Source organism: Achromobacter sp. UBA2119 (assembly GCF_002331005.1).
Classification (GTDB): Bacteria; Pseudomonadota; Gammaproteobacteria; order Burkholderiales; family Burkholderiaceae_B; genus Achromobacter; species Achromobacter animicus.
Genome location: NZ_DCYD01000001.1, coordinates 1 through 50935, shown reverse-complemented (window position 1 = coordinate 50935; position 50935 = coordinate 1). Strand labels below are relative to the sequence as shown.

Annotated in this window: 42 protein-coding genes and 1 tRNA gene; 27 read left to right on the top strand and 16 right to left on the bottom strand. The window is 65.2% G+C overall.

The window, feature by feature from the left end; all coding sequences use genetic code 11:
* The coding region (locus B3098_RS00215; RefSeq protein WP_286889941.1) for a hypothetical protein at positions 1 to 1268 on the top strand (1268 nt) is incomplete at its 5' end.
* An 83-nt stretch (positions 1269 to 1351) separates the two neighbouring features.
* Positions 1352 to 2074 (top strand): DUF6708 domain-containing protein, encoded by a 723-nt coding sequence (locus B3098_RS00210; RefSeq protein ID WP_286889939.1) that lies wholly within the window; start codon positions 1352 to 1354, stop codon positions 2072 to 2074.
* A gap of 129 nt (positions 2075 to 2203) precedes the next feature.
* On the opposite strand, the gene B3098_RS00205 is transcribed toward B3098_RS00210, so the two are convergent.
* Positions 2204 to 3976: a M61 family metallopeptidase gene (locus B3098_RS00205; protein WP_175125095.1), complete on the bottom strand. Its 1773-nt coding sequence runs from the start codon at positions 3974 to 3976 to the stop codon at positions 2204 to 2206.
* A gap of 28 nt (positions 3977 to 4004) precedes the next feature.
* Between B3098_RS00205 and B3098_RS00200 the strand changes: the two genes are divergently transcribed.
* From B3098_RS00200 to B3098_RS00120, 17 genes are all read left to right on the top strand, one after another.
* Entirely contained in the window at positions 4005 to 4781 is a 777-nt protein-coding gene (locus B3098_RS00200; RefSeq protein WP_175139475.1) for an enoyl-CoA hydratase, read from the top strand.
* 259 nt (positions 4782 to 5040) lie between these two features.
* Positions 5041 to 6594: a DUF1254 domain-containing protein gene (locus tag B3098_RS00195; protein WP_175125097.1), complete on the top strand. Its 1554-nt coding sequence runs from the start codon at positions 5041 to 5043 to the stop codon at positions 6592 to 6594.
* A gap of 400 nt (positions 6595 to 6994) precedes the next feature.
* Positions 6995 to 7411, top strand: coding sequence for an ATP synthase subunit I (locus tag B3098_RS00190; protein ID WP_349677706.1), 417 nt, complete (start codon positions 6995 to 6997; stop codon positions 7409 to 7411).
* 82 nt (positions 7412 to 7493) lie between these two features.
* Positions 7494 to 8375, top strand: a complete 882-nt coding sequence (atpB, locus tag B3098_RS00185) for a F0F1 ATP synthase subunit A (RefSeq protein WP_056564907.1) — start codon at positions 7494 to 7496, stop codon at positions 8373 to 8375.
* 118 nt (positions 8376 to 8493) lie between these two features.
* Entirely contained in the window at positions 8494 to 8736 is a 243-nt protein-coding gene (atpE, locus tag B3098_RS00180; protein ID WP_003815363.1) for a F0F1 ATP synthase subunit C, read from the top strand.
* Positions 8737 to 8880: 144 nt separating this feature from the next.
* Positions 8881 to 9351, top strand: coding sequence for a F0F1 ATP synthase subunit B (locus B3098_RS00175; RefSeq protein ID WP_008167494.1), 471 nt, complete (start codon positions 8881 to 8883; stop codon positions 9349 to 9351).
* Positions 9352 to 9363: 12 nt separating this feature from the next.
* Positions 9364 to 9903, top strand: coding sequence for a F0F1 ATP synthase subunit delta (locus B3098_RS00170; protein WP_175139473.1), 540 nt, complete (start codon positions 9364 to 9366; stop codon positions 9901 to 9903).
* Between the two features lie 28 nt (positions 9904 to 9931).
* The gene (gene atpA, locus B3098_RS00165; protein WP_105237121.1) at positions 9932 to 11473 is read left to right on the top strand and encodes a F0F1 ATP synthase subunit alpha; all 1542 of its coding nucleotides are present in this window, start codon (positions 9932 to 9934) and stop codon (positions 11471 to 11473) included.
* A gap of 98 nt (positions 11474 to 11571) precedes the next feature.
* A complete protein-coding gene (atpG, locus tag B3098_RS00160) occupies positions 11572 to 12477 on the top strand; it encodes a F0F1 ATP synthase subunit gamma (RefSeq protein WP_191576463.1) in 906 nt (301 codons plus the stop codon).
* Between the two features lie 43 nt (positions 12478 to 12520).
* On the top strand, positions 12521 to 13921 hold the full coding sequence (atpD, locus tag B3098_RS00155) for a F0F1 ATP synthase subunit beta (RefSeq protein ID WP_175125099.1): 1401 nt from the start codon (positions 12521 to 12523) through the stop codon (positions 13919 to 13921).
* A 9-nt stretch (positions 13922 to 13930) separates the two neighbouring features.
* On the top strand, positions 13931 to 14356 hold the full coding sequence (locus B3098_RS00150; protein WP_056327609.1) for a F0F1 ATP synthase subunit epsilon: 426 nt from the start codon (positions 13931 to 13933) through the stop codon (positions 14354 to 14356).
* Positions 14357 to 14605: 249 nt separating this feature from the next.
* Positions 14606 to 15439 carry a helix-turn-helix domain-containing protein gene (locus B3098_RS00145; protein WP_279976135.1) on the top strand — a complete coding sequence of 278 codons (834 nt, stop codon included), beginning with the start codon at positions 14606 to 14608 and terminating at the stop codon, positions 15437 to 15439.
* A gap of 125 nt (positions 15440 to 15564) precedes the next feature.
* Positions 15565 to 16638, top strand: coding sequence for a uroporphyrinogen decarboxylase (gene hemE, locus B3098_RS00140; RefSeq protein ID WP_286888770.1), 1074 nt, complete (start codon positions 15565 to 15567; stop codon positions 16636 to 16638).
* A gap of 351 nt (positions 16639 to 16989) precedes the next feature.
* On the top strand, positions 16990 to 19080 hold the full coding sequence (locus B3098_RS00135; protein ID WP_246283016.1) for a primosomal protein N': 2091 nt from the start codon (positions 16990 to 16992) through the stop codon (positions 19078 to 19080).
* A gap of 354 nt (positions 19081 to 19434) precedes the next feature.
* Complete coding sequence (locus B3098_RS00130) at positions 19435 to 21498, top strand: UvrD-helicase domain-containing protein (protein WP_191576466.1); 2064 nt, start codon at positions 19435 to 19437, stop codon at positions 21496 to 21498.
* 72 nt (positions 21499 to 21570) lie between these two features.
* Positions 21571 to 22425, top strand: coding sequence for a class II glutamine amidotransferase (locus tag B3098_RS00125; RefSeq protein ID WP_175125103.1), 855 nt, complete (start codon positions 21571 to 21573; stop codon positions 22423 to 22425).
* 125 nt (positions 22426 to 22550) lie between these two features.
* Complete coding sequence (locus tag B3098_RS00120; RefSeq protein ID WP_286888762.1) at positions 22551 to 23168, top strand: hypothetical protein; 618 nt, start codon at positions 22551 to 22553, stop codon at positions 23166 to 23168.
* 75 nt (positions 23169 to 23243) lie between these two features.
* Here the strand turns inward: B3098_RS00120 and dapD are convergent, their stop codons facing one another.
* From dapD to B3098_RS00065, 11 genes are all read right to left on the bottom strand, one after another.
* Positions 23244 to 24221, bottom strand: a complete 978-nt coding sequence (gene dapD, locus B3098_RS00115) for a 2,3,4,5-tetrahydropyridine-2,6-dicarboxylate N-succinyltransferase (protein ID WP_279976130.1) — start codon at positions 24219 to 24221, stop codon at positions 23244 to 23246.
* 1179 nt (positions 24222 to 25400) lie between these two features.
* Entirely contained in the window at positions 25401 to 26531 is a 1131-nt protein-coding gene (locus tag B3098_RS00110; protein WP_286888759.1) for a M20 family metallopeptidase, read from the bottom strand.
* A 33-nt stretch (positions 26532 to 26564) separates the two neighbouring features.
* Complete coding sequence (locus B3098_RS00105; protein WP_175186069.1) at positions 26565 to 27470, bottom strand: alpha/beta hydrolase; 906 nt, start codon at positions 27468 to 27470, stop codon at positions 26565 to 26567.
* Entirely contained in the window at positions 27470 to 28480 is a 1011-nt protein-coding gene (locus B3098_RS00100; RefSeq protein WP_175125109.1) for an ABC transporter ATP-binding protein, read from the bottom strand. The genes B3098_RS00105 and B3098_RS00100 overlap by 1 nt, the downstream gene beginning before the upstream one ends.
* Positions 28481 to 28483: 3 nt before the next feature.
* Positions 28484 to 29461 carry an ABC transporter ATP-binding protein gene (locus B3098_RS00095; protein ID WP_286888753.1) on the bottom strand — a complete coding sequence of 326 codons (978 nt, stop codon included), beginning with the start codon at positions 29459 to 29461 and terminating at the stop codon, positions 28484 to 28486.
* A complete protein-coding gene (locus tag B3098_RS00090; RefSeq protein WP_105237134.1) occupies positions 29458 to 30378 on the bottom strand; it encodes an ABC transporter permease in 921 nt (306 codons plus the stop codon). Before B3098_RS00090 ends, B3098_RS00095 begins: the two co-directional genes overlap by 4 nt.
* Before the next feature lie 6 nt (positions 30379 to 30384).
* Positions 30385 to 31362, bottom strand: coding sequence for an ABC transporter permease (locus B3098_RS00085; protein WP_175139461.1), 978 nt, complete (start codon positions 31360 to 31362; stop codon positions 30385 to 30387).
* Positions 31363 to 31420: 58 nt separating this feature from the next.
* Positions 31421 to 32404, bottom strand: a complete 984-nt coding sequence (locus B3098_RS00080) for a succinylglutamate desuccinylase/aspartoacylase domain-containing protein (protein ID WP_286888746.1) — start codon at positions 32402 to 32404, stop codon at positions 31421 to 31423.
* A gap of 133 nt (positions 32405 to 32537) precedes the next feature.
* On the bottom strand, positions 32538 to 34151 hold the full coding sequence (locus B3098_RS00075) for an ABC transporter substrate-binding protein (protein WP_175186066.1): 1614 nt from the start codon (positions 34149 to 34151) through the stop codon (positions 32538 to 32540).
* Positions 34152 to 34527: 376 nt separating this feature from the next.
* Positions 34528 to 34761, bottom strand: a complete 234-nt coding sequence (locus tag B3098_RS00070) for a hypothetical protein (protein WP_008161006.1) — start codon at positions 34759 to 34761, stop codon at positions 34528 to 34530.
* 122 nt (positions 34762 to 34883) lie between these two features.
* Complete coding sequence (locus B3098_RS00065) at positions 34884 to 35732, bottom strand: NAD(P)H-hydrate dehydratase (RefSeq protein ID WP_286888728.1); 849 nt, start codon at positions 35730 to 35732, stop codon at positions 34884 to 34886.
* A 119-nt stretch (positions 35733 to 35851) separates the two neighbouring features.
* Here B3098_RS00065 and B3098_RS00060 point away from each other — a divergent pair, with 119 nt between their 5' ends.
* Positions 35852 to 36685, top strand: a complete 834-nt coding sequence (locus tag B3098_RS00060; protein ID WP_175125116.1) for an enoyl-CoA hydratase/isomerase family protein — start codon at positions 35852 to 35854, stop codon at positions 36683 to 36685.
* A gap of 4 nt (positions 36686 to 36689) precedes the next feature.
* Here the strand turns inward: B3098_RS00060 and B3098_RS00055 are convergent, their stop codons facing one another.
* Positions 36690 to 37427 carry an enoyl-CoA hydratase-related protein gene (locus tag B3098_RS00055; protein ID WP_105237138.1) on the bottom strand — a complete coding sequence of 246 codons (738 nt, stop codon included), beginning with the start codon at positions 37425 to 37427 and terminating at the stop codon, positions 36690 to 36692.
* Positions 37424 to 38395: an NAD(P)H-dependent flavin oxidoreductase gene (locus B3098_RS00050; protein ID WP_286888720.1), complete on the bottom strand. Its 972-nt coding sequence runs from the start codon at positions 38393 to 38395 to the stop codon at positions 37424 to 37426. The genes B3098_RS00055 and B3098_RS00050 overlap by 4 nt, the downstream gene beginning before the upstream one ends.
* 154 nt (positions 38396 to 38549) lie before the next feature.
* On the opposite strand from B3098_RS00050, the gene B3098_RS00045 reads away from it, so the two are divergent.
* The 4 genes from B3098_RS00045 (at position 38550) to B3098_RS00030 (ending at position 43397) form a co-directional block, all read left to right on the top strand.
* Positions 38550 to 39173, top strand: coding sequence for a TetR/AcrR family transcriptional regulator (locus tag B3098_RS00045; protein WP_286888718.1), 624 nt, complete (start codon positions 38550 to 38552; stop codon positions 39171 to 39173).
* A 52-nt stretch (positions 39174 to 39225) separates the two neighbouring features.
* Entirely contained in the window at positions 39226 to 40374 is a 1149-nt protein-coding gene (locus B3098_RS00040) for an acyl-CoA dehydrogenase family protein (RefSeq protein WP_279975597.1), read from the top strand.
* 177 nt (positions 40375 to 40551) lie between these two features.
* Entirely contained in the window at positions 40552 to 41781 is a 1230-nt protein-coding gene (locus tag B3098_RS00035) for a CaiB/BaiF CoA transferase family protein (protein ID WP_105237142.1), read from the top strand.
* Between the two features lie 89 nt (positions 41782 to 41870).
* Positions 41871 to 43397 carry a 3-hydroxyacyl-CoA dehydrogenase gene (locus B3098_RS00030; RefSeq protein WP_286888712.1) on the top strand — a complete coding sequence of 509 codons (1527 nt, stop codon included), beginning with the start codon at positions 41871 to 41873 and terminating at the stop codon, positions 43395 to 43397.
* A gap of 113 nt (positions 43398 to 43510) precedes the next feature.
* Here the strand turns inward: B3098_RS00030 and B3098_RS00025 are convergent, their stop codons facing one another.
* Positions 43511 to 44434, bottom strand: a complete 924-nt coding sequence (locus tag B3098_RS00025; protein ID WP_279975594.1) for a c-type cytochrome — start codon at positions 44432 to 44434, stop codon at positions 43511 to 43513.
* A 231-nt stretch (positions 44435 to 44665) separates the two neighbouring features.
* On the opposite strand from B3098_RS00025, the gene B3098_RS00020 reads away from it, so the two are divergent.
* Positions 44666 to 44740: transfer RNA gene (locus B3098_RS00020), tRNA-Arg, on the top strand.
* Between the two features lie 264 nt (positions 44741 to 45004).
* Positions 45005 to 45916, top strand: a complete 912-nt coding sequence (locus B3098_RS00015) for a LysR family transcriptional regulator (RefSeq protein WP_279975592.1) — start codon at positions 45005 to 45007, stop codon at positions 45914 to 45916.
* 30 nt (positions 45917 to 45946) lie between these two features.
* Here B3098_RS00015 and B3098_RS00010 read toward each other — a convergent pair whose 3' ends face one another.
* Positions 45947 to 46414 carry a Rid family hydrolase gene (locus B3098_RS00010; RefSeq protein WP_279975590.1) on the bottom strand — a complete coding sequence of 156 codons (468 nt, stop codon included), beginning with the start codon at positions 46412 to 46414 and terminating at the stop codon, positions 45947 to 45949.
* 381 nt (positions 46415 to 46795) lie between these two features.
* On the opposite strand from B3098_RS00010, the gene B3098_RS00005 reads away from it, so the two are divergent.
* On the top strand, positions 46796 to 49936 hold the full coding sequence (locus tag B3098_RS00005) for an autotransporter outer membrane beta-barrel domain-containing protein (protein ID WP_286889943.1): 3141 nt from the start codon (positions 46796 to 46798) through the stop codon (positions 49934 to 49936).
* Positions 49937 to 50935: the final 999 nt, after the last annotated feature.

The window sequence follows — 50935 nt, the reverse complement described above, 5'->3', positions numbered from 1 at the left end:
GTCAAGTTAATGCCGGCCTGAGAAATCTGGAACCCGCAGCGGCCGCGGTGCTAAATGGAATGCAGGTTGGCGCAGCGGGAGCTCGACGTGTCGCCGGCAGCACCTTTGCGAGCTTAAAGGGCCTGGCCGTCGGTAGCGTGGACGGCGGCTTGTCTTTTATCGGGCTGTACTTTCTACGAGACAGTTTGAAAAGCGCGATTGCCGACCTGGATGCGAAGGTGGGAGCAAAGCATCCCGAGGCCGTCGCGGCATTTTATAGCGTTTCGCTCGGTTTCATGGGAGCAAGTGTCGAAGCGGCGGGACTGGCGATCAAGATTCCGGCGGACGCTGCCAGGGGGTTCATGTTGCGCTGGGGCGCGGAGAAAACTCCTGTGCTCACGCGTGTGGTGGGGTTAGGCTCGAAGATGGTGATGGTGGGTGGAGCGATATCGGCTTTGGCGGGGATTGCGGATGCTGGTGCCAGTTTTAGTGCTGCTATACGCGTAGCAAAAGCAGGTGATGTAAGTGTCACCCCGTACCACGTATTCTCCGGCGGTTTGTCAATTACTGGGGCACTTGTGATTTTTTGGGGAGGTGTGCGATCACTGTCCTTGTTCGGGGGGTTGGGTGCCGGCATAGTTATTGGAATCGTCGCTTTCGCGATATCGAAAATTGCGAAAAACCTCGAATCTGACGCCATCGAAAAGTGGGCCCAGCGCTGCTACTTCGGCCGAACAGGCGCCAATAGCCGCTGGCGCAATCCGGAAGACATGGACGTCGCCATTGCCGCACTTAATGCTGCGGTGCTTGGAATGGATGTCGGCCTCCACTTCTGTGATGAAGATCGAGTGTTATCGACAGATGAGTTCTACAGCGAAGACATCGAAGTGCTCAAAAACCGCGGCGCAGTCAAGAAAACAAAGGCGCTTGTTTACAGTGCGACCTTACCCGGCTTCGATGCTGAACGATCCCGCTACCGCTTCACCCTCACCACTGAGCGTTTTGGCCTCGCACAAGACGGCAAACGAAGCCCGATTCTGATTTCCCACGTCATGGCATCTGGGCACGTCAACGATACCGCCCACGCCGTTCATGCTTCCGCCATAAATCACCCCGATTACACACTGGTTAACGAGACGAAACCAACATCGGAACTGCCAATCCTCAGCGGCCGATACTGGCTGGATCCCATCAACAAGATCAAATCGGCAACATTTGTCGTGGCATTCTGGCCGGATAAGAGTGACAGCTCGCGCTTTGCTGCCATGGAAATTACAGAGGTCCTCTGATGGCAAGACCTCAACTGAACCCGTCTTGCGTCGGCTGGCAACGCGACCTGCCTGGGCCTAATGCCCCTATCGAAGAGCCCCCCATGCTGCTCTGGCAGGCGCCTACGAAAATGGATGAGACGTATGTCGAGTTCGCTCGAAATACGTCGAGTATCCGCGGTGTTTGCTTTTTCTTTTCACTACTGCTCGGATTGATGTTCCTCCTGCTTCTAGGTTTCGCCGTATGGGATATTTTTCCAGCAAGTGCGGCGGCAGGGAGGAGCGCGCTTGAAATTGCAGGTATTTCCCTACTGCACGTAAGCACACTTACCCTCAACGCCTGGGCGGCGTGTGCTATCTACCGTTCCGAGGTGTCCCCCCCCCGCGATCTCCCGCTTCGCTTCAACCGTCTACGCCGCAAGGCCTACGTCTATGACTTCCATTCAATCTGGTGGAATCCGTTTGATCGCGGATGCGTTACCACAGCGAGTTACGACTGGGACAACTTGCGCGCGGAGCAATGGAAGGTCCGCGGCGCGACGCCGGGCGGAGGTCTCATCATCAAGGAGGGCGTCTCCATCGCGGTTGTGGAACCGGGTACCAACAACGTCGTGACGCGCTTCCACTTAAATACTGACGCTGCGAATACCTCCAATTTCTGGGCCTACGTGTGCGCCTACATGCAGAACGGCATCCAAGGCCTCGACCCTGATCGTGCCGACCCTCGGGATGCGAACGACGTGGCTCCCTACAACATCGCCTTACGCCTCGCCCCGAGAGTGCAGTGGCCCGCGGATATGGATCTTGAATCACGAACCGCACCGTGAAGGCGGGCGAAGCCGACGACTTGGCCCGCTTTCCCAGAACGGACCGTTCGCTAGCCGACTGCTGCGGTTCCTGCTTTTAGCTTTCGCCGTTTGGGATGTTTTATAGAGCCCTCCGGCAAGCCAAAAGCCTCAAACCAACACACACTCCGAAGCCTCAGGCCCACTCAACCGCACCCGAAACTCCCTCAGTTCATCCCGCCGAAACACATGCACATTCACCCGATCCCCAGCCCGGTACTGCGCCAGCAACAACTCCAACCCCGCCGGCGCATCCACCCGCAGCCCATCGATCGCCACCAGCACATCCCCGGCAGATAACCCACCCTTATGCCCAGCCCCGCCTTCAAGAACAGTCGCCAGCGTCAGTGACTCACCTTGCTTGCGCGTCCGCACGTCCAATGACGGAATATTGGCCGACGCCTTCCACTGCAGCTTCACTCCCTGCGTTTCAAGCAAGTCAGCCAACGGCACATCCGCCGTCCCGTAAGCATGGCGAGCGATGAACCGGCGCGTATCCACGCCCGTCGCTTCCTCGATCAGCGCGGGCAATCCATCCTCCGGCAACCCCTGCGGCTTGCCCCGATAGAAATCCCGCCCATAGCGATCCCACAACAACCGCATCACATCATCCAGCGAACGCGCGCCAGAAGATTCGTCCCGGATCAGCAGATCCAACCCCAGCGCCACCAACGCGCCCTTCGTGTAATAGCTCACCAACGCGTTCGGCGAATTCTCGTCCTGCTTGTAATACCGCGTCCAAGCGTCGAAAGAGCTTTCGGCAACCGACTGCTTATGCCGCCCCGGCGTGCGCGCCACGCTTGTGATCGTCTTGCCCAGCAGACGCAGATAATCCGCACGCGTGATCGCGCCCGAGCGCAACAGCAGCAGATCGTCGTAATAGGACGTGAACCCCTCAAACACCCACAGCAACCGCGTCAGATCCGGTTGCGAAAGATCGTAAGGCGCGAACACATCCGGCTTGATCCGCTTCACGTTCCACGTATGGAAATACTCGTGGCTCACCAGCCCAAGGAATCCCCGGTAGCCGTCGCCCTGGCCTTGCTGGCCCAGCACCGGCAGGTCCTTGCGCGCCGTCATCAGTGCCGTGCTTGCGCGATGCTCCAGACCGCCGTAGCCGTCGCCCGTCACCATCGTCATGAACACATAGCGGTCCGCGCTGTCCAGGAACGGCGCCCGCTTCGTGCGCGGTTCGAAAAACGCAATCTGCGTCTCGCAGATTTTCTTCACGTCTTCCGTAATCCGCGCCAGATCCAGATTCGGCGCGACCCCCGTGAACACCAGTTCGTGCTCCGCGCCGTGCGCCACAAATCGCGACACCTGCGGCGTGCCCATTTCGACCGGGTGATCGATCAGCGCGTCATAGTCCGGCGCCAGATACAGCCCGAAGCCGTGCCGCCGCGCCGCGCCCTTGTGGCCTGCGGCCTCTGGCAGGCTCGTGTACACCTTCCAGCCGTCGATGCCTCGCGGCGGCGCCAGGTCCACCAGGCAGGGTTCATGGTCCTGGCCCTGCACGCGCAGGAACACGCTCGTACCGTTGAAGAACCCGTGCGTCTCGTCCAGATGCGCGCCGCGCACCGACAGATCCCACGCATACACCGTGTATTCAATCCGCAGCGGCCCCTCGCAAGGCGCTGCCTGCCACGTGTGGTTGTCTGTTTTGTCGACATTCACCCGCCGCGTTCCCGAATACGCGGTCAGCGACTCGATCTGCCGCGAGAAATCGCGAATCAGGTAGCTGCCCGGAATCCATGCCGGCAGCGACAGGCGCTGGCCCGCGGGCGAGGGCGATGCGATCGTAAGGGTTATCCGGTAGCGGTGGCCGGCGGGATCGTGCGGCGCAAGGCGGTAAAGTATGGGCGGTACGTCATCAATTTTTTTCATGGCTCATATCTTATTACCGGAGACATTCATGAGCGAGTCGTTTGTACTGGTCGAAACCCGGGGCCGAGTCGGCCTGCTGACGCTGAATCGTCCCAAGGCGCTCAACGCGCTGAACGATCAGCTCATGGATGAACTCGGCGCCGCGCTGCTCGCGTTCGAGGCCGATCCCGAAATCGGCTGCGTCGTCATCACCGGCAGCGAAAAGGCCTTTGCCGCCGGCGCTGACATCGGCGCCATGAAAGACTGGTCCTACATGGACGTCTACGGCAGCGAATACATCACCCGCAACTGGGAAACCCTCAAGCGCATCCGCAAGCCGGTCATCGCCGCGGTCGGCGGCTATGCGCTCGGCGGCGGCTGCGAACTCGCCATGATGTGCGACATCATCATCGCCGCCGACACCGCCAAGTTCGGCCAGCCCGAAATCAAGCTCGGCGTCATCCCCGGCGCCGGCGGCACGCAACGCCTGCCGCGCGCCGTCGGCAAGGCCAAGGCCATGGACCTCGCGCTGACCGCCCGCATGATGGGCGCCGAAGAAGCCGAACGCGCCGGTCTCGTCTCGCGCGTTGTCGCCGCCGACAAGCTGCTCGAAGAAGCGCTCGACGCCGCCACCGTCATTGCCTCCATGTCGCTGCCCTCCGTCATGATGGCCAAGGAATGCGTCAACCGCGCGTTCGAGGGTTCGCTCAACGAAGGTCTGTTGTTCGAACGCCGCGTCTTCCACTCGCTCTTTGCCACGGAAGACCAGAAGGAAGGCATGGCCGCGTTCACCGAAAAGCGCAAACCCGACTTCAAACACCGTTAATCCTTGTTACGTCCGGGCCTGCATCCACAGCAGGCCCTTCATTGCCCCGCGCGCCCTATGACGGCGCGCTTTTTCATGGCAATCTACGGGCAATCCCCAGGTTTCGCCTTGAAACTTCTGGCTAGCACCTTGTTGCAGACTTCGGCCCTATCCTGATTGAGCGTCATCCCGAGGTGCCGCGCCAGAGCGGCTTGCCCCCCCACACTGGCAAGTCCCGCGCGGCGGCTCGATTGCAAACAAAATCAAGAAGGAGCCTTGCATGCGTATACCTACCGCTACCCGCCGGCTGTCCACGGCTGCGCTCGCCGGCGCGCTCAGCGTCTGCTTTCTGAATGTTGCCCAGGCTCAATCGCCGCAGTCCACGCTGCGGCTGGTCTCCGAGACGCCTTATCAGGCCGGCCAGGCCGCCGCACCGCAGATGAGCGAGGCCGAGTTGCGCGACACCGCCATCGACGCCTACGTCTATGCGTACCCCATGGTGCTGATGGAACTGGCCCGCCGCCAGGCCACGGCCGTGCAGAGCCCGCTGGACGGCAAGGCGCCGATGAACCAGTTCGGCCACAAGGCCGCGTTCCCCGACCCGCGTGCCACCGACGCGCCGTGGCCCAGCGCCGACGCGCTGTATTCCAGCCTGTGGTTCGACGTCTCGCGCGCCCCGCTCATCATCAGCCTGCCTGACACCGGCGGCCGCTACACCGTGCTGTCCGCGCTGGACATGTGGAGCGACGTCTTCGCCTCGCGCGGCACGCGCACCAACGGCCATGGCGCCCAGTCCTTCGCCATCGTCGGTCCGCATTGGAACGGCACCGTGCCGGCGGGCGTCGACGTGATCCGCGCCCCGACCTCGACCGGCTGGCTGATCGGCTGGACGCAGGCCGGCGGTCCGCAGGACTACGCCGCGGTCAATCAGATCCAGTCCGGCATGACGGCGCGTCCGCTGCTGGTGCCCGTGACCCCGGCCACCACGCCGCGCGGCCGCAATGCCGGCAACGCCTTCCCGCAGACCGGCTCCAGTGTCGGCACCGCACCGATCGGCAGCACGCTGCCCATGCCGGCCCCGGCGACCACCGTGCCCGATGGCACCCCGGCCGAGCAGGTCGCGGGCATGGATGCCGCCTCCTTCTTTGCCGTGTTCTTCGACGCGTTGCGCAACAACCCGCCGCATGCCAACGACACGCCCATGCTTGACCGCATGCGCCGCATCGGCCTGGATGACCGTCAGCCCTTCTCGTATGGCCGTCTGAGCCCGGCCGTGCAGCAGGCCCTGACGGATGCGCAACCGCTGGCGGGCCGCCGTATCGCCGACAACGTCTCGCGCCTGGCCACGCCGATCAACGGCTGGAACACCGTGCTGACGGGCATCGGCACCTATGGCACCGACTACACGCGCCGCGCCGCCATCGCCTACGCCGGCCTGGGCGCGCCGACGCCGGAAGACGTGCTGTATCCGGTCACCGTGTCTGATTCGAAGGGCCGTCCGCTGGACTCGAACGAAGACTACGTGCTGCACTTCGACAAGGGTCAACTGCCCCCGGCGCAGCTCTGGTCGCTGCATGTCTACAACAGCAAGTACGGCTTTGCCGAAAATCCGGCTAACCGCTACGTGATCCGCAGCACCGACGGCCTGAAGTACAACGCCGACGGCTCGCTCGACATCTACGTCCAGCGCCGTGATCCGGGCGAGTCCAAGCGCGCCAACTGGGTCAGCACGCCGGCCGCCGATGGTCCGTTCGTGCTCAGCATGCGTCTCTATGCGCCGCAGAACAGCGCCCTGGACGGGCAGTGGGCGCCGCCGCCGGTCAAGGAAGACTAAGATCCGGCAAGCGCGCTCTGCCAAGCGCGCATCTGCAAAGCCCATCGGGCGCGCGGTTCCAGTAATGGGCCGCGCGCCTTTTCATATGGGGCGCGAGCTGGGGACTTGTCTTCGCCGGCCGCTCGCTCGTCCCCAATTTTCCCGCCGCAAGTCGGCGTTGTTGCCGCCTTACAAACGGCCGAAAGTTCATTTGCTAGGGTGCAAAAAACCACGCTATACTCTGCGGGTTTGACGCTTGCGGGATAAGAAACATGCGCCTAAAAAAGCGCGTCGATTCCCTCAGGGCCAAGTTAAGCGGGGAAGTTTGATGCAGCAGAACTCCATGCAGCAGGGGCAACAAGTGCAGGGGCTGAAACCCGGTCTGAAGCCCAGTCTGGATCAGGATTCGATCGATCCGGACGTGGTGGAAGTTCTGGTACTCAGTGACGCGGATCGCGCGGCGCTGAATGCGCAAGCTGGCCGTGGGCTCTTGTTGGCATTGGCGGCGCAAGGCGCCATGGGGCTCGCAGCAGCAGTAATAGCGGGGGTTGTTGTCGGAGGGGCGGCGGCAGGTTGGTCGGCGCTGGCGGGGGCAGGAGCGTATTTCATACCCAATGCGTTGTTCGCATTGCGCCTGGCTGTCAGCGTTCGGGCCGGTAAGGCCAGTCCCTTTACCTTTCTCTCTGGTGAGTTGATCAAGTTGTTCGCAACGGCATTGCTGTTGTGGCTGCTTTCGCGTGTGACGCAGGACTGGCTTGTGTGGCCTGCCGCGTTGCTCGGTCTGATACTCACATTGAAAGGCTATCTCCTGCTTCTGATGTTCCGCAGGCTGTCTTAGCGCCGAGTAAGTTGCGGCAAACGAAATCGTGGAATCGTCCGGTTCGCAAGGACCGGGCATACAGCAAATAGGATAGGTTCAAATGGCTGCTGCCAGCGACGTGTCGCCTCAATCCGCGTATATTCAGCATCACTTGGTGCATCTGAACAATACGGGTGAGAAACAGAGCGCTATTGCTCAGTTCGACATCATCAATTACGACTCGTTGTTCTGGTCCGGCCTGATGGGCCTGATCGTCATTTTCTTCCTGTGGCGCGCTGCGCGCCGCGCCACCAGCGGCGTTCCTTCCCGCTTCCAGGCTTTCGTGGAAATGATCGTCGACATGGTCGATGACCAGGCCAAGGGCATTGTCCACAATGCCAAGAGCCGTCTTTTCATCGCCCCGCTGGCCCTGACCGTGTTCCTCTGGATCATCCTGATGAACGCGCTGGACCTGCTGCCCGTCGACCTGCTGCCCTCCATCTGGCGCCTGACCGGCCTGGGTGCTGAGCACGGCGATCCCCTCTATTACCACCGCATTCTGCCGACCGCCGACCTGAACGTGCCGATGGGCATGTCGCTGGGCGTGCTGCTCCTGATGTTCTACTACGGCATCAAGATCAAGCAGCCGGGCGGCTTCGTCAAAGAACTGTTCACCGCGCCGTTCCATGCGCATGGCCTGGGCGCCATCGTGCTGGCTCCGTTCAACCTGCTGCTGAACCTGATCGAATACGCCGCCAAGTCCGTGTCGCTGGGCATGCGGTTGTTCGGCAACATGTTTGCCGGCGAACTGATCTTCATGCTGATCGCTCTCCTGGGCGGCGCCTGGACCGGCTTCAACGGCGCCAGCATCGGCTTGGGCATCGGCCACATCCTGGCCGGCTCGATCTGGGCAATCTTCCACATCCTGATCGTTCTGCTCCAGGCCTTCATCTTCATGATGCTGACGCTGGTGTACCTCGGCCAGGCTCACGAAGGCCACTGATCCCCCGAATTTCCGGTGTCGGCCACCCGGCCGGCATCGGATAGCAAGATTATCTTGCATTGAGCTGTACCTCTTATTTTTCAATTTTTGACTTCAGATTTCTAACCAAGGAGTTGTCATGACCAACGTCGCTTTCGTTGCCCTCGCTTGCGGTCTTATCATCGGTCTGGGCGCTATCGGCGCTTGCATCGGCATCGCACTGATGGGCGGCAAGTATCTGGAAGCTTCGGCTCGTCAGCCTGAACTGATGAACGCTCTGCAAACGAAGATGTTCCTGCTGGCTGGCCTGATCGACGCGGCATTCCTGATCGGCGTGGGTATCGCCATGCTGTTCGCCTTCGCCAACCCGTTCGTCGGCTAAGGCACCGCCCGCCGGCAAATAGGTGGGTCATGACGCTGGCGGCGATGAGAGCAACGGCTCCATCGCCGGTCAGCAAAGTATCGAGTGCTCCGCGACGCCCCTTTCCGGGTGCGGTCGGAGCCGCAAGGTGTTAAAGGAACGACCGTGAATCTGAACGCGACGATCATTTTCCAGATGCTCGTGTTCTTCGTTCTGGGCTGGTTCACGATGAAATTCGTGTGGCCTCCCCTGACGAAGGCGATGGACGAGCGCCGCCAAAAAATCGCCGACGGCCTGGCCGCCGCCGAGAAGGGCAAAGCCGACTTGGCTCAAGCCCAGGCGCGCGTCAGTCTGATCGAGGCTTCTGCCAAGTCCGAAAACCACGCACGCATCATCGAGGCCGAGAAGCAAGCCGCCTCCCTGATCGAACAGGCCCGCCGCGAAGCGGAAGCCGAACGTGCCCGCATCGTGGCGCAGGCTGCCCAGGATGCCGCGCAGGAAGTCCAGCGCGCCCGCGAAGCGTTGCGCGACGACGTCGCCGCGCTGGCCGTCAAGGGTGCTGAACAGATCCTCAAGCGCGAGGTTGACGCCCGCGCACACGCCGAGCTGCTGAACCAGCTCCGCGCGCAGCTCTAATCCGGGACCGTCATGGCTGAACTTTCCACTGTTGCCCGGCCCTACGCTGAAGCGCTCTTCAGCGCAGCGCGCGACGACAAGGCCGGTTTGCCGGCGTGGGCCGACCTGGTCAGCGTAATGGCTCAGGTCGCCTCCAACCCCGACGTGCGCGAGGCCATGGCCGACCCGCGTCTGGGCGACAAGCAGCGCGTCGAACTGTTTACCGGCCTGATCAAGGCCGATTTTCCGCAGGCCGCCCGTAATTTCATCGAGCTGCTGGTCGAAAACGACCGGTTGCTGCTGCTGCCCGAGATCGCCTCGCAATTCGTCGCGCTGCGGAATCGTCACGAAGGCACGGCGCAGGCGGAAATCACCAGCGCGTTCGAGCTCAGCGATGCCCAGGTCAAGGATCTGGTCGGCGCGCTCGAACAAAAATTCGGCCTCAAGCTCAAGCCCAGCGTTACCGTCGACCCGTCGTTGATCGGCGGCGTGCGCGTGGCCGTCGGCGACCAGGTGCTCGATACTTCCGTACAAGCCCAATTGGTCCGCATGCGCGATCAGCTCGCCGCTTAAGGCTACTAACAGGATTCCAGGAGTCAATATGCAACTCAATCCCTCCGAGATCAGCGAACTGCTCAAGAGCCGCATCGAGGGCCTGGGCGCTTCGGCTGATGTCCGTACTCAGGGCACCGTCGTGTCCGTGACCGACGGTATTACCCGCATCCACGGCTTGTCCGACGTGATGCAGGGCGAAATGCTCGAATTCCCCAACAACGTTTTCGGTCTGGCGCTCAACCTCGAGCGTGATTCCGTCGGCGCCGTTATTCTGGGCGACTACACCGGCGTTTCCGAAGGCGACCAGGTCAAGACGACCGGCCGCATTCTGGAAGTTCCGGTCGGTCCGGAACTGAAAGGCCGCGTGGTCAACACGCTGGGCGAGCCCATCGATGGCAAGGGCCCCGTCAACGCCAAAGAAACCGACATCATCGAAAAAGTGGCGCCTGGCGTTATCGCCCGCCGCTCGGTGTCGCAGCCGCTGCAAACCGGCGTCAAGGCTATCGACTCGATGGTTCCCATCGGCCGTGGCCAGCGCGAACTGATCATTGGCGACCGCCAGACCGGCAAGACCGCCGTGGCCGTCGACACGATCATCAGCCAGAAGGGCAAGGGCGTCACCTGCGTGTACGTCGCTATCGGCCAGAAGGCTTCGACGATCAACAACGTGGTCCGCAAGCTCGAAGAGCACGGCGCGATGGAATACACCATCGTCGTGGCCGCCTCGGCTTCCGACTCCGCCGCCATGCAGTACCTGGCCGCTTACGCCGGCTGCACGATGGGCGAATACTTCCGCGATCGTGGCGAAGACGCCCTGATCGTTTATGACGATCTGACCAAGCAAGCCTGGGCCTACCGTCAGGTCTCGCTGCTGCTGCGCCGTCCGCCGGGCCGCGAAGCCTACCCGGGCGACGTGTTCTACCTGCACTCGCGTCTGCTGGAGCGTGCTGCTCGCGTCAACGAAGAGTACGTCGAGAAGTTCACCGAAGGCGCCGTCAAGGGCAAGACCGGTTCGCTGACCGCGCTGCCGATCATCGAAACCCAGGCAGGCGACGTGTCGGCCTTCGTTCCGACCAACGTGATCTCGATCACCGACGGCCAGATCTTCCTGGAAACCGACCTGTTCAACGCCGGTGTCCGCCCCGCAATCAACGCCGGTATCTCGGTGTCGCGCGTCGGTGGCGCTGCCCAGACCAAGGTCGTCAAGAAGCTGTCCGGCGGTATCCGTACCGACTTGGCGCAGTATCGTGAACTGGCCGCCTTCGCGCAGTTCGCCTCCGATCTGGACGACGCCACCCGTCGCCAGCTCGAGCGCGGCAAGCGCGTCGTTGAACTGCTCAAGCAGCCGCAATACCAGCCGCTGCAAGTGTGGGAACTGGCCGTCACGCTGTACACGGTCAACAACGGCTACCTGGATGACGTGGACGTGGCCCAAGTGCTGTCGTTCGAGAAGTCGCTGAAGGATCAGCTCAAGAGCAAGCACGCTGCTCTGATCCAGCGCATCGAAGACACCAAGGAACTGTCCAAGGACGACGAGGCCGAACTGGCCGCCGCCGTTCAGGAATTCAAGAAGCACGGTGCTTTTTAAGAAAGTGATGGGTTAGGCGTCCCAGGCGCCTCACCCATCCTTCCCGGATGGTTGAGGCGCGAGCGGAACCCATCGGCCAGTCTTCACAGGAAAGCGCAATGCCCGGAATTAAGGAAATCCGAACCAAGATCAAGAGCGTGCAAAACACGCGCAAGATCACCAAGGCGATGGAAATGGTCGCCGCATCCAAGATGCGCAAGGCGCAGGAGCGGATGCGTGCAGGCCGTCCGTACGCCACCAAGGTGCGCGAGATTGCTGCGCACCTGATGCAGGCCAATCCCGAGTACAGCCACCCGTACCTGGTCGAACGCGAAATCAAGGCGGTCGGCGTGGTCATGGTGACGACCGACAAGGGTTTGTGCGGCGGCTTGAACACCAACATCACGCGTGTGACGTTGGGCAAGCTGAAAGAGTTCGAGAAAGCCGGCATCGCCGTGCAGGCGACCGCTTTCGGCAACAAGGGCGTGGGTGTGCTGACCCGTATCGGCGCCAAACTGGTTTCCCAGGAAGTGCAACTGGGCGACAAGCCGCAACTCGACCGCCTGCTGGGCGCGATCAAGGTGCAGCTGGACGCCTACCTGGAAGGCCGCATCGACGCGCTGTACGTGGCCTCGACCCGTTTCGTCAACACGATGAAGCAAGAGCCGCTGTTCCTGCGTCTGCTGCCGTTGGCCAGCGGTTTGGAAGATCCGTACCAGACGGGCGCCGATAGCCTGACCAAGACTTCGGAAGTGAAGTCGGACTACAGCTGGGATTACATCTACGAACCCGACGCCCGTAGCGTGATCGACGACCTGCTGCAGCGTTACGTTGAAGGCCTGCTGTACCAAGCCGTGGCCGAGAACATGGCTTCGGAGCAGTCGGCCCGGATGGTCGCCATGAAGGCGGCGTCGGACAACGCCAAGAAGGTCATCGGCGATCTGCAACTGGTCTACAACAAGACCCGTCAGGCCGCGATCACCAAAGAAATTTCGGAAATCGTAGGGGGCGCTGCCGCCGTTTGAGGCAGGCAGCATCCCGTCAAAAGCTATCAAGCAAGGAATCGACATGAGCAACGGAACCATCGTTCAGTGCATCGGCGCCGTGGTGGATATTCAGTTCCCCCGCGATCAAATGCCCAAGATCTATGAAGCGCTTACTCTGGCCGACGAGGGTTCCTCGTTCGCCGAAAAGGGTCTGACGCTGGAAGTGCAGCAACAGCTGGGCGACGGCGTGGTGCGTACCATTGCGCTGGGCTCCAGCGACGGTCTGCGCCGCGGCATGAAGGTGACCGGCACGGGCGCCCCGATCTCGGTGCCCGTCGGCACCGGCACGCTGGGCCGCATCATGGACGTGCTGGGTCGTCCCATCGACGAAGCCGGCCCGATCCAGCACGAAGAAAAGCGTGGTATTCACCAAGCCGCTCCCCGTTTCGACGAACTGTCGCCGTCGGTGGAACTGCTGGAAACCGGCATCAAGGTTATTGACCTGGTGTGCCCGTTCGCCAAGGGCGGCAAGGTCGGCCTGTTCGGCGGCGCCGGCGTGGGCAAGACCGTGAACATGATGGAACTCATCAACAACATCGCCAAGCAGCACAGCGGTTTGTCGGTGTTTGCCGGCGTGGGTGAGCGTACCCGTGAAGGCAACGACTTCTACCACGAAATGGAAGAGTCGAACGTTCTGGACAAGGTCGCCATGGTGTTCGGTCAGATGAACGAACCCCCCGGCAACCGTCTGCGCGTGGCGCTGACCGGCCTGACGATGGCCGAGAAGTTCCGTGACGAAGGCCGCGACATCCTGTTCTTCGTGGACAACATCTACCGCTACACCCTGGCCGGTACCGAAGTGTCCGCACTCCTGGGCCGTATGCCGTCCGCCGTGGGTTATCAGCCCACGCTGGCCGAAGAAATGGGCAAGCTGCAAGAGCGCATCACGTCGACCAAGACCGGCTCGATCACCTCGATCCAGGCCGTGTACGTCCCTGCGGACGACTTGACCGACCCGTCGCCTGCCACGACCTTCCAGCATTTGGACTCCACCGTCGTGTTGTCGCGTGACATCGCCGCCCTGGGTATCTACCCGGCCGTCGATCCGCTCGACTCCTCCAGCCGCCAGCTCGACCCGCAAGTCGTCGGCGAAGAGCACTACTCGGTTGCCCGTGGCGTGCAGCAGACGCTGCAGCGCTACAAGGAACTGCGCGACATCATCGCGATTCTGGGCATGGACGAACTGTCGCCGGAAGACAAGCAGGCCGTGGCCCGCGCGCGTAAGATCCAGCGCTTCCTGTCGCAGCCGTTCCACGTTGCTGAAGTGTTCACCGGTTCGCCGGGCAAGTACGTTCCGCTGGCCGAAACCATCCGTGGTTTCAAGATGATCGTCAACGGCGAGTGCGACTCCCTGCCGGAACAGGCGTTCTACATGGTCGGTTCGATCGACGAGGCCTTCGAGAAGGCCAAGAAACTGCAATAAGGAACCGATATGGCTACCCTGCATGTGGATGTGGTCAGCGCAGAGGAAGCGATCTTCACCGGCGAGGCGAAGTTCGTGGTTCTGCCTGGCGAGTCGGGTGAACTGGGCATTCTGCCCGGCCACACCCCGCTGATCTCGCGCATACGCCCCGGAACGGTCAAGATCGTTCGTGCCGACCAAGGCGAGGAAAACATCTTCGTCGCCGGGGGTATCCTGGAAGTTCAGCCGGGCAGCGTGACGGTCCTGGCCGACACGGCTATCCGTGCCGCCGACCTCGACGAAGCCCGCGCCCTGGAAGCGCGCCAGAAGGCCGAACTGGCCCTGGCCAACGCCAAGGACAAGGCTGACATCGCTGTCGTCGAAGCCGAGCTCGCCATGCTGGCTGCGCAAGCCATCGCGGCGCGCAAGCTGCGCCAAGGCGGCCGCTCGCACTAAGCGGCAATGCGGTTTCCGGGCATGTCCCGGCGTACAAAAAAGCGGCCCTCCGGCCGCTTTTTTTCATTCCTGTTTGTTGCAGGGTGTCTGACACCTGAATGCGTCCGATATTTTGTGGGGCCCGCGTCAACCTGCGCCGCCCCACGGCGCTACGCCAGGTAGCGGCCTGCCGCAATGCGTTCACTACGAATAGTCGGCACGGGGCCTGCAACAGTAGCCTTCAGTTTTTGCGATGCAAACGAGGAAGGCATGCGAGACGTGCTGGATTGCGGGGTGCTGCTGGCGCCCGGTCATGAATCGACGATGGGCGCCTGGATCGCCGGCCATCAGGCCAAGGTGACGCGTGTGCGGCTGCATCCGGTGTCCCTGGCTTCGCCGGCGCTTGCCGAAGCGCCTCCGGACTCCCTTGCACAGCAGGCGTTGTCGCTGCGGCGCTATGACGCTTGCATCCTGCCCGTGGCGCCGTCCTCGCTCGCCTGGGCCCGCATGGCCTTGCAGCAGGCGCGCGGCGCGCTCACGACGCCCGTTCTGCTGCTCATCCACGACGTCAAGGCGCCGGCCATTCTGGACTTGCTCAGCCTGGGCGCGGCGGACTTCATCTCGCAGCCGGTGTGCGTCGAGAGCCTGCGGGTGCGGCTGGTTCGCATGGCTCGCCGCGGCGCCGTGCGCCGCGCCGGCGTGTCGGGTAGCGTCCATGAACATCCCGTCAACTATCTGGGCGAGCATGCAGAGGTGCAGGGCGCCGAGCACGCGGCATATCCGCCCCACGCATCGCGCGCGGGAGCCGCGCGTCCCAAGGTGCCCGCCGACATCGTCGAGCACGCCTTGAGCAGTTTGCGGCACCAGTACCGGCGCGGCGTGCCAGAAACATTCCGGGCGGCGAAGGCGCAGGTGGTGAACGGCTTCGAGCGCGAATACATCCGTCACGCGCTGTCGCGCCACGGCGGCAACGTCGCACAGGCCGCACGTGCGTGCTCCAAGCACCGCCGCGCGTTCTGGGCGCTGATGCGCAAGCACGGCATCGAAGCCGCGCCTTACCGTCAGGCGGCGCTGGCCGCGGCGCGGATGCACGACATGGGTTGACGCTAACCAGGCGGCACGCCCGCGGCCGCCGCCCATTGCGCCCGCTCAACCCCGTCAACGCGGGCGTGGCCCGCCTTGTCAGCCAAGGGAAGTAAACTCACGGCTTCCGATCATCGAGGTTAGCCGTGTCTGCTCCCCGTTTGAAGAACGATGTGTTCTTGCGCGCCCTGATGCGCGAACCCGTGCCCTACACCCCCATCTGGCTCATGCGCCAGGCGGGTCGCTATCTGCCCGAGTATCGCGAGACGCGTGCGCGGGCAGGCTCGTTCATGGGATTGGCGCAGAATCCGGACTATGCCTCGGAAGTCACGCTGCAGCCGCTGGAGCGCTACGACCTGGACGCGGCCATCCTGTTTTCGGACATCCTGACCGTGCCCCACGCGATGGGCCTCGGGCTGGACTTCGCTGAAGGCGAAGGCCCGCGCTTTGCGCATCCCATCCGCACCGAAGAAGACGTCGCGCGCCTGGCGGTGCCCGACATGGACAAGCTGCGGTACGTGTTCGACGCGGTCAGCACGATCCGGCGTGATCTTGACGGCAAGGTGCCGCTGATCGGCTTTGCCGGCAGCCCGTGGACCATCGCCTGTTACATGGTCGAAGGCAAGGGCAGCGACGACTACCGTCTCATCAAGACCCTGCTGTATTCGCGTCCCGATCTGCTGCACCGCATCCTCGAAATCAACGCCGAAGCCACGCTGCAATACCTGAACGGCCAGATCGCGGCCGGCGCTCAGGCAGTGATGCTGTTCGACAGCTGGGGCGGGGTGCTGGCCGATGGCCTGTTCCAGCAGTTCTCGCTGGCCTACACGAAGAAGGTCGTCGCCGGTTTGACCCGCGAGCACGAAGGGCGGCGCGTGCCGGTCATCGTCTTCACCAAGGGCGGCGGCCAGTGGATTGAAGACATTGCGGCCTGTGGCAGCGATGCAGTGGGCCTGGACTGGACCGTGGATCTGGCGGCGGCCCGGCGCCGCACCGGCGACTCGGTCGCGTTCCAGGGCAACCTGGATCCGATGGCGCTTTTTGGCGGTGGCAGCGCCATTCGCGCGGAAGCGCGCCGCGTGCTGGACGCGTTTGGCCCGGTGGGCAAGGGCGGCCATGTGTTCAATCTGGGACATGGCATTTCGCGCTTTACTCCGCCAGAAGCTGTAGCTGAATTGGTCGGTGAAGTCCACCAGTACAGCCGCGCCTTCCACGCGTAAGTAAGTGAACGCTTCGGCCCCAAGGGCCGAAGCAGATGGGCCGCCTGGGCGACTTGTGCACATAAAATCCGGGGTCGGGGAAAACCCTCCCCAAGCTGGCTTACAATCTGGAAACCGGCTTCAAGTGCTTGTTTTATATCGGAAAATGTCGCTTATCACCAGGCATGCAATAGTTTGTGCATTCTTGCCATATTCCATTTTCTGATGTTGCTCTCGCCTTTTCCCCAAAGTTATCCACAGGCGCCGGTGGATCAATGGCGCGGCGGCGAGCGAGAATCCTCCAACGTGGCGCCGTGCGGTCCTCATCCTTTCGGCTAGTCCTATTTCATTAGATGAATGTCCCCAGACTCCATGCCTGACGCGCAAGCCAATCCCGACACCGCAGCGGTGTGCTGGGTGCGCGTCGCGCTGGACGTGCCGTTGCCCGGCCCGTTCGATTACCGCAGCGACGCGCCGATTCCGGCCGGCCTGCGGGTGATCGTTCCGTTCGGGCGGCGCAAGATGATTGGGGTGGTCGTCGACAACCCCGCAGAGCCGTCTTTCGAGCCCAAACAGATCCGTCCGATCGAGGCGGTGCTGGACGATCTGCCACCTTTTGACGAAGCGTGGTTGCGCATGGCGCGCTTTGCGGCGGACTACTATCAACGGCCGTTGGGCGAGGTGATGCTGCCCACGTTGCCGCCGCCGCTGCGCAAGCCCACGTCCTACCAGGGCAAGCGGTCCGGAGAAGGGCCCGTGGCGCGCATGGATGCGCGCAAGCGCAAGACCGCGCGCGCGCCGGCTACGCCCGACCAGCCGCCGGCGCTGAACGACGCTCAGGAGGCGGCGGTGCAGGCCATCGGCGCGCTCGGCGGCTTCAAGCCGGTGCTGCTGCATGGCGTGACGGGCAGCGGCAAGACCGAGGTCTACCTGCGCGCCGCCGAAAAAGTCCTGGCGGCTGGGCGGCAGGTGCTGCTGCTGGTCCCCGAAATCAATCTGACGCCGCAGCTCGAAGCCGCGCTGCGGGCACGCCTGGAAACGCTGGTCGGACCCGAGGGGCTGGCGGTGATGCACAGCGGGCTGTCCGACGGCGAGCGGCTGCAGGCGTGGACCCGCGCCCAGCGCGGCCAGGCCCGCATGCTGCTGGGCACGCGCATGTCGATCTTCGCCCCGCTGACCGAGCTGGGCCTGATCGTGGTCGACGAAGAACACGATACGTCCTACAAGCAGCAGGACGGACTGCGCTATTCGGCGCGCGATCTGGCTGTGTGGCGCGCCCACGATCTGAACATTCCGGTCGTGCTGGGGTCCGCCACACCGTCGTTGGAAACCTGGCAGCACGCCGAGCGTGGCCGTTACCTGCGCCTGACGTTGCCCGGCCGCGCGCGGTCCAGCGAGCTGCCCAAGATCCGCCTGGTGGATACGCGCCGCCTGCAGATGAAGCAAGGGCTGTCGCCGCAGTTGCTTGAGGCCATCGGCCAGCGGCTCGAGCGCAAGGAACAGGTGCTGATCTTCCTGAACCGGCGCGGTTATTCGCCGGTGCTGCATTGCCAGTCCTGCGCATGGGTCAGCAATTGCCCGCGCTGCACGGCCTTTACCGTGCTGCATCGCACGGACTTTCGCGGCCATCGCCTGCAGTGCCACCACTGCGGCTATCAGGCCCCCGTGCCGCGCGCCTGCCCCGAATGCGGCGACCAGGACTTGGCGCCCATGGGCCGCGGCACGCAGCGGGTCGAGGAACACCTGGCCGAACTCTTTCCCGAGGCGCGCATCCTGCGCATCGACGCCGACAGCACGCGCAAGAAGGGCAGCGCCGAAGCGCTGTTCGCATCCGTGCACGCCGGCGAGGTCGACATCCTGGTCGGCACGCAGATGGTGGCCAAGGGGCACGACTTTGCGCGGTTGGGGCTGGTCGGCGTGCTGAATGCGGACTCCATGCTGTTCGCCCATGATTTCCGCGCGCCCGAACGCCTGTTCGCGCAGCTGATGCAGGTGGCCGGCCGCGCGGGCCGCCATCAGGGCAACGGCGAAGTGCTGATCCAGACCGGCTATCCCGAGCAGCCCGTGTACCAGGCCTTGCTGCGCCACGACTACGCCGGATTCGCGCGCCACGCGCTGCACGAGCGCGAAAGCACCGGCTTGCCCCCTTACGTCTATCAGGCGCTGCTGACCGCCGAGGCGCGCGAACTCAAGGTGGCGCAAGCGTTCCTTGAGCAGGCCCGCGTGCTGCCCGAGGGCGAATGGGCGGCCGATTTTCCCGGCATGGACGCGATCATGCTGTACGACCCCGTGCCGCTGCGCGTCGTGCGCGTGGCCAACATCGAGCGCGCGCAGCTGCTGGCCGAAAGCAGCAGCCGGCCGGCGCTGCAGGCGTTTCTCGCATCGTGGTCGCATCACCTGCCTTATCTGGCGAACGAGGCGCGCGTGCGCTGGCAACTGGAAGTCGATCCGCTGGAAATCTGATAAGCGATAGGGCGGGACGCTCGTGCGACGGGGCGCCGCCGCCCCGCGCCGCCGGCTGGCTGTCGCGCATCGCAGCACTCCCCGTGTACGTACCGTTCGCCGCTGCGACGATGCGCCGGTGTTGCATGCCTGCGGCCACGTGGGGCGCCTCTGCGGCAACCCGCCGATGCGCCTTCGACCCGATTGTTCTATGATCGTCTTCCTCTATCGCGCCGGCGCGGCAGACCCGCTGCGGCGGCTGCGCCCGTCCCCTTTTTCTCGCGTTTTTCCGGCCCATTGACGGGCAGCGGCAGGCCTCTTGCTTGCCGGCTGCGTTGGCATGGCCGCCGCGACGCATGACGATCTGAATCTCCAATGTCCGCAAGCGAACCGATTGGCCACGGCATGAATCCCGCGCAGCGGGAGGCGACGCTTTACCTGGACGGCCCTTGCCTCGTCCTGGCAGGCGCCGGCAGCGGCAAGACGCGCGTCATCACGCAGAAGATCGCCTACCTGCTGCGCGAATGCGGCTACATGGGCCGCAACGTCGTCGCGCTGACCTTCACCAACAAGGCCGCCCGCGAAATGGACGAGCGCGTGAAGACGCTGGTCGACCGCAAGCTGTCCAAGGGCCTGATCATTAGCACCTTCCACTCGCTGGGTGTGAAGATGCTGCGCGAAGAAGCGCGCAATGCGGGCCTGAAGCCCACGTTCTCCATCCTGGACGCCGACGACGCCATGGGCATCATCCAGGAACTGCTGGCGACCACCGACAAGGCCCGCCTGCGCCACGTGCAGGGCATCATCTCGCTGTGGAAGAACGCGCTGCTGGAGCCGGACGACGCCGCGCGCGAAGCCATCACCCCGGGCGACGTCGAAGCCGCCAACGTCTATCGCAGCTACGCCGCCACGCTGGCCGCCTATCAGGCGGTGGACTTCGACGACCTCATCCGCATTCCCGCACAACTCCTGGCCAGCAACGAAGAAGTGCGCACCCGCTGGCAGAACCGCGTGCGTTACCTGCTGGTGGACGAATACCAGGACACCAACGTGTGCCAGTACCGTCTGGTGCAGTTGTTGACCGGCCCGCGCGCCATGTTCACCGCCGTGGGCGACGATGACCAGGCCATCTACGCCTGGCGCGGCGCCACCATCGAGAACCTGGCCAAGCTGACCACCGACTACCCGAACATCAAGCTCATCAAGCTGGAGCAGAACTACCGTTCGGTGCAGCGCATCCTGGCAGCCGCCAACCAGGTCATCGAAAAGAACCCCAAGCTCTTCGAAAAGAAACTGTGGTCCGAGCTGGGCGTGGGCGAACCGATCCAGGTCTCGGCCATGGACGGCGAGGAGCAGGAGGCCGAATCCATCGCCATGAAGGTGTCCGCCGCGCGCTTTGAACGCCAGGCGCAGTGGAAGGATTTCGCCATCCTTTACCGCAGCAATCATCAGTCGCGCATCCTGGAGCAGGCGCTGCGCAACCTGAAGATTCCGTACACGATCTCCGGCGGGCAAAGCTTCTTCGACAAGGCCGAAGTGCGCGACATTCTGGCCTACCTGCGTGTGCTGGCCAACGACGATGACGACCCCGCCTTCATCCGCGCGGCCACCACGCCCAAGCGCGGCATCGGCCAGGCCACCTTGCAGGCGCTGGGCCAGTACGCGGCCAGCCGTGAACTGTCGCTGCTGGCCGCCGTGGCTGAAACCGGCCTCGAAAGCGTGCTGGCGCCGCGCCAGCTGGAACAGCTGCGCACCTTCGCGGAATTCATCCGCCGCATGCAGTGGCGCGCCGGTCGCGGCGCGGCGTCGGGCAAGGACGCGGCGCCCGCGGAGCCCGCAGGCGCCATCCTCGACGACCTGCTCGAAGCCATCCAGTACGAACGGCACCTGTTCGAACTCTTCGAAGAGCGTCCCGCGCAGACGCGCTGGCAGAACGTCCTGGAGCTGACCGGCTGGCTCAAGCGCAAGGCCGAGGAAGACAACATGTCGCTCTTCGATCTGGTGCAGCACGTGGCGCTGGTCACGATGCTGGAGCGCGGCGAGGAAGAAGCGCCCGACGCCGTCAAGATGTCCACGCTGCACGCCTCCAAGGGCCTCGAATACCCGCACGTGTACCTGGCCGGCGTGGAAGAAGGCCTGCTGCCGCATCTGGGCAAGGACGACGAAGTCGGCGATCCTGCGCGCGCCGCCGAGAACCTGGCCACCCGCATTCAGGAAGAACGGCGCCTGATGTACGTCGGCATCACGCGCGCGCAGCGCAGCCTGCACCTGAGCTGGTGCAAGCGCCGCCGCCGCGCGCGCGAAGACCTGGTGCGCGAGCCGTCGCGCTTCATCGAGGAAATGGGCCTGGGCGACGTGCGCATCCAGGAGGACGACGCGACGGCCGCCATGAGCCCCAAGGAGCGCATGGCCATGCTGAAGGCGCTGCTGAACAAATAGGGGGCTGCCGCGGGCTTGAAGTAACGCGCGCCCCGCTCCTACACTGGCCTATCCGGATAGAAGGAGCGCATCATGTGCCGTTGGCTGGCTTACACCGGTAGTCCCCTGCAGATGGAGAGCGTGCTGTTCAAGGCCAAGCACTCGCTCATCGAACAAAGCCTGCATTCCCGCCTGGGCGCCACCACCACGAATGGCGACGGTTTCGGGCTGGGCTGGTACAGCCGCCCCATCGAAGGCCGCCCCATCGAACCGCCGTTCCGCTATCGCAGCGTGCATCCGGCCTGGAACGACCGCAATCTGCGCGAGGCCGCCCGCGCCATCCACGCACCGCACTTCGTCGCGCACATCCGCGCCGCCACCGATACCCCCGCGCAAGAGACCAATTGCCACCCTTTTCGGCACGGGCAATGGCTGTTCGTGCACAACGGCCTCATCCGCGACTACCCGCTGCTGCGCCGTGATCTGATGCTGATGATTGCGCCCGCGTATTTCGGATCGCTGGAAGGCTCCACGGATTCCGAGGTGATGTTTCTTCTGGCCCTTACGTTCGGCCTGGACGAAGACCCGATCCCCGCAATCGCCCGCATGGTGGGCGCGGTCGAGGAAACCGGCCGGCGCCACGGCGTGGCGCATCCCATCAACATGACCGTATGCGCGCTGGACGGCGAGCGCCTGATCGCGGTGCGTTATTCCAGTGAAGGCGACTCGCGCACGCTGTTTCACAACACCTGCGTGCGCCACCTGCGCGAACTCTACCCGGACAACGCGCAGATCGCCGCGATGGACGACGACGCGTTCCTGCTGCTGTCAGAGCCGCTGTCGGACATGGCCGGTGTCTGGGAAGAAGTACCCGAATCCACCGCGATCATCGCCGGACGCGGCGACGTGCAGCACATGCGTTTCGCGCCGATTCCCCCGGGCGAGTGATTTCCGTTCAACGTGCGGGAATTGGGGTCATCAAGCACGTATTTCGCATATGGGGGAGAATACGGCTCGCAAGACATTGCGACGTCCTGGGCCGCGATAGCACCCCAATCCATTCAGGAAGTTGCATGACAGATAGAGAAACCCCGCAGGCCATAGACGCATTCGCGGTGTTTACCCGCACGGGGAGCGCCCCGGATTGCTTTGAATTGCACGAAAACGGAGTCGTCAGCCAGGAAGGCGGCGCCCGCATCTACACCGCATTCGCGGACATCCAGGATCTCTGCCTCTACACCGGCCAGCCGGACGCGCCAGCAGGATCCGCCGACCGCCTGGCGTACCGCAGCGCCGCGCAAGGCGCCTGGACTGTCGCCACCGGCATCGACGAATTCCCCGCGTTCATGGACGGCTTCCGCTCGCACTACGTGGCGCGCCGGCTGCCGGTTCTGGAATCGCTGACCGAGCAGGGCGCGCGCGTCACGTTCCGCCATATCACCGGCGGCACATTCCCCAACCTTGAAACGCGCGAAGTGTCCTTGTCCGCACAAGGCCTGCACATCGACGGCGTCACGTGGCCCTACGAGTCGCTGCAGCCCATCGATCTGAACGACTGGACCGACACGGTCACCCTGCAGGACGACAGCGGCAAGACGGTCTTCTCATGCCGCGTGGCGCGCATCCTGAGTTCCGACCTCTTCGTCAACCTGGTGTACAACCAGCTGGGGCAAACGGCGGAATACGCCTGACGCCAAGGCGCCGGCTCGGGTAACCGAGCGCACGCCGCATGATTGATATGGCCGCTCGCAGCGGCCATATTCCATTCAGTGCCCCGAATGCAGCGCGGGATTCAACGTGCCCCACGCCGCGGTCCGCACCAGCGCCTCCACCGCGCCGGTCTGCGAATTGCGGCGGAACAGCAGCCCGTGCTGACCGGCGAGCGACACCGCCTTGACCACCGCGCCCTCCGGCGTCAGCACCCGTGTGCCGGCGGTGACGTAGCAACCGGCCTCGACCACGCAATCGTCGCCCAGCGAAATGCCGATACCCGAATTGGCGCCAAGCAGGCAACGCTTGCCGATGGACACCACCTGCTTGCCGCCACCCGACATGGTCCCCATGATCGACGCGCCGCCGCCAATATCGGTGCCATCGTCCACGATCACGCCCGCACTGATGCGGCCTTCGACCATGGACGCGCCGAGCGTGCCGGCGTTGAAATTGCAGAACCCTTCATGCAGCACGGTGGTGCCCGGCGACAGATGCGCGCCCAGCCGCACACGCGCCGTGTCCGCGATACGCACGCCACTGGCCACGACGTAATCGGTCATGCGCGGAATCTTGTCCACGCCGCGAATTTCCAGCACCTGCCCGGTGGCGCGCAGATGCCAGCGCAGCGCGTCAACCTGATCCACCGCACAAGGCCCCACCGAGGTCCACGCGACGTTGGCGAGCACGCCAAACAACCCATCCAGATTGGCGCCATGCGGCCGGATGAGCCGGTGACTTAGGAGATGCAAACGCAGATAGGCGTCGTGGGCATCAACGGGCGGCTCGTCGAGCGAGGAGATGGCGGTGCGCACGGCAACGATATCGACCTTGCGGCGCGTGTCCCGGACGAGCGCCGTGGCAACGTGCTCGCCAAGCGCGGCGCGCGCTTCTTCAGGCGTCAGATGACGAGTCCCGGTGGGAGGCGCGTTGTCGGCGAGCGAGGGACGCGGATACCAAGTGTCAAGGATGGTGCCGTCGGCGGCTAACGTGGCTAGGCCGTAAGCGATGGCGCTGGTGGGGGCGGCGGACATGAGAGATGGTGGGGGATGGCGATTTTGGTGGGCGACATTCTAGGCGAATGGATCTGGATGATGGTGGTATTCGGGTGGTGGTGGGTTTGTCTGCGTAGGTAGTTATCACTAGGTGTCTGAGACCTGCTGAGACGGTGCTCTGCGATGACGATCGTTTTCTCGGGTGTCTGACACTGGCCCTCGTGGCGGTCTTCGTAGGTCGCCCGACGCCGTGGTCACCGGGGAGGCGATCGCCCACGATTGCGGTCCGGAGCCTTCGCTCCGGACTGCCCCTTCGTCATCTTCGTCCGCCTTCGGCTCCCTTCAGATTCCCTCGGGCGCATCGACGGCGCTCGCCTCCCCGGTGACCACGACGCCGTGCTACGAGGGTCTTTGGTTTGTGGCGCTACAAGACCTGTGGTCAGGGAAGGGGATCTGCGGGGCCGCCGGGTTGCTGCCGCCCGGACGGCGGCAACCCGGCATTGGGCCGGTGGGGCGTCGTGGCGGTGGTCGCTTGCGCGCTGGTGACGGTTGGCTTGCTAATGGGCCGTCGTCACGGGGGGAGGGGCGGTGATGGGCGGCGCGGCGACGGTCAGCCACAACTTGCCGACCGGTTCGCGCCGCCCATCGGGCACTGGGGTTCAATTGACGATTAATGGCGGCTCCGCTTGAACTTGGCGAGAGGTCTGCCGCTGCCGGTGTCTGACATCCTTGGGAGACGCACTTGGTATGAAGCGAATCTCACCTGGGTGTCAGACACCTGGATCAAATGCAGCCACGCGCGAAGCGTTCATCGCTACGCCGCAAGACGCCGCGTAAGTCTCCGGAGGCCGCCCGCGCGGCCGAACGGAGACGGGCACCGCAAGCTGCTTCTGGCCAGAGAAGATCTACACAAAAATGCCAAGCACGCTGATCGTCCCAGCTGCCTAAAGACTTGAATTGCCAGAGTCCGGTGCGGTGGCGGGCCGGGGCGCGCGGGGCGTCGATAAGCCCGAGGGAATCGGAAGGCAGTCGCCGGAGGCGACAACGACGATGACGACGGGGGGGGCCGCCTAGGCAAGTCCGGAGCGAAGGCTCCGGACCGCAATCGTGGCCCCGCGCGCCCCGGGCCGCCACCGTGGCGGACGTCTTAAGAACTCAACCACCCGGCCGCATCAAGAACTCAACTCTTCGCGCAAAGATGCCGCAAAAAACTCAACATCAAGCCAAATCCCGCAGCAGCAATTCCCAAAACTTCAACCGCTGCTCCAACGTAGACACCAGCACATACTCATTCAACGTATGCGCGCCATCCCCATCCGCTCCCAACCCATCCAGCGTCGGAATACCCATTGCGGACGTGAAGTTGGCATCGCTGCCGCCACCCGTCATCGGCGCATCTTCAAGCAAGAAGCCCGCGCGATCCGCAAACCCCTGCACCAAGGCCAGCAACGCAGCCGCCGCCTCCGTCTTCACCATCGGCGGACGGTTCAGTTCCACGTCGATGTCCAGTTCAACGTCCGGACCCACTGCGCACAGTTCACGCATCCGGCGCAGCACGTCTTCCGCGGCGCCCATGTCAGGCACGCGGAAATCCACCACGCAGCGGCACAGCGCCGGAACCGTGTTGGTGACCGTGCCGCCCGCGATGGTCCCCACGCTCACCGTGATCCCACGGTCGTAGTCCGTCATCGCTTCCAGCGCCAGCACCTGATGCGCCATTTCGCGGATCGCGCTGCGGCCCTTCTCGTGTTGCATGCCTGCGTGGGCCGGGCGGCCCTTCACGTTCAGGTTCAGCATGCCCGTCCCCTTGCGTGCCGTCACGCACTTGCCGCCGTTGGGGCGGGCCGGTTCGCAAACCAGCGCGTACTTGGCATTCGCGGCGAAGCGTTCGATATGCGCGCGCGAGGCGTGGCTGCCCGTTTCTTCGTCCGGCACCACCAGGAAATCCACCGGCAGTTGCGTCGCACCCGGACGCGCCACGCCGGCCAGCGCCGTCAGCGCCAGATAGATGCCCGCCTTCATGTCATAGCTGCCCGGGCCGTAGAGACGGTCGCCGTCGATGCGCACCGGGTTTTCCAGCAGCGTGCCCACCGGATGCACCGTATCCATGTGCGCCAGGATCAGGATGCCCGGACGCGTATCGCCCGGCGCGCGGTTGGTCGCGTACAGCAGCGGGCCCGTCGAGGGCCCCAGCGACGACAGCTCCACCGCCAGGCCGGCCGCAGCCGCGTAGTCGGCGATGATGCGCGCCATCGCGGCGATGCCTTCCGGGAAGTTCGACGGCGACTCGCATTGCAGCCAGCTTTGAATGCCGGCGACGATCTGTTCAGTGCTCTGGGTGTTGGACATGGCGGTATCGGGTTTCAGCAATGGAAAAGGGATTCAGGCGACCTGCTGGCCGGCCAGGCGGGCGAGCTCGGCATCGTCGGGCATCTTGCCATCGAACCACAGGCTCGCGCACACGGCAGACATCGCGCGGCCGTCGTGGCCGATGCCCGGCACCACCTGCAGCTTCCAGCCAAACGGCACGCCGCGGCGCTCGGCCTCTTTGCGGCCGAATTCGAAGTAGTTCTGCGCACGGGCAAAGCGGTGCGGGCCCTGGCGCATCGCGGCGGGCTCGGACGGCAGGTTGGGATCGTTGGTCTCGATGTCCTTGTCGCCCGCCAGGATCGTCATCGGGTAGGCCAGCAGCTTCACCAGATGGTCCTCGGTCAGCCCCACGCCGTCCATGCCCTCGGGATAGGGATAGTCGAACGTCGGCAGCGTGTACCAGCCCGGATTGCCCGCCGTCACCGCCTTGAAGGGCGCGTGCGGCTGGCTGCTCATCAGGCGGTGGACGAACTGGCCGCCCGCGCTGTGGCCGAACAGGTACACGTTCTGCCCGTCGGTGATCTCGCCGGCGATCATGTCCTTGATGACGTTGCCCACCAGCGCATACGTCCAGCCATCGATGTGGCGCGGATTGCCGCCGGCCGAAAACACCCGGCCGTTGTTGTAGCTTTCAACGCCCGGCCAGATCTCGTTCGAGAACGTCAGCGCCACGATCAGCAGCTTGTGCTTGTCGGCGGCTTCGACCCAGAAATCGCGGTATTCGTCGCCGTTGCGCAGCACGCCGTGTTGCACGATCACCACCGGGCGGTCCGGCGTGTAGCCGTAGGGGCGGTAGGTCTGCAGTTTGAACGGACGGTCGTAGTTGCGGTCCTCGTCCACGTACAGGATCGCGTTGCGGCCCGCATGGCCCATTTCGATGGCGATGCGGTCCACGTTGGACATATCGGAAGGTTTCATCAGGCGCTCGCTTCGTTCAGGTGGCAGGCCGACCAGTGGCCCGCCGAGATTTCTTTCAGGGCCGGCGCCACTTCACGGCAGCGCGGCATCGCGTGGGGACAGCGGGGGTTGAACGTGCAGCCGGACGGCGGATTCAGCGGCGACGGAATCTCGCCCTTGATCGGCGTGAACTTGCGGCCGCGGCGCGCCACATCCGGCACTTCGGCCATCAGCGCCTGCGTGTACGGGTGATTGGCGCGGGCAAAGATTTCGGCCGACGTCGAGATCTCCACGATCTTACCCAGATACATGATCGCGACGCGGTCAGAGATGTGCTTGACCACGCCCAGGTCATGGCTGATGAACAGGTACGTGAAACCGTGCTGTTCGCGCAGGTCCATGAACAGGTTGATCACCTGCGCCTGGATGGACACGTCCAGCGCCGCCACCGGTTCATCACAGACCAGAAACTTGGGCGCCACCATCAGCGCGCGGGCGATGCCGATGCGCTGGCGTTGACCGCCCGAGATCTGGTGCGGGAAGCGGTCGCGGTATTCGGTGGCCAGACCCACTTCCGTGAGCGCCTGGTCGACGCGGGCGGGGATCTCCGCCGGGGGCGCCAGCTTGTGCACCTTCAGCGATTCGCCCAGGATCTGCCGCAGGCGCTGGCGCGGGTTCAGCGAGGCCTGCGGATCCTGGAAGATCATCTGCACGCCCAGCGTGTACGCCAGCTTGTCGGCGCCGCGCAGGCGGTTGGCGTCCAGGCCCTGGTACAGCAGCTCGCCTTCGGTCTGGCGATGCAGGCCGGCCACGACGCGTCCCAGCGTGGACTTGCCGCAACCGGACTCGCCCACCAGGCCCACGACTTCGCCGCGTTTGATGGACAGGTCCACGCCGTTCACCGCGTACACGGTGCGGCGGTCGATGGGGCGGCCGGTCAGGGCGAGAATGCGTTGGGCCAGGTCAGGCCGCTGCTCGAAGCGCTTGTGGACGTTCTTGAGCTCGATGACGGGGGTATCGGCTTGGCTCATTGCTTACTGTGTCTCGCGGGCAATCGGCACGTAACAGCGATAGCTGCGCGAACCTTCGGTGGTGACGGAGGGGGCCTGCTCGGTGCAGCGCGTGACCGCGTTGACGCAGCGCGGCCGGAACGCACAGCCCGACGGACGGCCCGCCAGGCTGGGCGCCATGCCGTTGATCTGGTGCAGGCGCGCGCCCGGCTGCGTGGCGCCGGGCATCGAGTCCAGAAGGCCCTTGGTATAGGGGTGGCGCGGTGCGTCCAGCACCTGTTCGACCGGACCGCTTTCCACGATACGGCCGGCATACATCACGGCCACGCGGTCCGCCAGCTCGGCCACCACGCCCAGGTCGTGGGTAATCCAGATCAGCGCCGTGTTGTGCTCGCGGCAGATCTGCTGCATGCGGTACAGGATCTGGCCCTGGATGGTGACGTCCAGCGCCGTCGTGGGTTCGTCGCAGATGATCAGGTCGGGTTTGTTCAGCATCGCAATCGCGATCGCCACGCGCTGACGCATGCCGCCCGAGAATTCGTGCGGATAGCTCTTCAGCCGCTTTTCCGGCGACGGGATGCCGACCATGGCCAGCGCCTCGCGGCAGCGTTCCTCGGCCTGGGCGCGCGGCACGTCCTCGTGCGTCAGGATCGCTTCCATCATCTGCTCGCCGATGCGCAGCACCGGGTTCAGCGTCATCAGCGGGTCCTGGAAGATCATGGCGATGCGGTTGCCGCGCAACTGGCGCATCTGCTCTTCAGACAGCTTGCGCAGGTCCGTGCCCTTGAACTTCACTTCGCCGTCGACGACTTCGCCCGGCGGGTCGATGAGGCCCAGCAGCGAAAAGCCCGTGACCGACTTGCCCGAACCGGACTCGCCCACCAGGCCCACGATCTCGCCACGGCGCACGGTCAGGTCGACACCGTCGACCGCCAGCCACGCGCCGGCCTCGGTATGGAATGCAGTGCGCAGGCCGCGCACATCAAGAAGAATGTCGCTCATGCTCGACGAGGATCCAGGCTTTCGCGCAGGCGGTCACCCACGATGTTGATGGAGAGGATGAGAACCAGCAGCGCAATGCCCGGGAACAGGCTGATCCAGTAGTCGCCCGACAGCAGGTACTGGAAGCCGTTGGAGATCAAGAGGCCCAGCGACGGTTCGGTGATCGGCACGCCCACGCCCAGGAACGACAGCGTCGCTTCCAGCGCGATCGCGGTCGCGATCTGGATGGTGGCGAACACCATCACCGGACCCAGGCAGTTGGGCAACAGGTGAAAGAGCATGATGCGCCACGCCGGAAAGCCCAGGTTGGCCGCGGCCTCGACGTATTCCTTGCGGCGTTCCTGCAAGGCGCGGCTGCGCATGATCCGCGCGTAGTGGCCCCATTGCACAAGGACAAGCGCCAGGATCACCTTGTCGACCCCCCGGCCCAGCACCACCAGCAGCACCAGCGCCACCAGAATGGTCGGAAAGCCCAGGATGAAGTCGACGATGCGCATCAGCACGGTGTCGACCCAGCCGCCGATGTAGGCGGCCACCAGGCCGATCGCGCCGCCGATGGCGGTTGCCAGCACGACGGCGGACAGGCCCACCATCAGGCTGATGCGCAGGCCATACAGGATGGCGCTGAGCATGTCGCGGCCCTGGTCGTCGGTGCCCAGCCAGGCGATGCTGCCGTCCATCAGCGCCTGGCGCGGGGCCAGGCGCCCGTCCATGAGCGACAGGTTGGCCAGGTCGTACGGATTCTGCGGCGCAAAGAATGGCGCGAAGACCACCAGGATGATCAGGACGGCCAGCGCGATGACCGAGCCGCGCACCGTGGGGCGCGCATGCAGTTTTTTCAGGATGGCGGCGCGCCGGGGCGTCTCGGCCAGAGGCTGGACGGTGCGGGTGCGGCCGGGATTGGGAGAGTTAGCCATGGCGGTTCAATGAGCGGGGGCCACGAGCTGCACGCGCGGGTCGAGCGCGGCGTACAGGATGTCCACAACCAGGTTGATGATGACGAAGATCAGCGTGACCAGCATCACGTAGGCGACGACGACGGGGCGGTCGAGCTGGTACACGCTGTCGATCAGCAGCTTGCCCATGCCGGGCCATGCGAACACGGTCTCGGTGATGGTCGAGTAGGCGATCAGCGTGCCGAACTCCATGCCGATGACGGTGACCACCGGGATCAGGATGTTGCGCAGGATGTGGCGGCGCACGATGCGGCCGGGTTTGACGCCCTTGGCGCGCGCGAACTTCACGTAGTCCTGGCTGCGGGCTTCCACCACGCCGGAGGCCGTCAGGCGCAGCACCAGGGCGATGTTGGCCAGCGCCAGGTTGATGGCGGGCATGATCAGGTGCGACCAGCCGTCGGCGGTCAGGATGGACAGGCGCACGCCCAGCACGGTCACCGTGTCGCCGCGGCCGGTGGCGGGCAGCCAGCCCAGCCAGACGGCGAACAGCAGGATCAGCATCATGCCCTGCCAGAAGTTCGGCAGCGAAAAGCCCAGCACGGACGAGGCCATGATGCCGCGGCCCACGTACTCATCGCGGTACAGGCCCGCGATCAGGCCCAGCGGAATGCCGATCACACAGGTCAGCATGATCGCGACGATCACGAGCTCGAACGTGGCGGGAATGCGCTGCACGATCAGTTCGATCGCCGGGATGCCGTGCACGAACGAGGTGCCCAGATCGCCGTGCAGCGCGCGCCACAGGAAGCCTGTGTACTGCTGCCAGACGGGCAGGTCCAGGCCGAGGCGGGCGATCATCGCCTCGCGCGCGGCCTGGCTGGCTTCGGGGCTGACCAGCAGCTCGATCGGGTCGCCCACGGCATACACCGCGAAGAAGACCACGACCGACACGGCCAGCAGCACGAACAGACTCTGTATCAGTCTGCGTAGGATGAACAAGGCCACGAGATGATTTCCTTGGTGGGCTCAGGGTTGGGGAAAAGCCGGGGGTGAAAGGCTGTTGCTAGGCGATCGGCTGCGCCAGGCGCACGACGGTGACGCCGGGCCGCAGGTTGGCGGTGGACGGCATGATGAGCACGCAGTTGTCGTACGGGGTGGTGACGGGCTCGCCTTCCGACCAGCCGATGACGGTGCCCGCCTTGGGCAGCATCTCCAGGCCCTTCCAGGCCTCGGCGAAACGGAAGTCGGCGCTCTTGGCGGCGATAGCGTGCGTGACGCGCAGCGCGCGCTGCAGCGGCGCGCCGGGCGCGAACCAGGCGGCGGGGATGTCGCTGCGGTCCACCGTGCCGGCCTGCACCAGAAAGCGTGCCATCTGGTCGGCGGCCACGCCGCGCGCCTCGGGGGCGCCATGGAAACCGCATTCAATCAGCAGGGACCGCGTGCCGTTGTCGCCGGCTTCGCCGAAACGGCCGAAATCGCGCATGCGCACGCCGGCAGCGTGGCCCGCGTCGGCAATGATGGTGGCGGGATTGCCCAATGCCAGGGCCAGATCGATGTTGCGCTGCTCCAGGCCGGTCAGCTGCAGCGGCACGTCGGAATTGCTCATCGAATGAAAGTCGAGCAGCCAGTCCGCCTGTTCCACCCACGGCCGGAGCTCGGCGGCGCGGCGGCGCTCTTGGGAGATCGGCGCGGACAGCTTGTCCTCGCTCCAGACGCGGTTCATGTCTTCGTCCACGAAGCGCGCGGGGGCGTAATTGCGGGCGTCGAAGCGGTCGAAGGCCGCCAGGTTACAGAACGCCAGCGTCAGCGTGCCGCGGCGCGGGCGCAGGCCGGCGGCAAGCAGGTCCTTCAGCGCCCAGGCGCCGCACAGTTCGTTGCCGTGGATCAGCGCGCTCAGCATCACCCGCTTGCCGGGCGCGCCGGAATCGAAATGCCAGACGCCGGGCGTGTCGGTGTTGCCCACGCGCTCGGCCGACAGGTCCGGACAGGCCAACAGGAAAGGACGGGGGGCAGGGGCGGACGAAGACGGGGGCAAAGACGTGGGCATGGCGGTTCCGATGAAGCGAGACGATTGTAGGGGATGGGGCGGGGGGCTCGGGCAAAGCGGGGCGCATTTGCGCCGCCACAAGGCAAAACGGCTGCACGAGGCAGCCGTTTCTTCTTTACTCAGCCCAGCCGGCTCACTTGGCGTCGGGCTTGACCGAGGTGGCCAGGGTGTACTGGTCGCGGCGGCCTTCGTACGAGATGCCCTTGCGGTATGCCCAGATGCTGCTTTCGAAGTGCAGCGGGATCAGCGGCACGTTGTCCAGGGCGATCTGGGTGGATTCCTGCAGCAGCTTTTCGCGCTTGGCGGGGTCAACCGTCACGATGGCCTGCTTGTAGACCTTGTCGAAGTCGGCATTCGAGAAGCCGCCGTAGTTGCTGGTGCCCAGGCTGACGGGCGAATCCAGCGTGGCGACCCACAACTGGAACAGCGCCGACGCTTCACCCGTTTCCGCCGGCCAGCCGCCCATCGAGAAGCTGAACTCGCGCTTGGCGCGCTTGGGGAAGTAGATGGAGGCGGTCATCGCGTCCACGTTGGTCTTGATGCCGACGCGCGACAGGTACTGGGCGACGGCTTGGGCGACCTGGCCGTCGTTGACGTAGCGATCGTTGGTGGACGACAGCGTCAGTTCAAAGCCGTTCGGGTAGCCGGCTTCGGCCAGCAGCTTCTTGGCGCCTTCCGGGTCGTACTTGATTTCCGGGGCCTTGGGCAGCGCGCCGAACATGCCGTCGGGCATGAACTGGAAGGCCGGGGTCGCCATGCCGTCCATGATGCGGGCGGTGATGGTCTTGCGGTCGATGGCCATGTTGATGGCCTTGCGCACGCGCAGGTCCTGCAGCGGGTTTTTGCCGTCAGCGCTCTTGACGAACGGGCTCGGGTTGCGGCCCACGTCCGGCTGGAAGAACACCAGGCGGGTGGACGGCGTGGCCACGAAGCCGAACTTCGGGTTGTCCTTCAGGCGCGGCAGGTCACGCGCCGCGGGGTTTTCGATCATGTCGAAGTCGCCGGACAGCAGGCCGGTCAGGCGCGGGCCGGCGGACGGCACGGGCACGAACTTCACTTCCTTCCAGTGCGGCTTCTCGCCCCAGTAGTTCTCGTTGCGGACCAGCTCGATGCCGGTGCCCTTGACGTAGGACTTCAGCATGTAGGGGCCGGTGCCGATGGCGTCCTTGCCGTTGTTGAAGTCGACGACCGTGGGCCAGGCGCCCGTCACGCCGCAACCCTTCTTGGGGTCGTACGTGAGCTTGCCGTGTTCGACGATGCCGTTCCAGATGATCGGCAGCGAGCGGGCCAGTTCGGCCGGCATCAGGGGGAAGGGTTCGCCCGTCTTGATGATGACGGTGTGCGCGTCCGGCGTCTGGACGTCGGTGATGCGCTTGGTCATGTCCATGTAGGACTGCGACACGTTGGTTTCGTTGTTCAGCGTCCGGCAGATCGTGAACAGCACGTCTTCGGACGTGAACGGCTTGCCGTTCGAGAACTTGACGTCGTCGCGCAGCTTGAATTCCCAGGTCAGGTCGTCCAGGTTCTTCCAGGAAGTCGCAAGCTGGGGAACCAGCTTCATGTCGGCGCTGCGGCCCACCAGCGAGTTGTAGACGTGCGCGGAGAACGCGTCGTTCTGCGTCATCTTGTGATAGTGGGGATCCGCCGAGGTCGGTTCGGCCGACAGGCCGATCTTCAGCGTCTGGGCTTGGGCGGCTGCCAGGGGAATGGCGGCGGCCACAAGGGCCAGGGTGGTGCGCAACTTCATGGTGACAACTCCGGATGGGGAACGAACCGGATCGTGCAGGCGGCCACGCGCGCCAGGGGACGACTGCGTCGGCCAGGGGGCTTGCGGGGAATTGTCGCCAGGGCACGACGGCAAGGGGCCGATTATCGGTAGGGGGTTCGCGCGCTGTCAATGCGCAGCGGCAATCGGGGCGCTAGGGAAAACGCCGAGAGGGGAAGGGAGAGAGGGCGTCGCGCGGTCCCTCTTGGGACCTCTCGCGACGCGATGGCGCCGGTGAGGGGACGGGCGCCGAAACGTTGCGGCGGGCGCCTGGGGAGGGCCAGGCGGGCGCGGCAACGGCAGCGCGCCAGGCTGAGTCGCGGGAGATTGGTCGCGATTCAGCCTGGCGCGGCTGTTATTACCACTGCGATCCGGAGAAGCGCGAGCTGGCGGCGCGAGCCTTGTTCATCGATTCGTTCACTTCGTCGATGAAGGCAAAGACGGCGGCAACAGCGGCTGCTACGGATTGGCCAGCCTTCTTCAGGCTGGTCAGCGGGTGAGAATTCGGTTGGTTTTCGAGAGCGCCGCGGAGCAGGTCACGCTCCAGCGCGTCGGTCAGGCGGGCAGTGTTGTTCAGGGTCAGTTCGCTCATGGTTTGGCTCCAGTCCGTTTCGTCATGGGGTAAACCATTATAGGGATAACCCTAGGCCAATAGCAATCTCATTTTAGGGGAAAACCCTAGTATGTTGTAAAAATGTTTTGTCGGGCTTGGACTTAGCGCGCGTTGCGCAGGGTGCGGGCGGCGTCGGCCAGCTCGCCGGCCGTCAGGCCGATGGGGCCGACACCCTGGGCGACGAGTGCATCGGCGGCGGCGCCATGCAGCCAGACGGCGCCGGGCACGGCCTGGTCCAGCGGCAGCTTCTGGGCGATCAGCGCGCCCAGCATCCCGGCCAATACGTCCCCGGTTCCGGCGGTGGCAAGGCCCGGGTTGCCGGTGGTGTTGACGTGCAGGCCGCCGTCCGGGGCGCGCACCACGGTGCCGGCGCCCTTGAGCACCACCCACGCCTGAAAGCGCTGCGCCAGTTGCCGGGCGGCGGCGGGGCGGTCGCGCTGGATGGTGTCCGTGCCGACGCCCAGCAAACGGGCGGCTTCCGCCGGGTGCGGGGTCAGCACGACGGGGCCCGCGCCCCAGGTCGGCCGGATTTCGCCGCGGGCGAGCAGATTCAGGCCGTCGGCGTCCAGGACCAGCGGCGCGTGCCGCCGCAGGACGAACAGTTCCGACAGGGCGTTGGCGGCCAGCGCGCCCGTGCCGATCCCGCAGCCGGCGACCCAGGCGGTCACGCCCCAGTCTTCTTCCAGCAGCGAACGGAAGTCGCGGAGCATCAGTTCGGGTTGCAGCGGGTCGCAGGGCAGCGGCAGCGTCTCCTGCACGAAACCCACCAGCACCTTGCCGGCGCCGGTCTTCAGGGCAGCGCGGGCGGCGAGCAGGGCTGCGCCGGTCATGCCGGGACCGCCGCCCACCACGCCCACGGTGCCGAAGCTGCCTTTGTGCGAGTCGTCCGCGCGGGGTGCGAACAGGGCGGGCAACGCGGCGCGGTCAATGGGGACGGCGGGGGTGTTCATGGGGTGAGGCTCCGGAGGGAAATCGGCTTGGCGGGTCGGCCGTATCCACTATAGTGCGCAAAAACGCGGCCACCTTGGGGCGGGGTGCGAACAACCAAAGACCAGACCCGGAGCAGACAATGACCGACATCACGCTGGAACACTATTCGGCCTACGAATCCCTGAAGCTGCGCCGCCATCCTGGCGGCGTGCTGGAACTGATCATGGGCGCCAAGGGCGGCGTACCGGGCAAGCTGTCCACGGCCGACGACCGGATGCACCGGGAACTGGCCGACATCTGGCGCGATATCGACACCGATCCGGACACGCGGGTCGTGGTGATCCGCGGCGAGGGCAAGGGCTTCTCGGGGGGCGGCGACCTGGATCTGGTGCAGCAGATGGCGGACGACTTCGACGTGCGCACCCGCGTCTGGCGCGAGGCGCGCGACCTGGTCTACAACATCATCAATTGCAGCAAGCCGATCGTGTCGGCCATGCACGGCGCGGCGGTGGGGGCGGGGCTGGTGGCCGGCCTCCTGGCAGACATCTCGATCGCGGCGCGCGATGCCCGCATCATCGACGGCCACACCCGGCTTGGCGTCACGGCGGGCGACCACGCCGCCATCGTCTGGCCGCTGCTGTGCGGCATGGCCAAGGCCAAGTACTACCTCATGCTGTGCGAGACGGTGTCTGGCGAGGAAGCCGAACGCATCGGCCTCGTGTCGCTCTGCGTGGACGAGGCCGAGCTGATCGGCAAGGCGTTCGAAGTGGCCAACAAGCTGGCGGCCGGGTCGCAGACGGCGATCCGCTGGACCAAATATTCGCTGAACAACTGGCTGCGCATGGCCGGACCGACTTTCGACACGTCGCTGGCGCTGGAATTCATGGGTTTTGGCGGCCCGGACGTGCGCGAGGGCATCAATTCCCTGCGTGAACGCCGGGCGCCGAACTTCCGGCCCGATTCGCCCTTCTGACGCGCTATTTCTTGAAGAACTTCGCGAACGCCGCCTGCGCCTCTTCGGTCTGCAGGCGGGCGCGGAACTGCTGGGCTTCGTAGTCCAGCGTCTCCTGGATGGCCTGGCGGTCCGCCCGCTTCATCATGGCCTTGGTCAGGCGCAGCGCGGCCGGGGGCTGGCGCGCCAGGTCCGCTGCGGTGGCTTGGGCCGCAGCCAGCGCCTCGCCCTTGGGCGTGACGGACGTGGCCAGGCCGGCGTCCACCGCCTCCTGCGCCGAAAAAGCTTTGCCCTGCATCAGCCACTGCGCTGCCCGGCGGCCCACCAGGCGCGGCATCAGCAGGCTGGACGCGCCTTCCGGACACAGCCCCAGGGCGACAAACGGCATGCGCAGGGTCGCGCCTTCCCCGATGTGGACAAAATCGCAGTGCTGCAGCAGCGTCACGCCGATGCCGATGGCGTAACCCTCGACCGCGGCGATGACGGGCACGTCGGCCGTGGTCAGCGCGCGCAGGAACGTCAGCCCGGCGCTGTCGCCCGCCCCGCGTTCGGCCTGGAAGTCGCGCAGGTCGTTGCCTGCCGTGAAATGTTCGCCAGCGCCCGTCAGGATGACCGCCGAGACCGCCACGTCCGCGCTGGCGAGCGAAATCTGCTCGGTCAGGGCGGCATAGGTGGCGGTGTCCAGCGCGTTGCGGCGGTCCTGGCGGTCGATCGTCAGCGTGAGGACGGCGCCGTCGCGCGCCACCTTCAGGCCGGCGCTCATGCGAGCGGTCCCGTGGCCAGGCGGGCCTTTGCCTCGGCGTATTCGCGCCGCAGCGTGTCGACGATCTTGCGGGTCGGTTCTACGCTGGCGATGCCGCCCACGCCCTGGCCGGCGCCCCAGATGTCCTTCCAGGGCTTGACGCGGGTCGTGCCGAAATTGGATGCGCCGCTGTCCGGGGCGGGCAGGTTGGCCGGATCCAGGCCGGCGGCGGCGATGCTGGCCTTCAGGTAGTTGCCCGGGATGCCGGTGAAGAACGGCGTGTACAGAATGTCCGAGGCGCTGGCCTCGACGATCGCGGCCTTGTAACCGTCGCTGGCATTCGCTTCCTCGCTGGCGATGAAGCGCGTGCCCATGTAGGCGAAGTCCGCGCCCATGGCCTGCGCGGCCAGGACGTGCGCGCCCGAGGTGATGGCGCCCGACAGGATCAGGGGGCCGTCATAGAAGCGGCGCACTTCAGAGATCAGTGCGAAGGGGCTGAGCGTGCCGGCATGGCCGCCCGCGCCCGCGCACACCAGGATCAGCCCGTCCACGCCCGCTTCCAGCGCCTTTTCCGCGTGCCGGATGGTCGTCACGTCATGGAAGACCTTGCCGCCCCAGTCGTGCACGCCCTTCACCAGGTCGCCGGGGGCGCGCAGGCTGGTGATGATGAGCGGCACCCGGTGGCTGGCGCATACCGCCAGGTCCTGTTCCAGGCGGTCGTTGGACTGGTGGATGATCTGGTTGACGGCAAACGGCGCGACGGGGGCGCCGGGATTGGCCTCGCGGTAGGACGCGAGACCGGCCTGGACTTCGTCCAGCCAGTCGGTCAGAAGCGTCTGCGGGCGCGCATTCAGCGCGGGAAACGACCCCACGATGCCGCTCGTGCACTGCGCGATAACCAACTTGGGATTGGACACGATGAACATCGGGGCACTGATGACCGGCAAGGACATCTGGCCATACAAATCAGTCACGAGGGGATGGGGCATGGGGCGTCGTCTCGTTGTAGGTTTTGGAGTATATTAATTACCTACCGACCGTCCGGTAATTAATTAATCTTTATTTAACGGCATGCGCGGAATGGCTGTCAATTGCGGTTCGCCAGAACCCTCCGGCCTCGCGCGGCCCCTGCCAAAGGCGTCCATGGGCATCACCCCCCAACCCATTCAGAAACGTGCCCGTGCGGGCCGGCCACCCACCCTGGCCGCCCCGCGCGAACGCATTCTGGAAGAAGCCGCCAAGCTGTTCGCGCGCAGCGGCTACGACGGCAGCTCCATTGCCGACCTGGCCGGCGCGATCGGCGTGTCCAAGGCGGCCATCTATCACTACTACCCCACCAAGCAGGACATCTACGACGCCATCATCCTCGAAGTGCTGGAGGGTCTGACGCATACGGTCGGCCGCGACGTGGCCGGCGCCGAGGGCGGCGTGGCCCGCCTGCGCGCTTTCATGGTGGGACATGCCCGGTACTTCGAACAGCACCACGCCCAGTTCGTGACGATGCTGATCGGGTATTCCGGCATGGCGCTGTCCGAACGCGAAGATGCCGCCCGCCTGCGCGACAGCTACGAGAAGCAGCTGCGCGACGTGATTGCGCAGGGCGTCGCCGAAGGCGCATTCCGCGCGCTGGACGTGGCCGCCACCGGTCGCGCCGTGCTGTCGATGCTGAACTGGATGGTGCGCTGGTACAAGCCCGGCCAGGGCGACAGCGCCGAGTCCATTGCCGACGGCTATTTCGATCTGCTGGTGGGCGGCATGCGCGCCTGAACCGGCCGCCACCCCCATTCCTGACCCATATCCGCTTATAGAGACCTCCATCATGGCCCTCGACACCGAAACCCTGAATCTCCTGATCGACGCCGTCCGCCGCTTCGTCCACGAACGCCTGATTCCCGCCGAGGACGAACTGGCCGCCAGCGGCGAAGTGCCGCCGGACATCGTCAACGAAATGCGCGACCTGGGCCTGTTCGGCCTGTCGATCTCGCCGGACTACGGCGGCCTGGGCCTGACGATGGAAGAAGAGGTCCGCGTTGTGTTCGAACTGGGCCAGACCTCGCCCGCCTTCCGCTCGCTGGCCGGCACCAACATCGGCATCGGCTCGCAGGCCATCGTCCTGGCCGGCACCGACGAGCAGCGCACCAATTACCTGCCCAAGCTGGCCAGCGGCGAGCTCATCGGCTCCTTTGCGCTGACCGAGCCCGATGCCGGTTCCGACGCCATGTCGCTGCGCGTGTCCGCCGAGCGCGACGGCGACTTCTACGTGCTGAACGGCACCAAGCGCTACATCACCAACGCGCCCATCGCCGGCCTGTTCTCGGTCATGGCGCGTACCGCGCCCGAGCGCCGCGCCAATTCGATCTCGTGCTTTCTGGTCGAAGCGGGCACGCCGGGCCTCATCATTGGCAAGCCGGACAAGAAGATGGGCCAGGCCGGCGCGCTGACCAGCGACGTCGTGTTCGACAACTGCCGCGTGCCGGCCAGCGCGCTGCTGGGCGGCGAAGAAGGCAACGGCTTCCGGACCTCCATGCGCGTGCTGGACAAGGGACGCCTGCACATTTCCGCGCTGTGCGTGGGCATTGCCGACCGCCTGCTGCGCGACGCCGTGCAGTACGCCACCGAGCGCAAGCAGTTCGGCCAGCCCATCGCCGAGTTCCAGCTCATCCAGGCGATGATCGCCGACAGCCAGGCCGAGCTGTATGCGGCCCGCTGCATGGTGCTGGACGCCGCCCGCATGCGCGACCGCGGCGAGAACACCACCATGCAGGCCGCCTGCTGCAAGCTCTTCTCCACCGAAATGGTGGGCCGCGTCGCCGACCGCGCGGTGCAGATCCACGGCGGTGCGGGCTACATGTCCGAATACGCGGTGGAACGCTTCTACCGCGACGTGCGCCTGTTCCGCATCTTCGAAGGCACCTCGCAGATCCAGCAGCTGGTCATCGCGCGCGAGACCATCAAGGCGCATTCCTGATCTTTCCGTCGCCAGACGTCCGGCCAACGCGTTCCAGAGGCTAATATCCAGTCTGACGAATGTTGATCGGAAGGCGGCCCCCGCGGGCCGCCTTCTGGCATGACGGAATCCCAGTCCGCCCGGCGCTTCTCCGCGGGGCCGGAAGTTCTCATTTCCCTTCTAGCGAAAAGATTACCGATGTCGCAACGTCCCGCTCCCCTCACCGGCATACGCGTGCTGGATCTGACCCGTGTGCTGGCGGGTCCTTGGTGCACCCAGAACCTGGCCGACCTTGGCGCCGAGGTGATCAAGATCGAACGGCCCGGCTCGGGCGACGATACGCGCGCCTGGGGCCCCCCGTACCTGAAGGACGAAGCGGGCCACGACACCACCGAGGCCGCGTACTACCTGTCGGCCAACCGCAACAAGATGTCGGTGGCGCTGGACATCGCGTCGCCGCGCGGCGCGGAGCTGGTGCGCGAGCTGGCGCTGCAAAGCGACATCCTGGTTGAAAACTTCAAGGTGGGCGGCCTTTCCAAGTACGGCCTGGACTACGAGAGCCTGAAGGAGCTGAACCCGCGCCTGATCTATTGCTCGATCACGGGCTTCGGCCAGACCGGCCCGTACGCCAGCCGTCCCGGCTATGACTTCATGATCCAGGGCATGGGCGGCCTGATGAGCATCACGGGCGAACGCGACGACCTGCCCGGCGGCGGTCCGCAGAAGGCCGGCGTGGCCGTGGCCGACCTGATGACGGGCATGTATTCCACCGTGGGCATCCTGGCCGCGCTGCATGAGCGCGCCCGCAGCGGCCTGGGCCAGCACATCGACATGGCCCTGCTGGACTGCCAGGTCGCCATGATGGCCAACCAGAACCTGAACTTCATGACCTCCGGCGTGGCCCCGCGCCGCGCCGGCAACGCGCACCAGAACCTGGTTCCCTACCAGGTGTTCGCGGCCAGCGATGGTCACCTCATCGTGGCCGTGGGCAACGACAGCCAGTTCCGCAACTACTGCGGCGCGATCGGCCTGCCCGAGCTGTCGGCCGACCCGCGTTTCGCCACCAACCCGCAACGCGTGAAGAACCGCGAGGAACTCGTGCCCCTCTTGGCCGAGCGCATGGCCACCGGCGAGCGCGACCACTGGCTTGCCGCGCTGGAAGGCGTGGGCGTGCCGGCCGGGCCCATCAACACGCTGGACCAGGTTTACGAAGACCCGCACGTCCTGGCCCGCAATATGAAGCGTGAGTTGCCGCATCCGGCCGCCGGCACCGTGCCCGTGGCCGCCAGCCCGCTGAAGTTTTCCGGCAGCCCGGTCGAGTACCGCCGCGCGCCGCCCATGCTGGGCGAGCACACCGAGCAGGTCCTGTCCGAAAAGCTGGGACTGTCGGCCGAAGAAATCCAGGCGCTGGCACAGAGCCGGGCCTGATGCGCGCGCGAGGGCGGCCAGTCCGCCTGTCGCGCACGCCGCGCCGCGCCAGGCGCACGATCCATTCCAATACAGGCAGGAGAGAGTTGATGACGGAGATTCAAACCATCGGCGTCGTGGGTGCCGGGGCCATGGGGCGCGGCATCGCGCAGATCGCGGCGCAGGCCGGCCTGCGCGTGCGTCTGTACGACACCAGTTCGGAGGCCATTGCGGCCGCGCGCGAATCCTTGCGCCAGACCTGGGAAAAGCTGGCCCAGAAGGGCAAGCTGACCGCCGCCGACGCACAAGCCGCGCTCGAGCGCGTCGAATCGGCCACCGCGCTGACCGACATGTCGAACTGCCAGCTCGTGGTCGAAGCCATCGTCGAGCGGCTGGACGTCAAGCGTGATCTTTTCGCCGCGCTGGAAGGCGTGGTGTCCGACGACTGCATTCTGGCGTCCAACACCTCGTCGCTTTCCATCACCGCCATCGCGGCCGCCTGCAAGCGTCCGCAACGCGTGGCCGGCTATCACTTCTTCAACCCTGTTGCGCTGATGAAGGTGGTCGAGGTCATCGACGGCCTGCGCAGCGCGCCGGAAGTGGGCGACGCCCTGGCCGAGCTGGCCCGCCGCATGGGTCACACGCCTGTGCGCGCCAAGGACATGCCCGGTTTCATCGTCAACCACGCGGGCCGCGGCATGAACACGGAAGGCCTGCGCGTCGCGCAGGAGGCTGTGGCCACCTTCGCCCAGGTCGACGCCGTGATGCGCGAGCAGGCGGGCTTTCGCATGGGACCGTTCGAACTGCTGGACCTGACCGCGCTCGACGTCTCGCATCCGGTGATGGAATCCATCTACCGCCAGTTCTTTGACGAGCCGCGCTTTCGCCCGTCGCCGATCACGACCGTGCGCCTGGCGGGCGGGCTGATCGGCCGCAAGGCGGGGGAGGGCTTCTACGTCTACGCCGACGGCCAGAAGCAGGTGCCGGCCGAAGCGGCTGCGCCCGCGCTGCCCGAGGGCCTGAAGGTCTGGGTCAGCCCCAAGCACGGCGAAGGCTACGCCCGCGCTTCCGCGCTGGTTGAAAAGCTGGGCGGCACGCTGGTCACGGGATCGACGCCGGATCCCGATGCGCTGATTATCGTCACGCCGTTCGGTGAAGACGTGTCCACCAGCGTCTCCGCGCAAGGCCTGAACGCGGGCCGCACGGTTGGCCTGGACACGCTGTATGCGTTCGATAACGCGAAGCGCCGCACGATCATGGTCTCGCCCGCCACCGAGGACAAGTGGCGTGATGCCGCCCATGCACTGCTGGCCGCCGACGGCGTGCCCGTCACGGTGATCGAGGATTCGCCCGGCTTCATCGCGCAACGTATCGTGGCGCACATCGTGAACATCGCCTGCGATATCGCGCAGCAGAAGATCGCCACGCCCGAGGACATCGACCTGGCCGTGACGCTGGGGCTGGGTTACCCGGTGGGCCCGCTGGCTTTGGGCGACAAGCTGGGCGCCGATCGCATTCTGGAAATCCTGAAGAGCATGCAGCGTGTGACGGGCGACACCCGTTACCGTCCCAGCCTGTGGCTGCAGCGCCGCGTGCAGTTGGGCATGTCGCTGGTGAAGACGTCGGCGGCGGACTGATCGTTGGATGGCGAGGTGTCTGACACCTTTGCCACGCGAATCCGGGTCACCGGATAAAAAAAGCCCCTTGATGATTCAAGGGGCTTTTTATTGCCCGCGATGCGGGCGGGGTATTACTTGGCGGCGTTCACCATGAACTCCACGGCGGCGCGGATGTCGTCTTCCGAGGCGTTGGCGGCGCCGCCCTTGGGAGGCATTGCGCCCTTGCCCGTCATCGCGACCTTGACCATGGCGTCCATGCCGGTCTTGATGTAGGGCTCCCAGGCAGCCTTGTCGCCGAACTTGGGTGCGTTGGCGACGCCCGTGGCGTGGCACGCGAAACAGGCCGTCTTGTAGAGCTGTTCGCCCGCCGGGTTGACGGCGGCGGCCTTTTGCTCGGGGGCGGGAGCGGCGGCAGCCGGTGCTGCGGCAGCCGGTGCTGCGGCGGCGGGCGCGGCAGCAGCGGGCGCGGCAGCAGCAGGAGCCGCCGGTGCAGCGGCTTGCGCGGCCGGTGCGGCTTCGCCTTCCTTCTTGGCACCTTCTTCAGCGGGGGCTGCGGGTTCCGGCAGCGAGGCGCCGGACTTGTTGGCCATGTAGACCACGGCGCGCGCGACTTCGTAGTCGGACAGGGCCGGGTTGCCGCCCTTGGCGGGCATGCCGCCCTTGCCGTGCAGCGCGACCTTCATCATCTCGTCGTAGCCAGCCTTGATGAACGGCGCCCACGCGGCGTTGTCGCCCAGCTTGGGTGCGCCAGCCACGCCGGCGGTGTGACAGGCCGTACAGACGGTGGCGAAGACCTGTTCGCCGGTCTTGAAGACCTTGGGCGCGTTGGCGTCAACGAGTTCGAAGCCCGCCACGGGCGCGATCCGCCGGGCGACGGCTTCGCCGGACAGGGCGTCCGAGCCGGCGCCGGTCTTGGTGCCGGTGACCACCATGTTCACCAGAAGGATGATGATGGCGATGGGAACCACGAAAGCCAGGACGATCGTGATGATCAGTTGCTTCGGGGTCTTGATGGGGGAGGAGTGCTCTTCTATGTGTTCCTGCTCGTTGCTCATGACCTAATCCTGCTAACGGGTACCGGGGGCGCCTGGCGGCGGCAACAGAAAATCAGAACTGCACAAGTCGGCGGCAACTCATGCCCGCCTGCAAGCAAACGCTGGATTATATAACGGTGTCATGGACGATCGTCCAATGAGAAAGGACGGGTTTTCGATGAGTTTGCCGGAGGATTTGATCCAGTTCATGCAGAACGCGTAAAACTGGGTACAATACCGCCTCCTTGCGCTGCGCCCGTAGTTCAATGGATAGAATGAGAGTTTCCGAAGCTCTTGATACAGGTTCGATTCCTGTCGGGCGCGCCAACTGATTAAAGCAGTGCGTTGTTCCGGGCCCTTCATGGGCCCTTTTTTGTTTTCGCCGATACTGCGGGCGAAAGCCCGTGGACAAAATCGCGAGGGCAGATCGCGAGGGCAAATCGCGAGGGCAAATCGCGAGGGCAAATCGCGAGGGCAAATCGCGAGGGCAGGATCACCGACGATTCCCAATAATCCGCCGCGAAAGAACATCCGCCAATCATCGTGCCGTCCAAACCCGCTAAAACTCAGACGCACTCCGATCGCCTTTCCATGGGACAGCGCGACGCGGCGCAACAGTTGTCATGGGATGACCTGCGCATCATCAAGACACTGAGCGACTGCGGCAATCGGTCGATCGCGGCCGAAAAGCTCGGCATCAATGCCTCGACCGTCTCGCGCCGCGTGGCGCACGCCGAAGCCGCGCTGGGCGTCGCGTTGTTCGACCGGCGGCACGCGGGCTACAAGCTGACGCCTGAGGGCACGGAGCTGCGCGCACTGAGCGAGCGCGTCGAACTCGATGTCGTCAGCGTGGCCCGACGCATTTCCGGCGCCGCGCACGATCCACAGGGCACGCTGCGCGTGGCCACCAGCGATTCGCTCCTGCTGTATTTCCTGACGCCCATCATTGCTGAATTCAGAGCGGCGCATCCCTCATTGACCGTCGAGGTGCTGGTTGGCAACGGCACACTGGATCTGGCGCGGGACGAATCCGACGTCGCGCTCAGGGCGACGCGGCGCCCGCCCGAGAGTTGGGTGGGACGCAGGCTGGCAGGCATCGCGTGGGCGCCTTACGGGGCTGCGCAGCAATTTCGCCGCAAGACACCCGCCGCCGAACGCCTTTACGAGCTGGATTGGGTGTCGTATGCGGGCGGGCTGTCCGGCCTCAAGGCCGCGCACTACCTTGAAAGCCGTGTCGCGCCATCCCGCATTGCCTACCGGTCGGACTCGGTTGCCGCAGTAAGCGCGGGTATCTCGGCCGGCCTGGGCATGGGCTACCTGCCTTGCATGCTGGGGGACACGATGGCCGATGTGGTGCGCGTCGGTCCCGTCGTGCCCGAGCTTCAGGATGAGCTTTGGCTGCTCACCCATCCTGACATCCGCGGATCCCGGCGCGTCCAGGCTTTCATGCGCTTTTGCGCCGCGGCCGTGGCCAAGCAGAAGGCGTTGATCGAGGGCCGCTAGGCCCTTTTCCCGCCAAGCCGCAGGGTCCGGTCAGCCGGCATCCTTGGGACGCAGGATGGCCTTGCAAGCGACCTCGATCAATTGCGCAGGCATCGCCAGACGGGACACGCCGATCAGGTTGCTGGCCACTTGCGGACGGTCCGTGCCGTACGCGGCCTTGCGCACCTTGCCCGCCGCGGCAAAGGCGGCATCCACGTCCAGCACGTACAGGGTTTCTTCCACGACGTTATCCAGCGTGGCGCCGAACTTGCCCAGCAACACCGCCAGGTTCTCGTAAGTGGCGCGCATCTGCGCTTCCATCGTGGAGAAGTCGCGCGGCTTGCCTTGGTCATCCAGTTCCGCCGGCGCGATCAGGTTGCCGTCCTTGTCGTGGTTCAGCTGGCCCGACACATAGATCTCGTTGCCCACCTGCACCGCCTGCGCATAACCATAGGCGTCTTCCCACGGCACGCCCCAGTAGGCGGTTTTCTTTTCGAGTGGGTTCGTTTGCGTCGTCATGGTTTTCTCCTTGGGGATGTAGGAAAGAAGGTGCGTGATCAGAAGGCTCCAGCGTAACCGCGGCACGAACTTCCGGGAGCGCATTACTGCGCTTTCAAGATGCAAATTTGCACTTTGATTGCCGTCGGCATGAATACGCCCTTGCCGCCGATAACGTCCCAGCGGGCTGGCACGTTATCGAATCCAGCGCAACTGAGACTCGTCGGATTCCCAAGCGGACGTTGATCCTGATAGGCGGGGCGCGCCATCGGAGTAAACGTACTCTGGGTGCGGCCGCGGACCTTGAACACAATCGATCACACCGACGCGATGGGCTTTGACGATCAGCTGAGCTGAACGAAAAGAAGCCACGCATGAATCAACACCCAGGATGATCGATTGATGCTCGTGGATTCCCGCGCGGCGCTGCGCCGCGCAGATTCAATGCTGTTTCTCAATGCCAGAACCACCGCGACCAAGCTCTGCTTTGGTCTGTTGCTGTTATCCGTGAACATGTCGCACCAACCCGATGCCTGGGGTGCGATCGTGGGTGTGTCGGGGGCCGGCGGCGTCGGCGGCGCATCCAATGGAGGCCGCGGCGGCGATGGTGGCAACGGAGATACCGCCCTGGACCTGACGACCTCATACACGACGGTCGGCGACGTCGAGGGCGGGGCCGGCGGCGGCGGCGGGGGAGGCGGTGGCGGCGGGCACGGTAACGCCGTGGGGGGAGCGGGTGGCGACGGCGGGAACGGCGGAGTCGGCGTCGTCATCTCAGGCGACGCGGTGGTATTGCACAACGATGGCTGGTCGATCCGCGGCGGCAAGGGCGGCGGCGGCGGAGGGGGAGGCGGCTCCACCTTCCACCCCTCCGTAGAGCCGGACGGCGGTCGCGGCGGTGACGGCTCGACGGGCGTTGACGGCGCTGCCGGCGGGGGCGGCGGAGGCGGCGCACACGTCCGGGCGGCCTTCGGTGGAGACGGCGGCAACGGGGGAGAAAATGGCCTGACTGCGGGCGGGGGCCCGCCAGGCATCTCCTGGGCCGGCGGCGGGGGCGGGGGCGGAGGTTCTTCCGTCAACGGGGGGGCTCCGGGCACAGACGTGTGGCCGATCCTGATCGAGGGGATCGGGGGGGCAGGCGGCATTGCTGGCGGGGCGTCCGGCGTCAACGGTGGCGATGCCAAACCGTATGAAGGTTTCGCCGCAGGCGGTGGCGGTGGCGGCGCGCCAGGCGGCGATGGCGGCCGCGGCGGGCAGTACTCGCGTTTCGATACGAACGGGGGTGGCGCGGCCGGCAGCAGCAATCACGGCGTCTACGTCACGGGGGCCGGCTCCGTCATCATCAATGCGGGATCCATTGTGGCGGGGCCGGTCAACCAGGACACCGCCATCAAGTACGCGGCGACCGCCAGCAATTCGACCTTGATGCTCCGTGAAGGAAGCCTGATTCAGGGGCTCGTCGATGCCACCGAATCAAGCGGCACAAACACGCTGATCCTGGATGGCGGCGCGGCGCAGGCGTTTGACGTGGGCAAGATCGGCCCCGGCGCGCAGGGTCAGTATCTGGGCTTCAACGCATTCGAGAAAGCGTCTCACGGCACGTGGGCGCTGACGGGTTCGCCCGCACTGGCGCTTACGCCTTGGACGCTTTCCGGGGGATGGCTTGCGATCACGGACGACGGCGCGCTGGGAGACACGGCGGGCGGCCTCATCTTCGAGGGCGGCGGATTGCAGCTGAACGCCAGCATCACGTCGCAGCGCGATTTTCAGCTGCGCGGTGATGGCGCGGTCCACACTGCCGGCGGCACCGTGTCCGTGATGCACGGAACGATCAGCGGCGCCGGCAGCCTCACCAAGACCGGGTCCGGAACATGGATCATCGAGCGCAACGATCCCGGATCGGGCATTACCCTGCCGGCGGCGCAGCTCACGTATTCCGGTGATACGCGTGTTGACGAGGGCATGCTGGTCCTTCATGGCACGAGCCTGGGGCGGACCGATCATGCGGCCAGCGTCGCCGGCGCCAGCAATGCGGCCTTGTACCTTGCCAACGGTGCAGTGCTCGACGGCCAGATGGACGGACCGAATCTCGTCATCGATGCGACGAGCCGATGGAACGTCCTGGCCGACACCCCTCATGCCTCGGCGGGAAACAATCTCAGCACCGTCAATGCGCTTCAGCTTGCCGGCAGCATTGCCTTCGCACCGCCCGACGGGTCCAACAACGAGGCCGGCCGAACGCTCACCGCCAACAACCTGGCGGGCGGGGGCGGGCAAGTCCAGTTGCACGTCAGTCCGGCCGGCGCTGCGGATCATCTGACGCTGACCCAGGGCGCCACGGGGTTGACCTACCTGAAGATCATCACGCCCGGCGGCTTCGGAGATCCCATGGCCGGCGACGGGCTGTTGGTGGTCAAGGCCGGCGCCAGCACCGACCATGCGTTTCGCCAATCCCCAGGACAACCCACGCTGGCCGGCGCGTTCAACTACGGGCTGGTGCACGGCGCGCGAAACGGCGCAGCCGATCTGGCCAACAACTGGTATCTGTTCAGCGATGTCCGCCCCGAGGTGTCCATCTACTCGCAGTTGGGCAATCAGGCCTTGCGGCAGTCCGAGGTGGCGGTGGGTTCGTTCAACGAACGGATGGGTGCGACCGAAACACTGGCGCGAACGGTCTATCCGTACGTCTGGGCGCGATCGTTCGGCGTCCTCGAACGCCGCGATGGCGCGCCCTTGGGAATCCGGCAAGCGAACGTCGCCGTGGATTCGCGGCTGGGCGGGCTACAGGTGGGAACCGACCTGTTCGTGGCCAGCAGAGGCGCCGGCCGCCGGAGCGCGGGCGTGTTCGCTACGGCAATGGCTTCCCGCAACGACGTGGCGCACTATCAGGCGTTCACGCGTTCGACCGTGGCTGCCGGCCGCAGCGATCAGACCATGTACGGCCTGGGCGCCTACTACACGTTGATCGACGGCAAGGGCGGATACGCCGATTTCGTCGCACAGGTCAGCCGCTACGGTGTGAAGGCCCATTCGCGCGGCGCGCAAGGTTTGTCTTTGCACACGTCCGGATGGGGCGCCGCGTTGTCCGCCGAAGCCGGCAAAGCCTTCGACATCAACGACGGCAGCGGACTGCGCATCGAGCCGCAAGCCCAGGTGATGGTCCAGCACGTCAGGCTGCGCGACAGCGAAGACCGCGTCGGGCCGGTTGCGCTGCCGGGAATGCGCGCGCTGCACTCGCGTGTGAGCTTGAAGGTTTCCAAAGTCTGGGACGCGCACCCCGAGACGCGGCACCACGGCTGGCTGATGCTGAGCTATCGGCACACGCTGGGAAAATCCTCCAGTTCGTACCCCACCGCCACACAGGGCGACATCGCATTCGACAACGATCTGGATGGGTCGCGCGTGGGCCTCACGGCGGGCTACGACCGGCGCGCGGGCAGGAACACTTTCGTCAACGTGCAGGTGCATGCCGAACAGGGCTTGGGCGGCGCCTCAGGGTTGCGGGCGGTGGGCGGCTCGGTCGGGGTGAAGTACCTGTTCTAGCAATCGCGTGAAACAGGGGGCCGTCGGATAACTGGCAGTGTCTCTAGATTTTCGCCATAGCGATCGTCTGATTTTGCCCGGCAACTGATTCTTATAAATGCTTCTGCGACATCGGAGTAAACCTACTCTGGGTGAAGCCAGGGCGCATAAAGAGAATCTGAGACACCGACGACACAGGCTTGAACGCTTTGCAGCGTGCATCCGTCGTTCGATGTGATTAACCGGATTATTCAAACGCGCAACCGGCCACGCCGGTGTTCCACGTTCTTACGAGACCCAAATAGCAGTTTTGCCTGGAGCGTCACCTGATCCTCCGGCGCTATTGAATTCGTGAAGCCGCGCGTGAATCCACCACCCAGGATGAACCATTGATGTACACGGATTCTTGCTTGGCGTCGCGACATGGGGATTCGATCTCGAATCGAACCAACAAGGCGCGCGGTATCGCGCTCAAGCTTTGTTTTGGCCTGTCTTTGATCTCTCTCGGCATGTCCCCGCATCCCGCGGCGCGCGCGTTGATCGTCGGCGAGGCGGGGACGGGCGGCGCAGGCGGGGCTGCCAATGGCGGCAACGGGGGCGACGGCGGGGATGGTTTTGCGGCCCTGGATCTCACTACGTCCTATACGACCTATGACGACATTGAAGGGGCGCCCGGCGGAGGCGGCGGGGGTGGCGGGGGAGGCGGACAGGGCGGCCATGTGGGAGGCGCAGGTGGCGCGGGCGGAAACGGTGGGCACGGCATCGTGATCTCGGGCGACGACGTGATCCTGCACAACGATGGCTACTCGATCAGCGGTGGCAAGGGCGGTGGGGGCGGAGGTGGCGGCGGGGGCGCCTTCAATAATACGTTGGTCAGTGACGGCGGCCGTGGCGGTGACGGCGCGGGGGGCGCGGGGGGGGGCGGGGGGGGGGGGGGGGGGCCCCGGGGGGGGGGCGCCGCGGGGGGGGGCGGGGGAACGGCCAGGGCCTTAACCGAAAAAAACGCAAGGGGGGGCGCCG

What these genes read in the sequence shown, in the direction of transcription:
- B3098_RS00210 (WP_286889939.1), top strand. Translation starts at nt 1,352, where the DNA reads ATGCTGCTCTGGCAGGCGCCTACGAAAATGGATGAGACGTATGTCGAG.
- B3098_RS00205 (WP_175125095.1), bottom strand. Translation starts at nt 3,976, where the DNA reads ATGAAAAAAATTGATGACGTACCGCCCATACTTTACCGCCTTGCGCCG.
- B3098_RS00200 (WP_175139475.1), top strand. Translation starts at nt 4,005, where the DNA reads ATGAGCGAGTCGTTTGTACTGGTCGAAACCCGGGGCCGAGTCGGCCTG.
- B3098_RS00195 (WP_175125097.1), top strand. Translation starts at nt 5,041, where the DNA reads ATGCGTATACCTACCGCTACCCGCCGGCTGTCCACGGCTGCGCTCGCC.
- atpB (WP_056564907.1), top strand. Translation starts at nt 7,494, where the DNA reads ATGGCTGCTGCCAGCGACGTGTCGCCTCAATCCGCGTATATTCAGCAT.
- atpE (WP_003815363.1), top strand. Translation starts at nt 8,494, where the DNA reads ATGACCAACGTCGCTTTCGTTGCCCTCGCTTGCGGTCTTATCATCGGT.
- B3098_RS00170 (WP_175139473.1), top strand. Translation starts at nt 9,364, where the DNA reads ATGGCTGAACTTTCCACTGTTGCCCGGCCCTACGCTGAAGCGCTCTTC.
- atpA (WP_105237121.1), top strand. Translation starts at nt 9,932, where the DNA reads ATGCAACTCAATCCCTCCGAGATCAGCGAACTGCTCAAGAGCCGCATC.
- atpG (WP_191576463.1), top strand. Translation starts at nt 11,572, where the DNA reads ATGCCCGGAATTAAGGAAATCCGAACCAAGATCAAGAGCGTGCAAAAC.
- atpD (WP_175125099.1), top strand. Translation starts at nt 12,521, where the DNA reads ATGAGCAACGGAACCATCGTTCAGTGCATCGGCGCCGTGGTGGATATT.
- B3098_RS00150 (WP_056327609.1), top strand. Translation starts at nt 13,931, where the DNA reads ATGGCTACCCTGCATGTGGATGTGGTCAGCGCAGAGGAAGCGATCTTC.
- B3098_RS00145 (WP_279976135.1), top strand. Translation starts at nt 14,606, where the DNA reads ATGCGAGACGTGCTGGATTGCGGGGTGCTGCTGGCGCCCGGTCATGAA.
- B3098_RS00135 (WP_246283016.1), top strand. Translation starts at nt 16,990, where the DNA reads ATGCCTGACGCGCAAGCCAATCCCGACACCGCAGCGGTGTGCTGGGTG.
- B3098_RS00130 (WP_191576466.1), top strand. Translation starts at nt 19,435, where the DNA reads ATGTCCGCAAGCGAACCGATTGGCCACGGCATGAATCCCGCGCAGCGG.
- B3098_RS00125 (WP_175125103.1), top strand. Translation starts at nt 21,571, where the DNA reads ATGTGCCGTTGGCTGGCTTACACCGGTAGTCCCCTGCAGATGGAGAGC.
- B3098_RS00120 (WP_286888762.1), top strand. Translation starts at nt 22,551, where the DNA reads ATGACAGATAGAGAAACCCCGCAGGCCATAGACGCATTCGCGGTGTTT.
- dapD (WP_279976130.1), bottom strand. Translation starts at nt 24,221, where the DNA reads ATGTCCGCCGCCCCCACCAGCGCCATCGCTTACGGCCTAGCCACGTTA.
- B3098_RS00110 (WP_286888759.1), bottom strand. Translation starts at nt 26,531, where the DNA reads ATGTCCAACACCCAGAGCACTGAACAGATCGTCGCCGGCATTCAAAGC.
- B3098_RS00105 (WP_175186069.1), bottom strand. Translation starts at nt 27,470, where the DNA reads ATGAAACCTTCCGATATGTCCAACGTGGACCGCATCGCCATCGAAATG.
- B3098_RS00100 (WP_175125109.1), bottom strand. Translation starts at nt 28,480, where the DNA reads ATGAGCCAAGCCGATACCCCCGTCATCGAGCTCAAGAACGTCCACAAG.
- B3098_RS00095 (WP_286888753.1), bottom strand. Translation starts at nt 29,461, where the DNA reads ATGAGCGACATTCTTCTTGATGTGCGCGGCCTGCGCACTGCATTCCAT.
- B3098_RS00090 (WP_105237134.1), bottom strand. Translation starts at nt 30,378, where the DNA reads ATGGCTAACTCTCCCAATCCCGGCCGCACCCGCACCGTCCAGCCTCTG.
- B3098_RS00080 (WP_286888746.1), bottom strand. Translation starts at nt 32,404, where the DNA reads ATGCCCACGTCTTTGCCCCCGTCTTCGTCCGCCCCTGCCCCCCGTCCT.
- B3098_RS00075 (WP_175186066.1), bottom strand. Translation starts at nt 34,151, where the DNA reads ATGAAGTTGCGCACCACCCTGGCCCTTGTGGCCGCCGCCATTCCCCTG.
- B3098_RS00070 (WP_008161006.1), bottom strand. Translation starts at nt 34,761, where the DNA reads ATGAGCGAACTGACCCTGAACAACACTGCCCGCCTGACCGACGCGCTG.
- B3098_RS00065 (WP_286888728.1), bottom strand. Translation starts at nt 35,732, where the DNA reads ATGAACACCCCCGCCGTCCCCATTGACCGCGCCGCGTTGCCCGCCCTG.
- B3098_RS00060 (WP_175125116.1), top strand. Translation starts at nt 35,852, where the DNA reads ATGACCGACATCACGCTGGAACACTATTCGGCCTACGAATCCCTGAAG.
- B3098_RS00055 (WP_105237138.1), bottom strand. Translation starts at nt 37,427, where the DNA reads ATGAGCGCCGGCCTGAAGGTGGCGCGCGACGGCGCCGTCCTCACGCTG.
- B3098_RS00050 (WP_286888720.1), bottom strand. Translation starts at nt 38,395, where the DNA reads ATGCCCCATCCCCTCGTGACTGATTTGTATGGCCAGATGTCCTTGCCG.
- B3098_RS00045 (WP_286888718.1), top strand. Translation starts at nt 38,550, where the DNA reads ATGGGCATCACCCCCCAACCCATTCAGAAACGTGCCCGTGCGGGCCGG.
- B3098_RS00040 (WP_279975597.1), top strand. Translation starts at nt 39,226, where the DNA reads ATGGCCCTCGACACCGAAACCCTGAATCTCCTGATCGACGCCGTCCGC.
- B3098_RS00035 (WP_105237142.1), top strand. Translation starts at nt 40,552, where the DNA reads ATGTCGCAACGTCCCGCTCCCCTCACCGGCATACGCGTGCTGGATCTG.
- B3098_RS00030 (WP_286888712.1), top strand. Translation starts at nt 41,871, where the DNA reads ATGACGGAGATTCAAACCATCGGCGTCGTGGGTGCCGGGGCCATGGGG.
- B3098_RS00025 (WP_279975594.1), bottom strand. Translation starts at nt 44,434, where the DNA reads ATGAGCAACGAGCAGGAACACATAGAAGAGCACTCCTCCCCCATCAAG.
- B3098_RS00015 (WP_279975592.1), top strand. Translation starts at nt 45,005, where the DNA reads ATGGGACAGCGCGACGCGGCGCAACAGTTGTCATGGGATGACCTGCGC.
- B3098_RS00010 (WP_279975590.1), bottom strand. Translation starts at nt 46,414, where the DNA reads ATGACGACGCAAACGAACCCACTCGAAAAGAAAACCGCCTACTGGGGC.
- B3098_RS00005 (WP_286889943.1), top strand. Translation starts at nt 46,796, where the DNA reads ATGCTCGTGGATTCCCGCGCGGCGCTGCGCCGCGCAGATTCAATGCTG.